We start from the raw sequence: 57,235 nt of genomic DNA on the forward strand, positions 1-57,235 counted from the left end.
CCGTCGGCATTCGCTACGTCGCTGTTCTGCTCACCGCAAACCTACACGGTGGCCGGCGCGGACCAGTCGTACATGTATGCGGATACCGTCCACCCGACGACGCATCTGCACGCGCTGTTCTCCTCGTACGTGGAGCAACAGATTGCTGCAAGCGGACTGGGGAAATAAACGCGGCTGAATGAGCCGATGAGGTTAAACGCCCGGTCGAAGAAGACCGGGCGTTTCTCATTGGGTGGTGGTCATGCGCACGCTGAAAAATCCCCGTCGCCGCCAGACTGGTCGGACAGTTTAGGTCCGGATGTCCGCCGAAGACGTGCACGGCGCGTGTTAAAAAAGTGCTGCGTACCATTGCAGGTCTCGGCACTCGTAACCCCTATCTGAAAAGGCGTCTTTTTCGACGGCCGTGAATACGGGCGAAAACAGCGCTTTCTCAACGGTCCATCCGGCTACTCTTCTGCCTTCTTTTGTTGAGAGGAATCTCTCGATATGCGTCTCGAACTTTGCGAGAGACGCTCCGTCGTGCGCGGTCGCATTGCGCTTGCACGAACCGAATCGCACGCGTTGATCGTCGGCATCCAGCGCTACGATATCGATCTCAATGTCGTTATCCACATTGCGCGCCCGGTTCCAATAACCGAGTTCGATGGAGCTCAGGGAAAAGTCGCCCAGGCCCTTACGCGAGCATTCAATATGCAGGTGCCGGATCAGCTTTTCGAACGCAAAACCTTCGTGCCCATAGCAACGCGGCATCGCGCGTTCGATTGCCTTGGCGAGCGGGCGCATGCGTGAGGTGTCGCGCGCCGGCTTGACCACCGCCAACCACGCCTGCAGAAAATTATCGGTAACGTAGTACCAGGCATTGCGACTGTTGCTGTCGGAGAACACGGGTTGACGCTTGTCGACCATCTGGTAGTTTTCAACAAGACGCCTGATGTGCGTGCCCAAGGGCGTCATGTCGTCTTCCCGGTTGACGGCAGCAATCACGTCACCGTTGCCGCAGCCCGGGTTCTGCGCGAGGTAGTTCAGGATGGACAGCATCTTCCCCTTCACCTCCCGCAGAAATGATGTGTCCGCTTCCTCCGCCAAAGGACTTCCCTCCTTGAGGAACATCCGTTCCAGCAGCGCTTGGGCAAAATTGTCCCGGGATACGGAAAACAACCCCTGATCGAAAGCATCTCGATAAAACTTCGGTACGCCCTCGAAAAAGCTCCATAGCGTGAGCCATTGGTAAGGATCCTCGATCCCATGCGCGCGATACACGGAGGTCAAATCTTCGAAATCCCAATGCTGCAATTCGATGGTTGCGGTCAGCCGGCCGAAGAGCGGCGCACCTTTGTCGTCGAGTAGTGCGCTCATTTCCGATTGAAGCGAGCCGAGTACAAATAAACCGCCTTTATGCGTCTCGCGAAGTCGATCCACTTGCTCCTGCAGAAACGAGTTGAAAGGCCGAAGCTTCGGTGCCGTGAAGTACTGAAATTCGTCGAGTACGACGACAAGCCCGTCCCGGCACAAATCACCAATAGCCGAAGCCATAGAATTGAAATCCACTACCGAATCGGCCAGAGAGTTCGCAAAAGGGGATTCGCAATCGCTGAGGGTACGGCGAAAACTCGCGGCAACATCGCGCTCATCCGAGTCGGGAATTTGCATGTAGACCATGCGGGTCAGCAATGTTCCATCGGATTTGGAAAGCTCGCGCAGCAGCGTTGTCTTGCCTATACGCCGACGACCCTGAATGCGGCAAAAGAACCAAGCCGGTCCGTGAACCAGTTGTCGAGCGTTTCCAACGTGCCCGTGCGACCATAAAACGACCATTGCGCCATGCTGATACCCTTAAGATACTTTTTTGTATCTTAATTTTTTTACCATTCTAAGCGCATGATTTTTATGCTAATTTTTGGCTTATTTAAGAACGCCATAGGCGTTCAGTCGGCGGAGATTGGGCCAGACGCGCTGCTCGATCAAGTTAAGGTACAAAAAAGTATCTTAACTTGATCAGACGCATACAAAGCCGGCCGCGTCCCTTTATTCCTGCTCTTCAAACGCCGCCGCCGCACGCCCTAACCGGTCGTTCACCGCGCTCCATTCCGCCGATACCGGCAGCGTCTCGATCAATATCCTCTCGACATCGGCGCAATCGAGCGCGCGCAGCAGACGGTACAGCTCGCGTGCGTAGCTCTGCGGATCATCGGGCGCAGCAATGAAATGCACGTTCGGTGCGTCCGCCCATTTACCCGCGCTCGATGTCCGCGCGACCAGCGCCAGCTTCTTGCCGGCATCCAGCGGATGGGCTGCGAGCAACGGTTCCAGTGCCGCAAACGGCAACAAGCTGAGCGGCGTGCGCGGCGCGTAGTGCGCCTTCAGCGTGCCGGAGGCGCGCGGCGCGCTGGCGTCGGTGCCATCGGGCAGACGCGGCATGACGCCCAGCACATCGGCGATCTCCAACGGACTGACATGTCCCGGCCGCAGCAACGCAGGAAAGCCCCGCGATAAATCCAGAATGGTCGATTCGATGCCCACCTTCGCCGCCCCGCCATCCAGCACATGCACGCTTGCGCCGAATTCATCGCGGACATGTTGCGCCGTGGTCGGGCTGACATGCCCAAACCGGTTCGCCGATGGCCCCGCCACGCCGCCATGACCATCGCGCAAAGTACTGAAGGCGGTGAGCAGCGCCTGCGCGACCGGATGTGACGGACAACGGATAGCGACGGAATCCTGCCCGCCACTGACCGCCGCCGGCACGTGCGCCGCGCGCTTCAGGATCAGCGTGAGCGGACCGGGCCAGAAGGCATCGATCAGTTTCTGCGCATCGGCTGAAAGCGATTCGACCCAATACGCCGGGTCGCTGCCGGGCGCGAGATGCACGATCACCGGATGATTCGACGGCCGCCCCTTTGCCGCATAGATCCGCGCGATAGCCTCGGGATTGCCGGCATCGCCGCCCAGTCCGTAGACGGTTTCAGTCGGAAACGCGACGAGTTGCCCGGCGTCGAGCAACGCGGCGGCCTCCGTGATCTGCGCGACGGTGGGAGCTTCGAAAGTCATCAAGGTTAATCCAGCGCAATGTGCAGCATGCGGGCGCAATCGCGCGCCGCCGTGCGCACTTCTTCGAGCGTGGCGCCGGTGAAATTCACGTGGCCCATCTTGCGGCCGTGCCGCGCCTCTTCCTTGCCGTACAGGTGCAACCGCGCGGTGGGCAACGCGATCACGTCATGCCACGGCGGCGTGCGCGACTTCGTGCCTTCAAACCAGATGTCGCCGAGAATATTCAGCATCGCGGCCGGCGAATGCTGGCGTGTGTCGCCGAGCGGCATGCCGGTCATCGCGCGGACTTGCTGCTCGAACTGGCTGGTGGCGCAGGCATCGACGGTGTAGTGACCGGAGTTATGCGGACGCGGTGCCATTTCGTTGGCGATCAGCGTGCCGTCGTCCAGGATGAAAAACTCCACGCACAGCACGCCGACGTAATCCAGCTTCGCGGCAATCGTGAGCGCGGCATCTTGCGCCTGGGCGACGAGCGCAGGCGACGCGTCCGGCGCGGGCACGACAGTCTTCGCCAGAATGCCGCTGACGTGCTGGTTCTGCGCGAGCGGGAAAACGGCCGACTTCCCGTCGCCGGCACGCGCGATCAGCACGGACACCTCGAACTTGAGCGGCATGCGCTTTTCGAGCACACAAGGCACGCCCGCGAGCGACCCATAAGCGGTGCGCACTTCATCGACGTTGCGCACGCTCGTCTGACCTTTGCCGTCGTAGCCGAGACGCGCCGTCTTCAGAATGCCCGGCAGCACGGCGGCGATCTGTTCGTCGCTTAAGGCGGCCAGCGCTTGCGGCGACTCGATCACCACATGCGGCGCCACCGGCACGCCTGCGCTCGCGATAAACCGTTTCTCCGCCACGCGATCCTGCGCAATCGCCACGCATCGGCCGGCAGGGCTGACGAACGTCGTTTTCGCGATGAAATCGAGACTGGCGGACGGCACGTTCTCGAATTCCGTCGATACCGCCGCGCACAAGCGCGCGAGTTCGGTGAGCGCCGATTCGTCGTTGTACGCGGCGCGGATGTGTTTATCCGCGACAGAACCGGCCGGACTCGTCTCGTTGGGATCGAGGACCGCCACGCGATAGCCCATGGACTGTGCTGCGAAACAGAACATGCGGCCGAGCTGGCCGCCGCCGACCATGCCGAGCCATGCGCCCGGCTGGATGGGAGAACTGGGTTGGGTGTGTGCGTTCATCTTGTGGGGTCGGTCAGTCGGTCTCGGCCGGAAATGGTGCCGGAGGTGTTACGTGAAACTGCTGCGTCTATAGCGGCGGGAGGACCATGGCGTGCGCCGCGTCGTTCTGGCGCGAGCGAAATGCCGCGAGTTTCTCAGCGTAGGCAGTTTGGGTGACAGCGAGTATGGAGACTGCGAACAACGCTGCGTTCGCCGCGCCCGCCTCGCCGATAGCAAACGTCGCCACGGGCACGCCCTTGGGCATCTGCACGATCGAATGCAATGAGTCCACGCCCTTCAAATATTTACTCGATACCGGCACGCCCAGCACCGGCACCGTGGTCTTGGCGGCGAGCATGCCCGGCAGATGCGCCGCGCCGCCCGCCCCCGCGATGATCACCGCGAGGCCACGCTGACGCGCGCTTTCGGCGTAGGCGAACATTTCGTCGGGCATGCGGTGCGCCGATACCACCTTCGCTTCGTAAGGCACGCCGAACTCCTGAAGAATCGCGACCGCGTTTTTCATCACGTCCCAGTCGGAACTGGAACCCATTAACACGCCGATCAACGGTGCGTCGTGCGTGTGGGCCGCGGTGGCGGTCTGGACTTCGCTCATCGTGCTGCATTCCTTTGGGGTGGACAGGCCTTTGGCGGCCTTTTTCGGGTGGTGCGGATTGGAAGCGTTCCGGCCGTTATGCGATGGCCTTTCGGACTCGGCGCTGCCTGGCCGGACGCTTGGCTGCGTTGATTGCCGGCAGCTTTTTGCGTTTGCCACTACCGCGGTCAAGCCACTGGAGACGCCCGCCGTAGCGAGCGCCATCCTTGGCCGGCCCAGCCGCGAAACCTTACGCCAGCGACTGCCCGGTCAACCGTTGCAGCGCTTCTTCGTACTTCTCGGCTGTTTTCGCAATCACGTCGTCGGGCAACTTCGGCGCCGGGGGCGTTTTTCCCCATGATTGCGTTTCGAGCCAGTCGCGCACGAATTGCTTGTCGAACGACGGCGGGTTCGTGCCGACCTGATACCCGTCCGCCGGCCAGAAGCGTGACGAATCCGCTGTCAGCACTTCGTCCATCAGGAACAGTTCGCCGCGCGTGTCCAGTCCGAATTCGAACTTCGTGTCCGCGATGATGATGCCGCGCGTCGCCGCATACTCGGCCGCTTCCTTATACAGCTTGATCGAAATCGCGCGGATGGTCGCCGACAGTTCGGTGCCGATCCGGCGTTCCATCTCATCGTAGGTGATGTTTTCGTCGTGATGGCCCATTTCGGCCTTCGCTGCCGGCGTGAAAATCGGTTCGGGCAGCTTTTCGGCGTTCTTCAGGCCCGGCGGCAATTGCACGCCGCAGACCGAAGCCGTTGCCTGATAGTCCTTCCAGCCGCTGCCGGCCAGATAACCGCGCACGACCGCTTCCACCAGGATCGGCTCCAGGCGCTTTACCACGACGGCGCGGCCCTTGACCTGATCGGCTTCGTCAGCGGCGACCACGGTTGCGGGATCGATGCCGGTATTGTGGTTCGGCACGATGTGCGAGAGCTTCGCAAACCAGAAATCGGCCATCTGGTTCAGGACGCGGCCCTTGTTCGGAATGGGCTCGCCCATGATCACGTCGAACGCTGACAGACGGTCGGTCGTGACGATCAGGAGCTTGTCGGTGCCGACTGCGTAGTTGTCGCGGACCTTGCCGCGCCCAAGCAGGGGCAACGATTTCAGCGTGGATTCGTACAGCGGGGAATGTGAGGTGGACATCGTCATCTACCGGAAAAGTGCCGCAAATCAGGCTGAGAGAAAAAACCAACACGCCGTTCCCCGGAATTGCGGGAACGGCGGTTCGTGTCGGCTGACCCTGTCATGCGCCCAGGGTCAGCCTTTGCATTCATTCTGCATAGTGATGCCCGGCGCAAAACCGGGCGCAAAACCGGGCGCCAAACGCGACTCAACGCCATTGTAAACGCGTCGGGCGGACGACTCGATTTTGGTTCATCGACGGTGAGGCTGCAGGCGAAACCGCCCACTACGCCGTCCGAGGATGGCCATCTCAAAAAAAGCCGTCCAGCGGGCCGTTCAAACGCCTGCCTGGCGCTTGCCCGAGGCTTATGCTCCAACGCACGCTGGCCCCGCCAAACCCTGTCAAACCGGGGCTGAAGCGCTTATCGACTTGCTTACCTGACGATTTGAGCCAGTTCGCCGGACTTGTACTTCTCGGCGATTTTATCGAGCGGGACCGGTTTGATCTTGCTCGCCTGGCCTTCGCAGCCGAATTGCATGTAGCGTTCGAGGCAGATTTTCCTGGCTGCCTCGCGGGCCGGTTTCAGGTAGTCACGCGGATCGAATTTCGACGGATTTTCGCCGAAATAGCGGCGGATTGCACCCGTTATTGCAAGCCGCAGGTCGGTATCGATGTTCACCTTGCGAACGCCGTGACGAATTCCTTCCTGGATTTCCTCGACCGGCACGCCATAGGTTTCCCTCATGTCGCCGCCGAATTCGCGGATTTCGGCCAGCAGGTTCTGCGGCACCGACGACGATCCGTGCATCACCAGGTGCGTGTTCGGAATGCGCTGGTGGATTTCCTTGATGCGCTGGATGGCGAGGATATCGCCCGTTGGCTTCTTGGTGAATTTATACGCACCGTGCGATGTGCCGATGGCAATAGCCAGCGCGTCGCATTGGGTTTTCTTCACGAAGTCGGCGGCTTGTTCGACGTCGGTGAGCAACTGCTCGCGCGTCATGGTGCCTTCGGCGCCGTGGCCGTCTTCCTTGTCGCCCTTCATGGTTTCGAGCGAGCCGAGCACGCCGAGTTCGGCTTCAACCGTCACACCGATCGAGTGGGCCGCTTCGACCACTTTGCGCGATACATCGACGTTGTATTCATACGATGCAACGCTTTTGCCGTCGGCCTCGAGCGAGCCGTCCATCATCACGCTCGTAAAACCGCTGCGGATGGCGGCCATGCAGACCGCCGGGGATTGGCCGTGGTCCTGGTGCATCACGACCGGGATGTGCGGGTATGACTCGACCGCAGCTTCGATCAGGTGGCGCAGGAACGCTTCGCCAGCGTATTTCCGCGCGCCGGCAGAGGCCTGCATGATGACCGGGGCGTTGACCTGGTCGGCGGCGGCCATGATGGCTTGTACTTGCTCCAGGTTGTTGACGTTGAACGCTGGAAGCGCGTAGCCGTTTTCAGCCGCGTGATCCAGCAGTTGTCGCATTGATACGAGAGGCATGGGTAAAACTCCTTGAGATGGAACGAAGTCTTTTTTTGGCTGTTTGCGGTGTTCTTGCTGTTGTGGGCATCGCCAGGTTTGTAATATTTTAGCTGGAGCCGACAGGCCGTTATGTGTTCGTTCGCACTCGGGAGGTTCGCTTGGAAGAGGCTTCGGAGTTCGCGGCCGGGTCAATTACAGGCAGAGGTCAACTACTACCGGCCACTCGCCGACCAAGCTGTCTCAATGGCACCGTCACTTAAACCCGACAGCCTCCACTCAAACCGGTGCGGTTCAGTTCGAGGCCTGCCTGCGAGCCACCCAGCCGAGTCTGAACATTTTCCAAGCGCGAAGGATCCTGGGGTCCGAGTACTCGCCCTCCACGACTCCGCTTTCTTTGCAGAACCGAGGATGCCGAGATTCAAAGAAAATCTCGTTATATCCTCGCTCGAAGCAAGCTCTCGCTATCTCTTCCTCAGCGGCATCCATATCGGACCACCAGCAGACAGCTTCATTGTCTCCCGTCCATGTGGCGTCTATTTGTGAAGCCGTTGCAGCAGGAATGCCAGCCGGTTTCTGTCCGTCGAGCGGATTGAGGTTTATGCGTTCAAATTCCATGAGCACGTGACGGATTTCATCGAGATATTGATTTCCGGTCGCCGTTAAAGAAATGTGAGATCTAAGCCTGATCAAAAGAGGCGCACCGAACCGCGCTTCCATCGAAGCGATATGTTGTTCGAGCGATCGTCTCGAAAGGGATAGCGTTTCGGCGGCTTGTGAAACACTTCCGCATTGAGCGAGTTCTACGAGGCAACGCATTGCCACGATGGAATCCCATTTTTGCCAACTTGCGACCGGGATTGAACGCCATATTTCCGGTGAGGAGTTCGTGAGTTTTTTCTCAAGATTGTCGTAGGTCTCGAGAAATTCACGAATCGATTCGAGGAAGCGGGCACCTGCAGTTGTTAAAGAAACCTCGCGCGTTGTTCGGATCAAGACTCGCACATGTAGTCGCATTTCCAATTGGGAAACACCACGCGAGATCGATGCAGGAGCGATTTGGAGTTCCTTCGCTGCCATCGTGAAACTTCTGAGTTGTGCCACTCGCGCGAAGATGCGCATTTGCGAAACGATATTCACGGGGCGCTCCCTTTTGAAGGATCTTGTTGCCAGGCAATGGGCAGCGGATAGCTGACCGGCCTAAACAGCCCGGCTGCGACAGAGATTAGCGAACCGGAAGCGATGACATTTACTGAACCTGTTCGTCCTTTGGCGAAACGCTTCGCGTCCTCGCAATTGAAATTTGCGCACACCCAGACCTGGGCGGAAGCGGGAAGACAGGTTGCATGTCCTAATCAATGCGTTTAATTGATGGTGTTGACGTGGAGGGAAAAGCTACTGATGATCTTTGGCTCGAAGCAAGCGACCGGCTGGACGATGAAGTGCGTACCAACTAGAGAGTCGATGATCCGGCAGGCAAGCGGTTCGCAGTGTGGGGGCAGTTGGGTAATGTCGTCGGCAAGGCTCGCTCGGTCTGGGTGAGCGTCGAGGTGGTAGACCGCGCGCAGGTTGCTAGCGGTGTCACTGCCAGCGAGCGTTTGATCTTGAGACTGGGTTAATGCAAGAGACTGGAATGCCACTTGGATACCTCGCTATCTGTCCTGAACATCCGGGAACGAATGATGTGCTGAAGCAGAACCGCCCATAACGCATTGACACATTGATTTGATCGATGTGATCAACGTTAGGTACGCGAGACATTCCGATCAATCGGACTTTTCCTAAACTATCAATCCCGAAAAACGGGTGCCGGGGCAATTGAATGAAGGCTCGTAAACAATCAATGGATTAGAGACAGGGGGTGATTAACTTGACGGAAAACGCGTTTACTTTCGTCTTTTGCAGGGCGAAATGGCGCGCGATGAAGCGCTGAGGTAAGGAGGATTGCGCAGAAGTTGGCGCTGTCGGCGTCGCTCGAGTTGGCCGCGGCAAATGGAAGGTTGCGCGGCACGACGGACAACGCGAGCAGCCGGCCGTGCATACAATGATGAGAGCGCAGGCCGCGCTACGGCGGCAGGCAGCGCTTGATGCGATCAAGCTTGCGATGAATCCGCGCGCGTGGCTGCGCGGCGAACGCGACCGTATGCATGTGGTTCACGCGCCGTCACTACAAGCCGAGTCATCGCGTCACTTGATGCGCGATCGTGGGCAATTGCAGAAAGAAGTGCTTTCGCATCAGGACTGCATGCGCAAGCTGGTTGTATGTCTGCCCGCGCCTGTGCGTAGACGCATCAACGTCCGATGCAGCTCAAGGGCGTCGAACGTGTGGGGGCGTCCTTCTCGTCTCGGACCGCTAACCGCGGAAGCCGGCAACCCGGCATAGACCGCGACCGACCGCCCCGAAACCCGCCCGCCCAAATCCGTCGCCCTCGAACTAACTTAAAACGGATCTCCCACCCGCACGATCTTCATCGCGTTCGTGCCGCCGGCTTGCCCCATCGGCTCGCCCACAGTCAACACGACCATATCGCCGCGAGCGGCATACCCCTTCGATACCACCACCTCCAGCGCCTGCTGAAGCGCAACATCGCGATCGGTGTTCGTATCCAGGTGCAACGACGTCACGTTCCGATAAAGCGCCATCGTCCGCTCACTGCCAATGCGCGGCGTCAGCGCAAAAATGGGCACATGCGACCAGTGCCGCGACATCCACAACGCCGTCGCCCCGGACTCCGTCAAAGCAACAATCGCCTTCGCGCCCAAGTGGTAAGCCGTGAACAACGCACCCATCGCAATGGATTGATCAATCCGCGTGAAGGTGCGATCAAGGAAATCCTTGTCCAGCTCGCTCTGCTCAGACTTCTCAGCCTCAAGGCAAATCGCCGCCATGGTCTCGATGGTCGTCACCGGATATTTACCCGCCGCCGTCTCCGCCGACAACATCACCGCATCCGTACCGTCCAGCACCGCATTCGCCACATCAGACACTTCAGCACGCGTAGGCACAGGCGCATGGATCATCGACTCCATCATCTGCGTAGCGGTAATCACAAACTTGTTCGACTCGCGCGCCATCCGGATCATGCGTTTTTGCAATGCCGGCACAGCCGCATTACCCACTTCCACCGCCAGATCGCCTCGCGCAACCATGATGCCGTCCGACGCATCAAGAATGCCCTGCAACGCCGGAATGGCTTCCGCACGCTCGATCTTCGCGATCATCTTCGGCTTGATGCCATAAGGCGCACCCGCGATGTTCGCCAACTGCCGCGCCATCTCCATGTCCGTGGCGTTCTTCGGAAACGATACCGCCACAAAGTCCGCGCCAAGGGACATCGCCGTCTTGATGTCCTCCATGTCCTTCTCGGTCAGCGCCGGCGCCGTCAGGCCGCCGCCCTGCCGGTTGATGCCCTTGTTGTTCGATAGATCACCGCCCACTTTCACGGTGGTATGGATCTCTTCGCCAATCACACGAACCACGTCGAGCACGATCAACCCGTCGTTCAGCAACAGCACGTCGTTCGCGCGCAAGTCACGCGGCAGATCGGGGTAATCCAGGCCAACACGTTCGTCATTGCCCAATTCACAACGAGCATCGAGGATGAACGAATTGCCCGCAATCAACGTGACCTTGCCGTTTTCAAACTTGCCCACGCGAATCTTCGGGCCTTGCAAATCAGCCATCAACGCCACTTCACGACCGCATTGCTTGGCGGCGTCGCGAACGTATTGCGCGCGCTGGCGGTGATCGTCGGCCGTGCCGTGCGAGAAGTTGAAGCGGACCACATCGAGACCTGCCTGCATCATTTGCAGCAGGATCTCAGGGGTACTGGAAGCGGGGCCGATAGTGGCGACAATCTTTGTAGCGCGATGCATGGAATTCCTCGTCTGGGTGGTATCGCCTGAAACAGCGCTGCGAGTACGGTGTGCCGACGGGGATGAAGATGTCTCCGCCTGCGAACGCGCGCCGGCTCGGGCCGGCGTCGCTTTGTGATGGCTATTCGATAGCTGTCCGGCGACCGGAATCAGCGACGCGCTCGCGCCACCAATCATGACCGCCGTTTCCTTGCTGATTTCCTTGCTGATTTCCTTGCTGATTTCCTTGCTGATTTCCTTGCTCGTTTCCTGCTTTGAATCCGAACCACGCCGGGCCGGCGTCGCAGCGGAACGCTCCGACCTGGCCGGAGCGCGAGCGGGGTTGAGGGGTTTGCCCCCAACCTGCACCCTCGATCCAATTTCTGCAGCCACCGACAAACCCGCGTCAGCGGCCAACTCTTCTTTATTTGCAGCACCTACGGACTCGGGACGATCGCTCTTCGACGTGGCTCGTTTCATCGGCTCAGGCCCGCGACTCGAGCACTTCCACCGCCGGCAGCGTCTTGCCTTCCAAAAACTCCAGGAACGCGCCGCCGCCAGTCGATATATAGCTGATCTTGTCGTGGATGCCGTACTTCTGGATGGCCGCGAGCGTGTCGCCGCCACCTGCAATAGAAAACGCCGATGAGTTCGCAATCGCATCCGCCAACGTCTTCGTGCCATTGCCGAACTGGTCGAATTCGAACACGCCAACCGGTCCGTTCCACACGATCGTGCCCGCCTTCTCCAACTGCGCGGCAAGCGCCTTGGCGGTGTCCGGGCCGATATCGAGGATCAGGTCGTCGTCCTGCACCTGGTCCACCGCTTTCGTTTCTGCCTTGGCGGTCGCGGCAAATTCCTTCGCAGTCACGACGTCGCTCGGAATGGGCACCGACGCCCCACGCGCCCGCGCTTCGCTGATGATGGTCCTGGCTTCATCGACGAGATCCTTCTCCGCCAGCGACTTGCCGATGTTCAACCCCGACGCGAGCATGAACGTATTGGCAATGCCGCCGCCCACGATCAACTGGTCCACTTTCTCGGCCAGCGACTTGAGGATGGTGAGTTTCGTCGATACCTTCGATCCCGCGACAATGGCGACCAGCGGGCGCTTCGGCTCGCCGAGCGCCTTGCCCAATGCATCCAGTTCAGCGGCAAGCAGCGGTCCGGCGCAGGCCACGGGCGCGTATTTCGCAATGCCATGCGTGGTGGCTTCCGCACGATGCGCGGTGCCGAACGCGTCGTTCACATAGATATCGCAGAGTTTGGCGAGCTTCTGTGACAGCGCGTCGTCGTTTTTCTTCTCACCCTTGTTGCAGCGGCAGTTTTCGAGCAGCACGACCTGGCCCGGCTGCACCTGCACACCGTCAACCCAATCGGCGATCAGCGGCACTTCGCGGCCGAGCAATTCGCCGAGGCGCCTGGCCACCGGCGCAAGCGAGTCTTGCGGCTTGAACTGCCCTTCCGTCGGGCGGCCGAGATGGGACGTGACCATCACGGCGGCGCCTGCTGCCAGCGCTTGCTGGATCGCCGGCACCGAGGCGCGCACGCGCGTGTCTTCGGTGATGTTGCCCTGGTCGTCCTGCGGGACGTTGAGGTCGGCTCGGATGAAAACACGTTTGCCGGACACTTTGCCTTCGGCGATCAGATCGGTGAAACGCAATACTTTCGTCATGGGAGTCAGCGGGTGAGCGAGTAATTGGAAAGCGGTTCGGGCGAGTTGAATCTGCGCGCCGTGGATTTATGCCAGCGGGCTCACAAAGGTCGCTACGGGGAAAGTGAAGTGCTCGGGAACATCCCGGTGGTAAGCCGGCGTGCGCGCGACATCGCAAGGCGGCCAGCGCCAAGCGGAGGATTCGAGCAAGGATTCGAACAAGCAAGGGACAACGAAACGAGACGTGCCGCGCCTTCCGCCCGCCACCTGGAGGCCCAGACGACGAGGCGTTGCAGCGAAGAATGGAGCGAGTGAAGCTGGTGTGCGATGACTGCCGGATACACGTTTCGACCTCATTCGATACGACAGCGAGAGCGCCATTTTAACCGATACCCATGCCCGTTCGACGCAGGAAACGCAAATCCCCAGGATTCGGGATCCGCGAGTTTGCAATGGCTTACACGACACGCCGCATGACGCGCCGCAGCAAAATCAGCTTCAGGTGAACAGCCGCAACACCGTGAAGACAATCATGCCGACGACAATCGTCCCGAGCATGCCCCGGCGCCATAGAAACCAGGCGAGACCGCAGAGCGAAGCGTAGAGCGCGTGATTTGAGAAAGCGATCGACAGGCCGGCCGGCGTAGTCAGCAGGTCGGGCACGACGACCGCAACCAGTGCCGCAGCCGGCGCATAGCGCAGCGCGCGCTGCACACGCTCGGGCAGGATCATGCGCTCGCCGCCCATCAGGAACAGCGCGCGCGTGATGCCCGTGATCAGCCCCATGCCTGCAATGGCCAGCCAGACTTGCGCGGCGCTCATCGGGCGCTCCGGGTGCGCTTGGGGCTGACCGGCGATTGGTCGAGATCGGATGGCTGGGGATCGAATGAGGGATTCAGCGGCTCGGCGTCGGTGAGGTGCGGAGCGGAGTTTTCCGCACGCCTTGGCGCGCCGCTGGTTTTGCGTCCTGTTCCCAGCTTCTCCGCCATGACGTCGACAAATGTTCCGGCGAGCAGGGCCGCCGCCACGGCCAGCGGTAGAGAAAGCCGATACGGCAGGTCAAGCGCAATCAACGCGATCACGCTCGCCACGCCAACAGCCGCCAGCGTGGAGCGCGTCGCGATAGCCGAGACGATCAGCGGAATCAGCGCAAGCGTACCGGCGAGCTCGAGGCCCCAGTTATCGGGGAAAAGGCTCGCGAGCAGGATTCCCGCTATGGACGACACTTGCCACGAGGACCAGCTCGTCGCCGCCATGCCCCAGAAAAACGCCTCCTTGCCGGGCTGATAGCCGGTCGGGAAATTACGCTTCTGGAACATCAGGTAAATGATGTCGCCATTGAAATAACCGAGCACCAGCCGGCGGCGCAGCGGCAAATAGGCGAAATGGGGCGCAAGCCCTGCGCTGAAAATGACGAACCGCAGGTTGACCATGGCGGCGGTCAGCAGGATGGTCCAGAGCGGCAGCTTCGCGGCGAACAACGGCAGCACAGCCAATTGCGACGATCCCGCGTAGGCCGCGAGCGACATGCCGAGAGCCTGCGGCACGGTCAGCACGGACTTCGCCATTGCAATGCCGGTGACGAGACCCCACGAAAACGTGGCCGGAACCGCCGGAGAAAGGGTTTTGACGCCATCGAGAAACGCGCGTCGGTTGAGGTCTGACAGGCGGTCGAACATGGAGATTGGTGCGAGTCGCGGTGTGCTTGCGCGGTTGAGCGGCGGATCCGATGGAACTGGCGAAGAACGGGCTTTGTCCGAACGATTAGCACAGACCCGCCGCGGATCGAGCCTGAATCGCTGCCTGAATCGCAGTCTGAATCGCAGTCTGAAGCGCGGTCTGAAGCGACCCGATACAAGACCCGGGACCGTCGCGCCGAGCCTTGAATCACGCCCGGTTTCACGCCTGATCAGGCCAACCGATCCAGACGGCGGGCTTTCGGACCTGCCTCACGGCTGGCTTTCGAACCGCAACTTTGACTGCGCCCTGAGCACGTCGCGTGACGGCGAAAGGCAAATTATAGCGTCGTGAAAGGTGCCAAATGGCCGACAGCGCCCATTTTTTAATCGAAAAGACGCTAAAATGACGGTCTTTGGCCGCCCCGTTGTTTACCGGTTTTGCGCTGGAATCCCATGCCCCGCGCGCTGTCCACGGACAGGCGCCACGGACCGGAACAACGCGTAGAAGCCCGTTGTCATCGTCACGCTGTTCAAGCTGGCGTGACAAGCAGGCGAGATACGCTGGCGCAAACGGGCGGCCCACTCAACATCTGCACACTACTCGCCAGGAGAAATCGTATGTCAATGGCCGACCGCGACGGCAAGATCTGGATGGATGGCAAGCTGATCGACTGGCGCGACGCCAACATCCACGTGCTCACCCACACGCTGCACTACGGCATGGGCGTTTTTGAAGGCGTGCGCGCCTACAAGACCGGCAACGGCACGTCGATCTTCCGCCTGAAAGACCACACCAAGCGCCTGCTCAACTCCGCCAAGATCTTCCAGATGGAAGTGCCGTTCGACCACGCAACGCTTGAAGCCGCGCAACTCGAAGTGGTCGGCGTGAACAAGCTGGAATCGTGCTACATCCGGCCGATCATCTGGGTGGGATCGGAAAAGCTGGGGGTATCGGCGAAAGGCAACACCATTCACGTCGCGATCGCCGCGTGGCCGTGGGGCGCCTATCTTGGCGACGACGGCATTGCGAAGGGCATCCGCGTGAAAACGTCGTCGTTCACGCGCCATCATGTGAACGTCTCCATGGTCCGCGCGAAGGCGTCGGGCTGGTACGTGAACTCGATTCTCGCGAATCAGGAAGCCATCACCGACGGTTACGACGAAGCGCTGTTGCTCGACGTGGACGGCTACGTGTCCGAAGGCTCCGGCGAAAACTTCTTCCTGGTGAACAACGGCAAGCTGTACACGCCCGACCTGGCTTCGTGCCTGGACGGCATCACGCGCGACACGGTCATCACGCTCGCACGCGACTTCGGCATTCAGGTAATTGAAAAGCGCATCACCCGGGACGAGGTCTACACCTGCGACGAAGCGTTTTTCACCGGCACGGCCGCTGAAGTCACGCCGATCCGCGAGTTGGACAATCGCACCATCGGCGAAGGCAAGCGTGGTCCGATCACCGAAAAGCTGCAAAGCGCTTTCTTCGATGTCGTGAGCGGCAAGAACGAAAAGTACGCCGATTGGCTTGCGCAAGTTAAGTGACGCAAGTGAAGTAACTTAACGTGCAACCCGACGCATGACGTGCGGCGGTGAACTGGTTTTTTGAGTTTTCAGGAATACCGGACTCGAAAAAAATAAGGTTCACCGCGTCCCCAGACTAGAACGAACGAGATTCCTCATGAGCGAACTGAAGGAAATGCCGCTGGTCCAGTTGTCGGCGAAAGATGTGCCGGCGTTCTGCCCGAACCCCAACATGCCGCGCTGGAGCACGCATCCGCGCGTTTTCCTCGATATTTCCCACGGCGAAGCACGTTGCCCGTATTGCGGCACGCGCTACAAGCTGAAAGACGGCGAACACATCAAGGGTCATTGAATCTTCGTCTTCGCGAAGCAAGCGGCATGCGGTTTGAACCACGCCGCCCGCTTGGTCTTCGCGGCCACCAGCGATGCTGTGCCGCAACCAGCCGATGCTGCCGCCGACCCCGTTGAATACCGCGCTCCGGCCGCGCTCGATGTTTTGAAGGCACAACACCTCGCGCCTCGACGCCAGACAGGCCGGTTACCGGACGCTGGATGCCGGGCGCCCTCACCCCCAATTGCCACAACGCGCCCGCCCACATGGTGTGAGCTGCGTTAATTTTGAGACTGGAACTTACATAGATGCGTCGCGCGTTGGTTATCGCACCGAACTGGATTGGTGACGCATTGATGGCGCAGCCGCTGTTTTCGCTGCTCAAGAAACTGCATCCGCGCATTGTCATCGATGCTGTCGCGCCCGCCTGGGTCGCGCCCGTGCTGGAACGCATGCCCGAGATCCACGACGTCTACGCCACCGATCTCGCCCACGGCAAGCTGCAAATGCTGCGTCGCTGGCAACTCGCGAGCGATCTGCGCGACGTGGGTTACGACGCCGCGTATGTGCTGCCGAATTCGTTCAAATCGGCGCTGATTCCGTGGATGGCGGGGGTCAACCTGCGGGTCGGCTATACGGGCGAAAGCCGTTATGGCCTGCTCAACGTGCGGCACGCGAATCCGGCCAAGGGTCAACGTCCGCCCATGGTGAGCCAGTACGCCGCCCTCGCCTACGCGCCGGGTGCGAAGCTGCCGTGGCTGCAGGAAAACGCCACGGTTCCCATGCCGGTACCGCGACTCGATGCCGACCTGAACGAAGCGGCGCGCGTCTCCGCCCGCTTCAATCTCGACACGCGCGCGCCGCTCGTCGTGTTTTGTCCGGGCGCGGAATACGGTCCGGCAAAACGCTGGCCGCCGGAGCATTTCGCGGCGCTCGCGCAGTTCATCGCGCAGTCGTTTCCGTATGCGCGGATCGTCGCGCTCGGGTCGCCGAAAGATTCGCCCATCGCCCAGGCCATTGCCGATCGCGCGCCGAACGTGCGCAACCTGTGCGGGCAAACGTCGCTCGGCGAAGCTTGCGCGCTGATCTCGCGCGCGAGCGCCGTGGTCACCAACGATTCCGGCCTGATGCACGTGGCCGCCGCGCTGCGCCGCCCGCTGGTGGCGGTGTTCGGCTCGACCGACCCGCGCCACACACCGCCACTCTCCGATCTCGCAAAGGTACAATGGCTGCACCTCGAATGCAGTCCGTGCTTTGCCCGCGAGTGTCCGCTGGGTCATTTGAACTGTTTGCGTGAACTCGGCGCCGAGCAGGTTTTCGGCGATCTACGCGGCATGTTGATGATGCAGCGTCATTAAAGCGGGTTGGGTTGAAGCAGCTTCGGCGCCACGGCTCATGCTGATCGAGCAAGACTCGCCGGCCGCTTCAGCTTCAAGGACTGCTTCAAAGACTGCTTCATGACTTCGTCAGGGCGGCGTCCGCCACGCCAGATTCCCCGGCGCCGCGACCGCGTCCTCCCGATTCCCGATTCCCGATCGATGGAGCGTTTGCGGTATCGGTTCCTGACATGCCAATGTCCCTAAGCCGGGGCATGCTTTTGAAACTTGACCGAACCGTGGCGTTCACTGTCCGAGAACATCAGGCGCCATGCATCGACCGTTAGAGACCCACTAGCCATGCCACGTTTTGCCCGCCTCTTCGAAGCCGCCGCCGATACCCTCAACGCCTATTACCAGGCTGTCGCGGAGGGCAATATCGACAGCATCATGGCGCTCTGGATCGACGAGGAATTCGCCACCTTCATCTGTGCGGACGGCTCGCATCTGAGCGGCCTGGACAGCGTTCGCGCGGGCCTTGCGACGCAACTGGAGAACCGGCCGGTCACGGTCGAGCCGCTCGATATCCGCGTATACGACAGTCTCGGCACCGTGGTCTACGCCATCGCCGAAGCGCATCAGCCCGCCGAACCGGGCAGCTCGCCCGCCATGGTGTTCAGCACCTATGTGATGGTCCACGAACGTGGGGAATGGCGCATTGCACATATCCACGCTAGTGCGATGCCAGACGAAGCAGCAAACCAAATTGCTGCGAAAATGCGACACGGACAAGGTCCGCTGCATTGACATCGGTTTTGCGGGTACGCTGGGCAGGGTAGCCGGCGTCCGCGGCTCGACAATTGCTCTGCCAGTCTGATCGGCAGACCGTCGGCATCCGTTCGCATCCTGCTTCCTGTTTGAAGACGCGCCATGAAACGCGATCACGCTCATCTCATTCCTGACGCTCCGGCGCTGGATACCCCCTCTGCGCTTGAGCAGACCGCTTCGGCCGCTCTCGACGCAGTGAGCCAAACAACGCTTGAACCGCTGGCCGAATGGCTGTATCGAGCGCCTCGATGGCTACCCACCGCGCATGCGCAGACTATCGTGCCGGCGTTGTTCGCACCGCGGCCGGCGGTGAAATACCGGCGGGAACGATGGACGACTCCGGACGGCGATTTCATCGATCTCGACTGGCTGGCTTATGACGCCGATGGTGAAGGTGAAGGCAACAAACGCGTTCATGCCGATGCCGCCACCGCACACGCCTCGCAGCCTGCGCCGCGCGAGCTTCGAAACGCCGTTGCCACATCGTTCGATGAAGCCGCGGCTTTGCACGATCACGTTAGCCTCGACACAGTAGCGGCGCGAGGGGCGAATCCCCCTCCCGATCCAGCCGCACCGCTCTTTGTGCTCTTCCACAGACTTGAAGGCAGCTCGAACTCCCACTACGCACGCGTGCTGATGGCCGAAGCGAAAGCGCGCGGCTGGTTTGGCGTCGTGCCGCATTTCCGCAGTTGTGGCGGATCGATGAATCTCCTCCCTCGCTTCTACCATCTTGCCGATAGCGCCGAAGTCGACTGGGTCTTGCGTCGTTTGAAGGCGCAACATCCGGGGCCGGTGATCGCGGCGGGGGTATCGCTGGGCGGCAACGTGCTGCTGCGCTGGTTGTGCGAGCAGGAACAGGACGCGGCCGCCATTCTGGACGCTGCCGCCGCGATCTCCGCACCGCTTGATGTCCACGCCGGCGGCCACTCCATATCGCAGGGTTTCGGCATGGTCTACACGCGCAGCTTTCTCAAGACGCTCAAGCGCAAGGCGCTGGCGAAACTCGACCAGTATCCCGGCCTGTTCGACCGCGACGCCATGCTCGCGGCCCGCACCATGCATGCCTTCGATAACGCCGTGACCGCGCCGCTCCATGGTTTTCGCGATACCGAAGACTACTGGACCCGCGCCACCACCCGGCCCTATCTGCCTCGCATCGCCATTCCCACGCTGCTTCTGAACGCCCGCAACGATCCGTTTCTGCCTGGGCGAGTGTTGCCGTCGGCGGCGGAGGTTTCAGCGGCCGTGACGCTCGATCAACCCGCGCATGGCGGACACGTCGGGTTTATGACGGGGCCGTTTCCGGGGCGGATCGACTGGTTGTCGCAGCGGGTGTTCGGCTATTTGCAGACCCATGTGCATCATGTGCACCACGTGCACCACGTGCACCACGTGCATCATGCAGCACACCAAACGGATTCCGAGCATGGATGAGATTGTCAAACAAGCGTTGGCCAAATGGCCCAATGTCCCGCATTGCACCGGCTGGCTGCTGCTTGATCGCCGCGGTCAGTGGCGCATGCGCGACGACGCCACTCAGGCGGCAGGCCTTCCCGGCGACATCATCCGGCACGACGCGTTGCTGGGCTTCATCAACCGCAACTACGCCGCCGATGCCGACGGTCAGTGGTTCTTTCAAAACGGCCCGCAACGCGTGTATGTGGAATTGGGTTACACGCCGTGGATCGTGCGGCTGAGTGAAGTGGATGACGCGATGGATGACGCGACGGATGACGCGACTGACCGCGTGCTGCGGCTGACGGATCACGCTGGCGGACGGTTTGAGCCGACAGCGGTCTGGCTCGACGATGAAGGCGGTGTGCTGTTTTCAGATGGCGCCGATGCCCGTGATGGCTTGTATGCGCCGCGTGTCGCCGCATTGCACGATCACGATCTCGATCTGTTTTCCACACACGCCGATCTCGACGATGACGGCGGCGTATTCCATTTCGCGGCTGGCCTGGATCTGGCGCTGGGGCGTATCAATCGAGCCGATGTGCCGGGCAAGTTTGGCTTCGTTACCAGCCCGGCGGCGAAAGCGGCAGCCTTGTAGTGCGAAAGCGAAAACGACTTGAAGGGCTTATCGTAGCAGCGTGTGCGCGCCCGGATCGCCCGCGCGCCGCTGTTATGATGAGCGCCCGTTGCAAGGAGAGGTTATGTCCGGACTTACACATTTCGATGCTTCTGGCGAAGCGCACATGGTCGATGTCGGCGACAAAAGCGAGACGCGCCGTGTAGCCATCGCGCGCGGTTCGATCGTCATGCTGCCCGCCACGCTTGCGCTGATCCGCGACGGCAAGGCTAAAAAAGGTGATGTGCTCGGCGTCGCGCGAATTGCAGCAATCCAGGGCGCGAAACGCACTTCCGATCTGATCCCGTTATGCCATCCGCTGGCATTGACGCGAGTGGCGGTGGATTTTTCCATCGATGAAAACCTGCCCGGCGTCTTTTGCGAGGTACGTGTGGAAACGGTCGGGCGCACAGGCGTGGAGATGGAAGCGCTGACCGCCGTGCAAGTGGGACTGCTGACGGTTTATGACATGTGCAAAGCAGTGGATCGCGCAATGACGATCACCAATGTGAAAGTGCTGGAGAAGCACGGCGGGAAATCGGGGGATTGGGTGGCGGGGCGCTGATCACGGGCGCCTGAATATCGCCGCGTGTACTAATCCTTGGTAAATCGCTGTCGCTGCTTGATGACCAGCATTGATAGCCGACAATGTTGAGCCGAGAAAAAGGCAGTTCCAACGCAAGTCGGAACTGCCTTTGTTTTTAGCCGCGATCGATCTCTTCGGATTTGAGACTCTCAGTTACAGCGAAGTCATCGATCAAGCCGCTGTATCAATCATCCCCATCATCACTATCATCGTCAGTAGCCGACGGGGCGGGTACGCCATACATCTTCATCAACTCGGCCTTGAACCCGGCCAGCGGCTTACCCTGATCGTCGAGCAACTGATAAAGATCCGCCAGTTGTTGTGGCCAGTCGTGAAGCTCGGTGGAGAATATCTTCAACCGGGCGATGGTATCGAGCGCGTCCTGCGACTGGCCGGCCAGCGCCTGCAGCACCGCATAGCGTCGCAACACCGTTTCCCCAGGCAACAGCGCCAGCGCCTGACGATGCATCACAAGCTTGTTGGCGAGGTCCTGGCTGTTCATCGGCATCAACGTCGCGGCACCATACTCCCCCCAGGCGCCGAACAAAAACGACGGATCCGCACGATATTGCTCAGCCGGTTGCGAACCGTAATAGAGCACTTCCGACCGGTTGTAATCGCGCAAGATGGGATACAGCGAAGCCAGTCCAAGCACCACCAGCACAACATACAACCCATAGGAAAACGACCGCGACACCCAGCGCAACGGCCGCGTTTCGAGCAAGCCGAAGATCAGCATCGCGGGCATCAGGTAGAACATGTACTGCTGCGGATACTCAACCAGCGCATGCATCATCAGCACGCCGAGCAGCGACAGCGCGAAAATCCGCGCAGGCGTATGCGGCGCACGCAGCACGCGCACGAGCCAGCACACCACGCTGAACAACACGATCGCCATGCCGAGCAGACCGGTTTTCGCCAGCAGGTCGATGAATATATCGTGCGAATTGTTCGCGATCTCCACACCGCCAAGCTCCCGCACGAACTCGAACTGATGCAGCGGGAACTCGCCCCAGCCAACGCCCAGCAACGGATGCGTCAGGAACATGGTCCAGCCGTACTTCCAGAGCGCAAGGCGCGGCGCGATCTGATTCGCGTCCTGCATCCGCTGCGCCGCCGATTGACCAAGTTCAAGCTGAAAACGCAAGTTCGCCCAGCGAATGGCTGCGTTCACCGCGAAGAACAACACCAGCAGCACGATCGGAATCAGCCACGCGCGCGTTTTGCTGCGACCCGCACGACTGGCGGGACCATCCGGATCGTCGGCCACCGTCGAACGGCCCTGAATGAAGGCCATCCACAATCCCGCGACCATGATCACGCCCATCTGCAACCACGGCCCCCGCGACACGGTCAACGCGAGGCCCGCTGAAAATATCGTGGACAAGACGAGCCATACGATTACCGGCAGGCGTCGTGTCTGCACCAGATACAGCGCACCCGCTGTCGCGAACGCAATGTACGTGGCAAGGTGATTCGCCTGGGCCATGTTGCCGAACGGCCGCCGTTCGATCGTAACGTTGTAGGCGACCACGAACGGCGAAAACTTCGGCTCCATGTGGAACAACTGCACGACCTGGCAGAACACGGCGAACAGGCCACCGACGATCAACGCCGCCGCGCCCCAGCGCAACGCCTTTTCGCCCAGACCCGCGCGCACGAAGCCGTAACCCGTATGCACCGCGATAAACGATGCCAGCAAATAGCCGCCGCCGAGCCAGTTCATCGACGGCTGCGACACCGGCAAAACAACCGTCTGCGCGACGAGCAGCAAGCCGAGCACGAGCGGCATCAACGCGATGACCGGCGTCGCAAATGGCACGCGTGGCTCGGACAAACGCGCGATCAGCGCCATTCCCCCGCCAAGCGCCAGGAACAGTGCCAGCGCGCTGAACTCGGCGTAGAAGGTTGGAATGGGATAGGTGTGGTTGACGACCGCGAACGGAATCGTCAGTGCCAGACAGAGGACAGCAAGAGAAAAGTAGCGCGCGATGTTTGAAGGCATGTGGGGTCGGGAACGTCGGCAACCGGCGCACTATACAAAAAATTACTCATGCTGTGCGGCGCCTGGCATGAAATGCGCCGAAAACACCGTCATTCCTGAAAATTCCGTGGTGGTTTCGGCAAAACATCGAGGCTGCCCGCAATCCGCCTGCTCGCTTAAAAGCGTCAAGACGACGATTCGCCGCGATTACGGTTTCATGCGGCCAGCCTTTCAGCTTCGCTCAGTGCCTTTCGACTCGCTAAGTCCGGCATTCCGGCGGAGCGAGATTGGGCGGTAATGTTGGTGCTTCCGAAGGTGACGGACCCGCGCCCGGCGCCGGCAAGGAGGACGCTGTTTTCGTGGCGGCGAAACATTCCCACGTGATCGATCCGGCCTGAACCGACCCCTTCGTCAGAACCGTACGTGCAGTCGGTGTCTCGGCGTTGTCCGGGGTTGACGGCACAAGCACGAGCGTATTCGATCCGGCCGGTGCCACACGCGTGGAAAACGCGATGGTGACTTGCCCATTGGTATCGTCGACGTGAATCGACTCCACGTTCCGGGTCCCCGGCGGCGACGAATATCCCCCACCCAGGTCGGAGCCGCTCGCGGCATTTTCGGCCACCGCCAACCGTGCCGACGACGCCAGCGACAAGCCCTCGCCCACCCGGCTGCGCGCCAGATAATCCTGATAAGCCGGAATGGCGTATGCCGCGACCACGCCAACAATTGCCAGCACGATCATCAACTCGATCAACGTGAAGCCCATCCCGAAACGCTGTATCTTGCCGCGCGTAATCAGCCTTCGAAACCACGTTTTGCTGCCACCCGCTTCCTCTACCCTGCACATCGCTGCTGTTATTGCTGCTGTTATTGCTGCTGCCATCGCTGAACTCCCAAAAAGACGAAGCGCCTGGTTGCGTGATGCAATTCAGACGCTTCGATCTTATTGAGCGCCACCCGGTCTCAACAGTCAGCCAGACGGCCAACGGCCTGACCCAAAATCAGTGCGCAGCTTTCGATTCCGCCACCTGCACACGGCGGCGAAAATACCATCCGAAGCCCAGCACCAGCACCGCGCCTATCACGTGCGCCGTGTATTCGGCGCCCAGCACGTTCAACGCGGGCCAGCGGTCGAAGAATGGATCGTCGATCATCAATCCGCCCGCGATCCACCCGAGCAAACCGGCGCCGAGCGCAATCACGACCGGAAATTTGTCGAGCAGCTTCAGCACCAGCGTACTGCCCCACACGATCAGCGGGATGCTTACCAACAAGCCAAAGATAACCAGCGCCAGCCGATGCTGCGGATCGGCGCTCTGGGCTGCGCCCGCCACTGCGATCACGTTGTCGAGGCTCATCACGGCATCGGCCACGATGATTGTCTTGATCGCGGCCCAAAGCTGGTCGGTCGGCTTGATATTCGGGTTGCTGTGTTCCGGCATCATCAGCTTCACGCCGATCCACAGCAACATCAGGCCGCCGGCGAACTTGAGGAATGGGACATCGAGCAGCGCAACGGCGAACGAGATCAACGCAACCCGCAGCACGATCGCCCCGAGCGTACCCAGCAGCACGCCGCGCGTGCGTTGTTGCGGCGGCAGATTCCTGCAGGCGAGCGCGATGACGACGGCGTTGTCGCCGCCAAGGAGAATATCGACAACGATGATTTGCAGAACAGCGCCCCAATGGAGCGTGGAGAAAAATTCGAGCATGACAAAACCGGTAACAACAACGACAGAACGGACGCGCAATAAAAAAGCGGGGAAGCTTAGCTCCCCCGCTTTTAGAATCAACGCTTTACGAAAGGCTTACGTAAGCATAACTTAGCCCTGCGTTTTCTGTCGATCGGCAATTCCTTAAAGATTTTAAAGCATCGCCTTCAAGAGACGCGCCATTTCCGACGGGTTCTTCGTGACGGTGATACCGCACGCTTCCATGATTTCCAGCTTGGCATCGGCCGTGTCCGCACCACCCGAAATCAGGGCGCCTGCGTGACCCATGCGCTTGCCGGCCGGAGCCGTGACGCCCGCGATGAAGCCAACCACCGGCTTCTTCATGTTGTCCTTGATCCAGTAAGCCGCGTTCGCTTCGTCCGGGCCACCGATCTCGCCGATCATGATCACGGCGTCCGTGTCGGGATCGTCGTTGAACATCTTCATGACGTCGATGTGCTTCAGACCGTTGATCGGATCGCCGCCAATACCCACTGCCGACGACTGGCCAAGGCCAATAGCCGTCAACTGACCGACTGCTTCGTACGTGAGCGTGCCCGAACGCGACACCACGCCGATACGGCCCTTACGGTGAATATGACCCGGCATGATGCCGATCTTCAGTTCGTCCGGCGTGATCGTGCCCGGGCAATTCGGCCCGAGCAGCAGCGTCTTGCGATTTTCGCGACGCATACGGTCCTTGATCTCGAGCATGTCACGCACGGGAATGCCTTCCGTGATGCAGATCGCGAGATCCAGGTCGGCTTCGACCGCTTCCCAGATTGCAGCAGCGGCGCCAGCCGGCGGCACGTAGATCACCGAAACGGTTGCACCCGTTTCAGCCTTCGCTTCCGCGACGCTTGCGTAGATGGGAATGCCTTCGAAGTCTTCGCCGGCGCGCTTCGGGTTCACGCCCGCCACGTACGCTTCACGGCCGTTCGCATACTCGCGGCAAGCGCGGGTGTGGAACTGACCGGTCTTGCCGGTAATACCCTGGGTGATGACCTTGGTGTCTTTGTTGATCAGAATCGACATAGTGTGACCTCTGTTCGTCGACGTCGCTTTTAGCCTGCGTGCCTTGTTTCAAAGCACGGCAGGCGGGAAAGCGCCGCCTTTCGTATCTGGTGGAACGCTCATAATCCGGTGTTTTGTCAATCAACAAACAACCCGGATTACTTGCCCTCGGCTGCTGCGACGACCTTCTGCGCAGCTTCTTCCATGCTGTCGGCCGCGATGATCGGCAAGCCTGAATCCGCCAGCATCTTCTTGCCGAGATCTTCGTTCGTGCCCTTCATGCGCACGACCAGAGGCACCTTCAGCGACACGGCCTTCGACGCTTCGATCACGCCTTCCGCGATCACATCGCAGCGCATGATGCCGCCGAAGATGTTCACGAGGATTGCCTTCAGGTTCGGGTTCTTCAACATGATCTTGAAGGCTTCCGTGACCTTCTCGGTCGTCGCACCGCCGCCTACGTCGAGGAAGTTGGCCGGCTCGCCGCCGAACAGCTTGATCGTGTCCATGGTGGCCATTGCCAGACCCGCGCCGTTCACCAGGCAGCCGATGTTGCCATCAAGCGAAATGTAGGCCAGATCGAACTTCGACGCTTCCACTTCAGCCGGATCTTCTTCGTCGATATCGCGATACGCGACGATGTCCGGATGACGGAACAGCGCGTTAGCGTCGAAGTTGAACTTGGCGTCCAGTGCAATCACCTTGCCGTCGCCGGTGACGATCAGCGGGTTGATCTCGGCCAGCGATGCGTCCGTTTCCCAGAATGCCTTGTACAGGCCTTGCAGGATCGCGCGGGCTTGCGGGATCGAGCCTTCGGGGATGCCGATCTTGCGCGAGAGGTCGTCGGCGTCTTTGTCCAGCAGACCCGTCGACGGCTCGACGGCGAACTTGTGCAGCAGTTCCGGCGTCTTTTCCGCGACTTCTTCGATGTCCATGCCGCCTTCGCTCGATGCCATCACCACGACTTTTTGCGTGATGCGGTCGAGCACGAGGCCGACGTACAGTTCCTTCTTGATGTCCGCGCCTTCTTCGATCAGCAGGCGGTTCACCTTTTGGCCTTCAGGGCCGGTCTGGTGCGTGACGAGTTGCATGCCGAGGATCTGGTTCGAATATTCGCGAACCTGTTCCAGCGTCTTTGCAACCTTCACGCCGCCGCCCTTACCGCGACCGCCAGCGTGAATCTGAGCCTTGACGACCCATACCGGGCCGCCCAGCTCTTCAGCGGCCTTGACCGCATCGTCCACCGAGAACACGGGCTTGCCGCGCGGGACCGCGACGCCGAACTTCCGCAGGATTTCCTTTCCCTGGTACTCGTGAATCTTCATGCGTGATTCCTTCAGTCTGAGAGTTGGATTGAACTTCGATTACGTGGATTAATGAGTTGCTTGAATTACTTGGATTACCTGAATTACGTTCAGCGTTGCTTCCGGCGTTAAAAGTACGCGCATCCGGAGTCATGCTGATGTTTCCTGGCCGGCCAGTTCTGGGAACCTGCTCTTGCTAATGTCGCTTAGGTCGGCTAATTCCGATCAATTTCGCTGAGCCGGCTCCGCTTCGCTTCCGGCCTTTTGGGAGTTGTCCTGATCCGCTATCCGGTCTGCCGCGCCACGGGGCGCGTGACCGAACCAGCGCGGATAATATTGCCGAACGGCTTCGCCATCGAAACGCAACGCGTTGCAACGGCCAAGCTGGAATGGGGGTTTGTCGGTTTCTTTTCCGAAAGCGGTGCGTGCTGAACTATCTGATGATGTGCCGGGCGCGCCGCCCTTTTCGGTGTTCCACACTTCGCCGGCGAATGCCTGGATAGCGGCTGTGGGCAATACGGCGCAGAGTTCGGTGATGTGCGTGCAACCGGCCGTTCCGGCGAGCAAACGGCTGGATTCACGACGGAAATTTTGCACAAGATTGAGACCGATGAGGGCGCGATAAGCGGGGTTCGATGCTGCACACAGACCGGTATACGGAGCCCACTCGGAAGCCGCTTCGGCGTCGACGATAGTGAACGTGCGGTCGATGGTGATGCGCAGCCAGAGTTCATGGATCGGCAGGCCTTTGGGCCGGACGCCCGCCGCGAGTTTGACGTCGCGCGGCTTTTCATCGGTTAGACAGGCTTCGATATCCCACAAGCCATCTTCACGCTCAAACGCTTCCATTCGAATCGCGCGGCGATGGCGCAACTGTCGGGAAACGGGCGGAGAAAGCGGCATGTGCAGAGGAAGGCCGGAATGAGAAAACCCCCAAATTTTACCATACTGGGCATTTTCAGCCGGACCGAGTTGCCACGGGGAAGCTTGAGGGGCAATGCAGAGGCTTGTGCGGCGGTTTGTTTCGGGTTTGTTTCGGGTTTGTTTCGATACGGCTGCGGGTGGTGGGGAATTCTGCTCAGCGTCGGAGTTGGGTCGTAGCGTCAAAATAACGCCGACGCCTATTCGTCGATAAATTCGTCGTCGCCCGCCTTCAGCACTTTCATGATCGTGCCGCCAGTGAAGCCTCGCGTGGCGAGAAAGCGCGCTTGTTTCGCACGTTCGGCCGGCGTTGCCGGCTGTTCGCCGAATTTCTTGCTCCAGACCTCGCGGGCACGAGTGAGCTCGGTTTTTTTCAGCTCAGTGCCGGCATCCTGAATCAGCGTTTCGTCGATACCGTTGCGCTTCAACTCATTGACGATCCTGCTTGTGCCAAGACGGGTGCCGCGCCGATGAACAACGCTTTCGACAAATCGCTCATTCGATAACCACCCTTCCCGTTCAAGCGCGTCGAGCAAGGTATCGAGGGAATCGCCTTCGCCGAGATGTGGCGTCAGCTTGCGCGACAACTCGGCGCGGCTATGTTCACGACGCGATAAATAACCCAGCGCACGGCCGCGTAACGATAATTGCGGCCCCTTTCGCTTGGAATCGCCCGTTGCGGAGGACTTGCCACGGCCGGTAGAGCCACGCGTATAAACCGGTTCGGCGATTTGGCTTTGGCTAACTGCATCCGCCGCCGATGGCGCGCACTGTTCGAACGGCTCAAATGGATCGGCTATCTCGATGTTTGCGTCTCGCTGAATGCCCCGAGAAATAACCGGGGGTTTCGATTGCGATTTCCGGGCAGCTTTTGCCGGCGCGAGCTGTGATTGCACGAGTGCCTGTTCCAGCACTGCCCGAGCGCGCTGTAAGCGTTCCTCGGCGTCGACCGCGTCCAATCCGGCGGCCGAATCATGCTCCGCGGGATCAAGTTGTTGCTGGTCAACTTGAAGCACAACCGCAATATCAGCGTTTTCGGCGCTGTTCTCGTCAGCGGGTTTTGAAGACTTCGGCAAACCGCGACGGCTGGTCTTTCGGTCGGTAGATCGTTCGAAAACATCGTCGCCGTCAGCAGGCTGAGGTGCGGATTTCCCCCGCGAACCCTGGCCAATTGCTTTGCGCCCCGACAATCCACCACGTCCAAACTTGCTGCGATCACTCGATCGCTCGTACTCAGCCGGAGCATCTGCCGACGCACTCTTCCAAGATGACCGGGCCGACGCACCACCGCCAAACGATCCGCGTGTCGGATACGCGCGATCACTCGAGCGTTCGAACACCGGCTCGCCGTCCGGCTGCGTGGTATCGCCTGTTGCCTGCAGACTCGCGGCGATCGCCTCAGCCTTGCTGGTGCCAGACGACAAGCTTGAACCACCCGGGCGTCCAAAACTGCTTTTCCTGGCGAAGCTGCTGCCACTGCTACTACTCCCAGCACTCTTGCCGCTGGAAAACCCACCACCCTTATTAAACCCACTGCTTCGGCTCTTCTCGCCAGAAACCCCGCCACTCTTCGAGAAGCTGTTTCCAAACGAACGACGCGCCGGCGCAGATCCCTCCGCACCGACGCGTTCGCCTGCTGCTGCGCGGTATCGATCGCTGCTTCGTTCGTAGCGGTCGGCTCCTTCCTCTGCGTCGGGACTTTCGTCTTCGTCGCTTATGGACTTCGAGCCGTCCGGATCTTCATTTACGTCCTGCTCCGCGTCACGATTTGAATCGCGACCGGTCTTCGATCCGAACCGGCTCTTGCGCATCATCTTTACCGCCTAAAACTCATTCTTCTTCATCCGCCACTTCGGCAACACCCGGTGCAACCGAGTCGGCCATTGCATTGACGCCCAGCGATTCGCGAATCCGATTTTCGATTTCACGCGCCATGTCAGGATTCTCACGCAGGAATTCACGTGCGTTGTCCTTACCCTGACCAATCCGTTCGCCGTTATAGCTGTACCAGGCGCCTGCCTTGTCGACCAGCTTGGCCTGCACGCCCAGATCGATGATTTCGCCCTGACGCGAAATACCTTCGCCGTACAAAATGTCGAAGATGGCTTCGCGGAACGGCGGTGCAACCTTGTTCTTCACCACCTTTACGCGGGTTTCGTTGCCGATCACTTCGTCGTTCTTCTTGATCGAACCGATACGGCGAATGTCCAGGCGCACCGACGCGTAGAACTTCAGCGCATTGCCGCCCGTGGTGGTTTCCGGATTGCCGAACATCACGCCAATCTTCATGCGGATCTGGTTGATGAAGATCACCAGGCAGTTCGTACGCTTGATCGTGCCGGTCAGCTTGCGCAGCGCCTGCGACATCAAACGTGCTTGCAGACCAGGCAACGAGTCGCCCATTTCGCCTTCGATTTCAGCCTTCGGCACCAGCGCCGCGACCGAGTCGATCACGATCATGTCGATGGAACCCGAGCGCACGAGTGCGTCGCAGATTTCCAGCGCCTGCTCGCCCGTGTCCGGCTGCGAGATCAGCAGGTCCGACGCATTCACGCCGAGCTTTTGTGCGTAAGCGATGTCGAGCGCGTGTTCCGCGTCAATAAACGCTGCCGTGCCGCCGATCTTCTGCATTTCGGCAATCACTTGCAGCGTCAGCGTGGTCTTGCCCGACGATTCCGGACCGTAGATTTCCACTACGCGTCCACGCGGCAGGCCGCCAACGCCCAATGCAATATCCAGTCCGAGCGAACCGGTCGAGACCACTTGAATGTCTTCAATGGCTTCGCCAGCGCCGAGTCGCATGATCGACCCCTTGCCGAATTGCTTCTCGATCTGCGCGAGCGCGACGGCAAGCGCCTTGCTCTTCTCTGCAGACATCCCGCCCGGGCCTTTCTTGCTATCTTCCATGAATCGTCCTTTGCTATGATGAACGGCGTCTGGCGCATGCCCTTGGGACTTTTTTTCCGGCCGGGCGCACTGCTGCAGACACTGTATAAAAAAACAGGTGTTTTTGCAAGTCCGATCGAAGCGCGTAGTTTCAACGCCACGTTCGACCCATGCGAGACACCACTACACCTGGAGACCGCCGCGCCGGGCGAATTGCGGTGCCGGCAATGCCTTTTGCGCACACTACGATGCGAATCCTCATTGCCGAAGACGACAGCATACTCGCGGACGGTCTCATTCGATCACTCCGCCAATCGGGCTATGCCGTGGACCATGTGCGGCACGGCGTGGACGCGGACAACGCGCTTTCGCTCCAAACTTTCGACCTTTTGATCCTCGATCTGGGCCTGCCCATGATGTCCGGCCTGGAGGTCCTGAGACGCCTCAGAGCCCGCAACTCCCAGATGCCCGTGCTCATCCTGACGGCCGCCGACAGTGTCGACGAACGCGTCAAGGGCCTCGACCTCGGCGCCGACGACTACATGGCCAAACCGTTCGCGCTGAACGAGCTCGAAGCCCGCGTGCGCGCCCTCACCCGGCGCGGCGCGGGCGGCGGCCCCACGATCGTCAAACATGGCGCGCTTTCGTTCGATCAGGTCGGGCGCCTCGCGTCCATCAACGAGCAGGTCATCGAATTATCCGCGCGCGAACTCGGCGTGCTTGAAGTCCTGCTGCAACGGGTTGGCCGGCTGGTGTCGAAGGAACAGCTCGTCAACCACCTTTGCGAGTGGGGCGAGGAAGTCAGCAACAACGCGATCGAAGTCTATGTCCATCGGCTAAGAAAAAAAATCGAGCCCGGCGGGGCGCGGATCATAACCGTTCGCGGGTTAGGCTATAGCCTTGAAAAAGCCGTTGCCGCGGTGGCCACTTCTGTACCGCCCTCCCCGGCAAACGCCGACGAGCCTGTCTCGCCCAGCCCGCACTACAAGTAACAAGTAACCACGAGTAACCACGCCATGGGCTCGCCAGCGTCCCCCGAGCGCGCCGCTCCGGCGTTGCGCGAGCTGACACCTCTTTCGCCTGACTTGCCCGAAGCCGACCCCGACGCTTCCCGCGACGCGCGTTACGCGAATCCGTTCGCGCCGCCCGACGAGCTCGAGCCGGACGGCGAGCCCGCGCCGCGTTCGCTATTCGGCGAGATCCTGGACTGGATGCTCGCGCCGCTGCTGCTTTTGTGGCCCATGAGTATTGCGGTCACGTATCTCGTCGCCAAGTCGATTGCCAACGGGCCGTTCGACCGCGCGCTGGAGACGGATGCGTACGTGCTCGCACGGCAGATTGCGCCCGTGAACGGCGTCGCGGAATTGCGGCTGCCGAACGCCACCCGTGACTTCCTGCGCGCGGATAACGTGGACAGCGTGTTTTTCCAGGTGCTGGGAACGCGAGGCGAACTGGTAGGTGGCGACGCCGACATGCCCTTGCCTCACGACGATGACCGGCCACAGCCCGGCATCGTGGAGTTTCGCGACGACGTGCTGCGCGGCAACGACATTCGCGTCGCTTATACGACGGTGGAAGCGCCAACGCTCGCGCATCCGGTGCTGGTTCAGGTGGCCGAGACGCTCGATAAACGCAGCCAGTTGGCCAACGACATCATCAAGGGCGTGATCCTGCCGCAGTTCGTGATCTTGCCGCTGGCTATCGTGCTGGTCTGGTTCGGGTTGTCGCGCGGGCTCGCGCCGCTGCATGCGCTGCAAGCGAATATCCGCGCCCGGCGTCCCGACGATCTTTCACCGCTCGAAGCCAGCCGCGCGCCGCCGGAAATCGCGCCGTTGGTGGCGTCGTTCAACGATCTGCTCAACCGGCTCGAGCAGAACATGCAGTTGCAAAAGCGGTTCATAGCCGACGCCGCGCATCAGATGAAAACGCCGCTCGCGGGCTTGAGGACGCAGGCAGAGCTGGCGTTGCGGCAGGATGTATCGGCGGAAGTGCAGCGCTCGCTTGAACAGATTGCGACAAGTTCCGAGCACGCGGCGCGGCTTGTGACGCAACTGCTCGCGCTGGCTCGGGCGGAGAACCGGATGTCGGGGCAGATTTTCGCGCGCGTGGAGTTGACCGATCTCGCGCGGCTCGCCGTGCGCGACTGGGTGCAGGCGGCGTTGGCGAAACGGATGGACATTGGATATGAGGAGCCGTCGCATCCGGTCGAGGTTGAAGGCAATGCCGTGATGTTGCGCGAAATGCTGTCGAATCTTATCGATAACGCCATTCGTTACACCCCGCCCGGCGGCCGGATCACGGTCCGCGTGCGTGCTGACGAGTCCGACACGCGGCACGTCTTTCTCGAAGTGGAAGACACAGGATTGGGCATTCCTGAAGCGGAACGCACGCGTGTGGTGGAGAGGTTCTATCGCATTCTTGGGCGCGAAGGCGATGGCAGCGGACTCGGTCTTGCGATCGTCCGGGAGATCGCGATGATGCATGGCGGCACGCTCGATATTGACGATCACGTGTACGGCGAAGCGCCCCGGCAAGCCGGAACGCTTGTCCGAGTGGGCTTGAAGCGGGTTTATCCTGCCCGGGACAAACCCTGATCGAAGGTTGTCCGGTATTTTTTCACGATGCAATTTAGACGGATGTTAGCCAACTTATAGAGATAAAAGAAAGCATGTTGGAAGAATTTAGATCAATCAGAAGATAAGAAAGTACTTTAGCGACCTCCCCCTCCACGTCAGAACGCCGTAAGTTTTCCCTCCAATAATCGGTGCACGGCGCTGCTATCCGCAGATGCCATTCAAAGATCAATACAGGAGACGACTTCATGGCAACGGTCGAGGGGCGCATTTCCCACGCACCGATGACGAGCGAAGAACGGCGCGTGATTTTCGCGTCATCGCTAGGCACGGTGTTCGAGTGGTATGACTTTTATCTGGCGGGCTCGCTTGCTATCTATATAAGCAGGACGTTCTTCTCTGGCGTCAATCCGACAGCCGCCTTCATCTTCACCTTGCTCGGCTTCGCGGCAGGATTTGCCGTGCGGCCGTTCGGCGCGATTGTGTTCGGGCGTCTCGGCGATATGGTCGGGCGCAAGTACACCTTCCTCGTGACCATTGTGATCATGGGTCTATCCACGTTCGTGGTCGGGCTGCTGCCTGGGTACGGCACGATCGGGATAGCCGCGCCTGTGCTTTTCATTGCGATGCGGCTGCTGCAAGGGCTCGCGCTCGGCGGGGAATATGGAGGCGCGGCGACTTACGTGGCGGAACATGCGCCTGCCAACAAGCGCGGCGCATGGACAGCGTGGATCCAGACGACGGCTACGCTTGGGCTTTTCATCTCGCTGATCGTGATCTTGCTGGTACGGAGTTCTGTCGGTGAGGAAACGTTCGGCGCGTGGGGCTGGCGTGTACCGTTCCTGGTGTCGATCCTGCTGCTCGCTGTGTCCGTGTGGATTCGGTTGAAACTGCACGAATCGCCGGTGTTCGAGCGTATCAAGGCGGAAGGCAAGACGTCGAAAGCGCCGCTGACCGAAGCGTTCGGGCAGTGGAAAAACCTCAAGATCGTGCTGCTCGCGCTGTTCGGGCTCACGATGGGACAGGCCGTTGTTTGGTACACGGGCCAGTTCTACACGCTGTTTTTCCTGACGCAGACGCTGAAGGTTGATGGCACCAGCGCCAACATCATGGTGGCGGTGGCGTTGTTGATCGGGACGCCGTTCTTCCTGTTCTTCGGGTCGCTCTCGGACAAGATCGGGCGCAAGCCGATCATCATGGCCGGGTGCCTGATTGCCGCGCTGTCGTACTTTCCGCTCTTCCACGCGCTGGCTCACTACACGAATCCGACGCTGGAAGCCGCGACCTTGAAGGCGCCGATCAGCGTGATTGCCAATCCGGACGAGTGTTCGTTCCAGTTCAATCCGGTGGGGACATCGAAGTTCACGAGCTCCTGCGATATTGCCAAGAGCGCGTTGTCGAAGGCGGGTTTGAACTACGAGAACGTAGCCGCACCGGCCGGGACGATCGCGCAAGTCAAGGTGGGCGACGCCGTGGTGGACACGTATGACGGCAAGGCTGCCGATGCCAAGGCCCAGGGCGCTGCGTTCGACAAGAAACTGGCTGGCACGCTGAAGTCGGCGGGTTATCCGGCGAAGGCCGATCCGGCGCTGATCAACTGGACGATGGCTATTGTGATCCTGACCATCATGATGATCTTCGTGACGATGGTTTATGGGCCTATCGCCGCAATGCTCGTCGAGATGTTCCCGGCGCGGATCCGGTACACGTCGATGTCGCTGCCTTATCACATTGGCAATGGCTGGTTCGGCGGGTTCTTGCCGGCGACGGCGTTCGCTATCGTGGCCGCGAAGGGGAATATTTTCTCGGGGCTGTGGTATCCGATTGTGATCGCGCTGGCGGCGTTCGTGATCGGGATGCTGTTTGTTAAGGAGACACGCGGGACGGCGGTTTATGACTCGGATTGAGGGTTTTGGGGGATTCGGGGACCGGTTGTGGGGTGATCGCTTTCTGGGCTACTTTGTCTCTAGGAATCAGCTGGGAAGGGGTTGACAGGCTGCGCAACCCTCTTCATAATCTCGATCTCTTGGCGAATTAGCTCAGCCGGTTAGAGCGACGGAATCATAATCCGCAGGTCCGGGGTTCGAATCCCTGATTCGCCACCAAATCAAGCGTGAGGCCCGCACTCTAACGAGTTGCGGGCTTTTTGCTTTTGGCGCCGGTGAGCCAGTTTGTGAGCCATCTCTCATGAACCGACTGCCGCATCTCTACACAAACCGCTTCGGCGTCTTCTATCTCCGCATCATTCGCGACGGCCGCGAGGCCAAAAAATCGCTGCGCACCAAAGACTTCCGCCAAGCTAGAATCTACGCGCTCGCCTTTAATCTGGAGATTGCGATGGGCCGCCCGAAGATCACTGATTTCGACTTAAATGTCGACGCGATTAAACCTTTCGACGTGATCCTTCCGGACGGCACGCAAATCAAAGATCTCAACAGCGACGAAGACGTCCGCCGCGCGAAAGAGCTCTTTGGAGCTCGTTTTGAAACCGCCGCCCCGCTCCACTTCCCGATTCTGGCGCCCGAAACGCTCGCGGCGATGGCGTCGCAGCGCGCGGCCGACGACGCCAAGAAACGAAGCGCGAAGCCATTCGCGGACGTCGTTAAGCTTTACAAGAAAGAAAAGGCCCTCGACAACACCGCGCGAACTCTCACCGCCAAGCAGGGCGCCTTCGACGACTTTGCGAAAACCGCAGGCGAGCGCTCGATGGACGCTTATTCGCTCGACGACGCGATTGGCTATAAAAACCAACTCATCGAAAATGGCGGAAGCGCAAGCCGTATCAATTCGAAGCTTTCCTATCTTCGAGATTTGTTCGGATACGCCGTGGCGAATGGCCAGCACCTCGGGCCCAATCCTTTTGAAAACGCCAAGGTTTCTTCCAAATCCAAACTCGAACAGCAGAAACGGTCGTATAAACCCTTTTCCGCCGACGATCTCAAAACCATATTTTCGCCCGAGGCGTACGCCTTGCGAATGGACAAGCCTGCTTACAAATGGCTGCCCTTCTTGGCCTTGTATTCGGGGGCGCGCCTTGAAGAGCTTGCAAGCCTTGCTTTGAATCAAGTTCAGCAAGATGGCGACATTTGGTTTTTTGAAATTACGAAAGCGAAAAACGCGAATTCGCAGCGCCGCATCCCGCTTCACCGCGCGATCGTCGAATCCTCGTTTCTTGCTTACGTCGATAGCGTCAAGGAAAGCGGAGCGACCCAGCTTTTCCCTGAGCTCAAATCCGGAAAAAACGGCTATGGCAAAAATGTCACGCGGCGATTCGCCGATTATCTTGACGAACGGTTGATAAGCGACGACCGCAAGGTTTTTCACAGCTTCCGGCACACTTTCATCGCCCGCATGTCCGCTCGGAACGTGCATCCCGCGATGTTGATGGCGCTGGTCGGCCACTACGATCAAGCCAAGGTGGATTTCAGCAGCCCGCACTTCACAAACTACCAACACGACAAGACTCTCGCAGAACTGAAACAAACAATCGATCTGTTCGACCTTCAAGCGCCCTTGGCCTTTTGAAAAAATAGCAACGGCGATCAAATCCAGGGCAATGAACGCATGCTCCTCCCTATGAACGAAGCGATAGTGGCAGTCATTTGCCAATTAATCGACGACTCAAAAGCCAAGACTGCCGGGCGAGATTATCGCGAGCCGTCTCATGCAGACATCGAGTTTTGCGTCGATCAAGCCGGCCTTTCGGCGTTTGATCCCAAACAGCAAGGCCAAACCGTTGGCAAGGCCAAGCGAGTTCGAGCCATCCTTCACGCCGCAATGACGGACCAAGAAGAAGCCGGGAGCCGCCTGGCCCACGCCCTTTTGTCGAAAATCAGAGCGTGCGGGGGATTCAGGCCCGATTCGGCGCATTATGCGGGCGCGGAGGCAATCGCGAACGTCAAGGCAGCGTTCGCGACCGAAGGATTTTTGCTCACCGTAGATGGGACGGTTGAGACAACGGTTCTGTCGTCCTTGAAGGGGGTGGCGCTAACCCAAGCGCTCACCCGCTATGCCGCCCGCGCGCAGAGGAGCTCGCAAGACGCGGCTCTCCTCGCCGGGACCGGAAAGGACCTTATGGAAGCCACCGCGGCGCACGTCATGATGTCGACCCGCGGCGCCTACCTTGTCCACGCCAATTTTCGCGCGTTGCTCGGAACGGCGTTTATTGAACTTGGCCTAGCGGTGCCCGAACAGCCTCCGTCTCACGGCGAGTCTGCGGCGAAACCATTGGAACGCGCGCTGTTCGAAGCGGCCTGCGCGGCCAATCGCCTGCGCAACAAAGAAGGCAGCGGCCACGGCAGACCTTGGGTCCCCAACGTCCGCGACGAAGAGGGGAAGGCCGCGATCGAAGTCGCAGGCTGCGTCTCGGCTTATTTGCTTTCCAAACTCGTGGCGCGAACGAAATGACGCAATAGGCCTGGCCGACGTCATTTTCACAAACGACCGTTGCGCGCCCCTGCTCAGAATGGCCGCTCGCCTGTCCGCGCATGGGGAAATCCGCGAAACAGCCATGAACCGCAATCTGACTTGGATCGGATTCACCCTTGCCGATCTCTTGGTGAGCAGACGCGGAAGCATGGTCTCTAAACGCTGGATATCCCAAGAGGCCAAATTTTGCAGAGCGCCTCCCCCAGCAGTTTCCCTCTCGCCTCTATCGCCTCCTCATCCCAGATCGTCAGCGAGTCGAAATGACGGTTCAACCGAAGAACCGAGTTTTTGTATTCGACCCGTTTCAGATCGAGCGGCCCGTTGCTGGCCGCCGGATTCAGGTATTTGTTCAGCAGCGTGAGATTTCCCAGCGTTTGCAAACGTTGGTTGCGAGCGCGGATGCCCTCCGCGTGCTCCTCGAACTCGTCTTTCGCCAAAAACGGCATCGAGACGACATTCGCGGGAATCGAGACGCCGTTCAGTGGCCAATGCGCCGCCCATGACTGGGGCAAGACATGCTCGATTTGCAGATTGGTTTGAACGTCGAGACCCTCCGTCTTTTTCGATCGGAAGTGAATCTCCAATCGCTCCAAAATCACCCTCAAAGCTGGGGGTTTGAGCTCTGATCCGACTTTGCGCGTGATCGCCGACTCCAACACCTCGTTGTCGGTCGGCCAATGCCGGGTGGCGCCGCGGCCAGCCGCGAACTTTGCCTGCAACGCCGCGTGAACGTCGCTGGGCGGCAAGCCGCGAAGCGCGTTGATAACCTCGACGAAAAAGATGTTGTATTCCTTGGTCTCCAACCCCACGAACAAACGACGGGCGAGAAATGACTCCAAAAGCAGCAGGCAATCGGTGTTCTGTTGCTCATCAAGCCCCGCGTCCAACTCCAAATAAAGGATAAGCGGCAATGCCGTGGACACATCGAAGTCGATCAAGACTCGGCTGAAATCTGTGCTTTGCAAGGCGGCCGGCGCGGCTGACTCATATCGTCGGTAGACCGCTCCGTGCAGCGTGAAGTCGGCCAACTCCTCCTTCACGGACGGATAGAGCGAAGGCGTGGCGGTGATCCAATTCCGATATTCTTCGTTCACGCGTCGCGCATCAACCATTTGGCCGGTCTTCGCCATCAAGAAAAACCGTAATCCCAGGTCGAGCCTTGAATAGGTTCGGCCGCCCCGCTTGACCTCCGTGCTCCAAAAATCCGTCTCGAACTGGCTCCAATAAGTCTTGAAAATTTCGTCCCTGTCGACCTTCTGCTTCTCCGCGCGCATGAATATCAGGCTTCGCAAAAGATCGGATTGAGACAACGGCCGTCCCTGCGAATTTAGGGAGTAGAAAATCTCTTGGGAGTCGTCCCCTTCGGAGAGCGCGATCTCGACGACGCAGAAATCGCGTTGGAGAGACTGCAACAACGCGAAAGCGATCTCCTCGGGGCTCTTATGCGTCTCTTCGGCGTTTGCCGCCACCCATGCGGCGATGCTTCGATAAAAGTAAACATACGCGCCCACGAGATTGCTTCGTGGCTCGAACTTGCGCTTGTAAGGCAACTTGACCAGGGGATAGCGGGTTTCGACGGCAGCGAGGCTTCCGGCCTTGATGATGTTCCGGAAAAAGTCGCGGTTGAGCATCGACGGCCAGAGCTTGAACTCCTCCTCTTCGGGGCGCTCCATGACGTCAGGGTCGGCGTTTTCCAAATATCGAGATACCGTCCTGTCGAGCGACTTCCATTCGCTGGCTCTCGCGAAATCGCGATACGCGCACAAGAGCAATTGCAGTGTCGTCAATCGCTGCTGGCCGTCAATCACGAGAAACCGTTTCACTTCTCGCGGAGAGTCCGGGCGAACGCCTTCGACGATCAACGCGCCCAAGTAATGGGGATTTGTTTTGACGCCTTTCAGTTGCAGCGAAGTTTTCTCGACAATGTCTTCCCACAAGGTTTCCCATTGAGGGACCTGTTCCCAGACATATAGCCGCTGAAACATTGGCACGACATACCGCAGTTGCGAGTTGAACAACTCGTCGAGGGAGCGTGGGTTGGCTTGCATGCGTCCTTTTTATCGTTCTTGATTTCGCCGCAGGCATTCGATGCTCTGCGGGGCCCGCCTGATTATCGCTTGTCTGCCGATCAATCTCGCGGATGCGCCTGTGTTCAGAGACTCTGATTCGATCAAATCACGCGCTCAGCCTTTTTATTTTCCTCTGATGCGCCTCGACAAGGTCCTCCGGCATTTGCTCGACCTTTCCGGCCGCTTTGACCAACAACTCCCCTCGCGCTTCCGAGGGCGTGCAGCCAAACCGCTCTTTGAATGACCGGTTGAAGGTGGTTTCGCTGACGAAGCCAACCGAATAGCTTATCTCCGCGATCCGCTCACGCGCGTGCCTTGGTGCGGTCAGCCTTCTGAGGGCTTCATCGAGCCTGCGGTCTCTGACGCGCTTGGCGACTCCCCCCGACTCGGCGAACAGGCCATAAAGCGCCGTCCTCGATATTTTCAGAACCTTGCACAGCGCGGCGGGGCCAAGGTCCGCATCCAGCAAATGCCGCTCAATGTAGGAGCTTGCCTGCGCGCGCAGCATTGGCGAAAGCCGTGGATCGCTTTGCTTCACGCCCGGCTGCGCTTTCGGGAGAAGGCATGCAGCCAACAAGTCCAAGGTCGCGTCCGCCGCGAGATAGGTTTGTTCGGCGCTCATGCCCGTCGCCAAGCGCGCGAGCGTCTGCAAATGCGTGGCCACCATCGCGCCGATCAGATCGCTCGCCTCCCAACTCGCGCCATGAAGCCTTGCGCCCTCAGGCAATCGCCGATCGAGCGCCGCGCGAGACACGCTCAACGTCAGCATCGGCGCGTCGACCGCGAAGCCCACGTTCTCCACCGCCATGTCGCGGATCGCGATCGAATTCAAGGGGACTTTCTGCTGGCCTTGCGCGAACTCCGACGTGAGTTCGCCCGCGATCAAGCAATGGACAAGGTATTGATCGAGGCCTGACGTCGCGATCTTTTTCCGAGTTCTGTGGAATTGGACTTCGCCTTCGACCACGTGGTTGGTGAGCAGCATGGCCCCAAAGTCCCACGTCTTGATTTTCGCCGAGAGCGCCGCCTCTCGCGGCCTCCTCAACTCATACATCGGCCGCAAGGCTTCTCGCCAAATCTCCTCAGCGTCGTTCGCGTTCATCAAAGCGCTGTCGAATCTCAGGGGCGGCGGCATGCGTGGCTCTTTGTCGGGTTTCCCGAATGTTAGCCATGCATCCCCCCGTTTGCATTAAACGCCTGCAACAAATTTGGCCGCTTGGACGAAACGACCATAAAACCGGAACACGCCGACCGAAGAGCCAATCGCGTTTTGCCGATGATTAAGCCTATGAACGGGGAGCGCGAAAACCGCGCGAAAAATCAAACAATAGAGGGGGAAAGAATGGCCAAAGGAATCGAGCGCGAGGACATGCGCGCTAGCCGGCCCGGATTGGGAGCGCGCGAGCCGCGCTGCCGCCGGCGGTCACAACTTCTGGCGAGCGCGAGGCCGCCGAGGCGCGGCGGAAACCGCCGCTTCAATTTCGGCGCGTTCTCGCTCCGCCTCGCGTTTCCCGGCTGCGTCGACGCGCGTCCGCAGAATTTCGCGCTCCCGCGCGATCGCGGCCACGTCCGTGATGATTCGCAATATCGCGCGCCGATCGTCGCGAGGAAGGTCGCCGATCTGCGCTGCGATGGCCCCGGCGTCTTCGCCTGCGCCGCCCCGGTAATCGCCAAGCAAGGCGCTCAGCGGGCAACTGAAAAGCTCGGCGAATTGGCCCAACCGATGAATCGTGGGCGCGATCACGCCGTTTTCGATCCGGGAAACCGTTTCCTTCTCCAAGCCGATCGCGTCCGCGACGCGCGCTTGCGTGAAGCCCGCGGCTTTGCGCTGCCCCGCAATCGCCATCCCCACTTGGCGAATCAACTCTTCGGGGACCACCCCCACGGCTTTCATGTCGTCTCCCTTGCGTCACATAAAAACGACGCGAGCCGACATTTTCACGCTGGCCGTGACCCAAGAATTAACGTCTGACGTTAATATAACGACGCCATAAATCATTTTTAATGACGCAAAACATCATCGACGGCCAAGAGATCGGCGGGATGCAACGCGCAACGAGGAAACACAACAATGAATTCAGCCATCCAACGTTCGGCCATGGCAGCCGCCGCATCGCTCTCTTTGGCTTTGTCAGCCTGCGGGGGCGGAGGCGGCTCATCACCCTCTGCGGGGGCCGCGGCTCCGGCCTCCGGCGCAAGCGGCGCCTCTCCGGCTTCCGGGGCGAGCGCGACCCCGGCTTCGGGGGCAAGCTCAACGGCGGCCGCGGCGGCCATCTCGTTGTTCCCGGCGCCGGGCGCCGCTGTCTCCGACTATTTGCCGACCGGCGACATCATCAACGACTCGCTGGGCTACACGAACGCCAAGCGCGCCCAGCTCGGATTGCCGCAGGTCGCTTTCCAAGCGGCCGTCGCGCAAGCGGCCACGAACCATTCGCTTTACTCCCAAACGAACAACGCGCCGGGGCACTACGAGACGGCCGGGACGCCCGGCTTCACGGGCGCGACGCCCGCAGATCGCGTGACGGCGCTGTATCCGACCAACTCCGTAGGCGAAATCGTCGCGGGGCGAACGGGAGCGTTTCCCGCGTCGACGGAGCCCATCGAAGACCTTTTCGACGCTCCGTTTCACCGCGGCATCATGGTTTTCGACTTCGTTTTCGCGGGCGTCGGAGTGGCCCAAACCACGGACCCGACGAAATTCTCGGTGCTGACCGTCGACTTCGCCGACTACAAGGCTATTGTCCCTGACAACCAACTGATCGCTTATCCCTTTCCCGGCCAAGCGAACGCCAAAGCCGCGTGGCTCGATATCGAATCTCCGGACCCGCTGGCGGCGGCCCCTCAAAGCTACACGGGGCAGATGGTCGGCTATCCGATCACGCTCTCGGGGGCCGGAAACGCGTCGTTTTCGAACGTCGTTTTCAAGATCACGGACCCGACCGGCGCCGCCGTGCCTTGCCAAGAGGTCGACAACTCGAACAATTCCGAGGCGACGCGCCTCGCGCTGTGTGTGCCGTTCAAGCCTTTGCTCGCGTCGACGGCTTACAACGTCTCGGTCACGGGCTCGCTCACGAACACCACGATCCCCAGCCCGCAAGCCTTCGCCGTGAGCTGGTCGTTCACCACGCAACCGGCCGCGGCCGCGACGGCGAAGTCCGCGATCCCGGCCAGCGCCCCCGCGGTCCGCCGCTTCGTGGATTGACCGCGATGCGCCTGACGCCGACTTCACTCGAAAGCAAACCCTTGATGCGCTCAGCGCTCCACGGGGCGGCCAACGCTTCGGCTTTCGCTTGGCCCCTCGCCGCGGCGCGCCTCTGCGCCGCGATCGCGGGTGCCGCCCTCTCATACAACGCCCACGCCGAGGCCCTCTTGCCCGACCCATCGCCCCAACCGCTCACGCAAGCCCAAGCCCCTGTGTTCGCCGTGGGCGAGCGCTGGGAATTCGCTTACGAAAACTTCTTGGAGCCCCGCCTCAACGAGCATTACTCGCAAACCGTCGAGACCGCGGCGCAGGGCTCCGCGACCTTCGTGAACGACCGGGGCGGCCGCTTCCGTCTCGACTCGGACTCCAATCTCGTCCAGACGCCCGCCACGCGCTATGAGCCCAGCGACGGCCGCTTGAAATTCCCGATGGCGGTCGGCGTCCGGTGGTCGACGACCTATGTCGTGCGGTCTGGCTCCTGGACGGCCAAATGCGACCGGACAAGTTCAGTTGTCGCGGCGGAGCGCGTCAAGGTTCCGGCGGGCGAGTTCGACGCCTTCCGGATCGAGCAGAGAGTGGCGTGGTCGGGGATGGGCGCGAGCCAGGGCTCTGGGCTCACGATCGAACACGACTGGTATGCGCCCGCTGTCGGCCGGATCGTGAAAATCGAATATCAGGACATGCCGCTGAAAGGCCCGGTCACCGCCACGACCCTCCAGCTCATTGGGCACACGCTCGCCGCGGCGGCCGCGCCGGACGAGGCCTCCCGATGACTTCGCCAAACAACGCGCTTGGCCGCGCCGGCGCCACCAGCGCAAACCGCAAACCGATCGAATCTCGGTCAAAGGACCCACGCATGAACGCTTCATTTGAAATGCGGCCGGAAGGCGCACGCCTCTGGCCAGCGCCCCGCGCCTTCTTCGTCGCCGCCCTCGCGTCTTTGTCGCTCGCGGCCTGCGGCGGCTCGCCCAGCGAAAGCGACGTGCGCGCGGCCTTGTCCAAGCAAGTAGACGCTGGCTTGGAGCAGGCCCGGCAAATCGCCGGCAAAAACGCGTTTTTCGACCGCCAGGCGGCGGAGCGCCACGAAGAGGTCCAAGCGATGAAGCTCATCGGCTGCAAGTCCGACGGGGAAAAGGCCTATCTGTGCGACGTCGAGGGCAAGGGCGGCGCCGGACAGATTCGAATGCTCAAAGGCTCCGACGGCTGGCTCGCCAGCGATCCGAAAAGCTGATTCTTTCCGGCGGCGATCGGTCGCCGCCGAATGTTTTTCTGCAACGGCCCTTGGGCCAACCACCAGGGCGACGGCCTTCGCCGCGCCTGTCCATTCAACGAGAAGCAGGGAGCTTTGAAATGAACCAACCCAAACTGAACGTCGCCGCGATGCAATGGAGCGCGCTGGACCACATCGCCGATGTGAAACCCATCGGAGACGCGGACGCGGCCTGCCTGGAAGAAATTCGCCAAGTGCTGTTGAAGCACGGCCAAACCGCGCGCTTTGGCGTCTCGCTGCTGCACAGTCATTTTGACCTCGCGCCTGAGGAAATGATGCTTGAAGAAACGAACGTCGAGACCCGCGAGCAATGGGTCAGGCCCGTTTCTCGGCAGTATTTGACCGACAACGGCATCGTGGCGCAAACGACCGTCGTCTCGTTCGATGAGCGCGGCATGAACCAACTGTGTGGCTGCAATCCGCGCTCGTCAGGCCATTTTCATCTCTGAGCACCACGATAGCTCTTGCCCCTGCGGCGAACGCGCTTCGCGCGGCCGCCGCCCCTTCGCCAAACCGCTAAGCCAAGCCGCCCCAAACCGATCGGGGTTGGCGCGGCGCGCGCCGAGGAGCGCGAGCGAAAACCAAAACCATAAAAGCACATGAGCCATAAACATCACAAACAGCCCTCGCCCCCGTCGCCGATCGCGGCCCCGAGGAAACACAAGACCCAACCCTGCGCGCCGCTGATGCAGGCGCTGGCGGCCGCATGCGTGGCCATCGCCGCGCTGGGCGGCTGCGGCAAGAAGGCCGCCGAGACGACCCCAGGCTCATCAGCCGCGGCCAGTGAGGCGCCAAGCGCCTATCCCCTCCCGCGCGAATGGAACGACGCCGCCGCGAAGGCCGCCCTTGCCCAGGACTCCGGCCCGAAGAGCGCGTATGTTTGCCACTTCTCGTTTTCGGACGACCCGCAATTGGGGACCGACGCGCATCCGATCGACCGGCCCCAGATCGGCATGAAAAAGGTGTCGGAGACGCAGGAATCGGTCGACGCGACGAGCGCGAACAAAGCCCAAGAAATCATGGAAGCCGCGGTCAACAAGTCTCTGCCGATCGGCCCGTGCACGGCCGACTTGTCCGCCACGGCAGTCGACAAGTCGATCCCGCTCTCCCGATACGCGGATGTGCAAAGCGGCTCGCAAATAGCCGTCCTTTATTACCTTTACGCCAAGGAGCCGTTGCCCACGGCTGAGCTCGCGCAGGCGTTCGACATGGATTACCGAAACACCAGCGACGCGTTCAAGCGGGAGGATCGGGCGAAAACGCTCGCCCCGAAATACGAGGCGCAGCAGAAAGACGAAGCCGCCTTCCCTTATTTCAAAGTCAAGGTGTCCGCCTCGCTCGGCCACTACAACCCGCAAACCAAGTCTTTCCCGCTGTTCGAGCTGGCGCTCGACGGCAACTCGCGGCTCAGCATGAACGACAGCTCGGACTATGCGATCGTGCCGCGCGGCGACGCCCGATTCGCGTCGATCACGCCCGCCGGCGAAGACCAAGCCCGCGCGTTGGAGGCCAAGGTCAGCGCGAGCGGGCGAGATCGCATGAGCGTCAATGTAGATTTGTATGTGAAGGCCGCGGACGCCGTCAGTTTCGCCACGCGCAAAGACGTGGTCGCCAAAGTCGTCGCGGCGCATATCACGGACGAAGCGGGAGGGACGATCGCCGACCTTCAATGACGCCCTTTCCGCCAACGCGAACGGGGCCGCTCGTAAAGGCCCGCTCACAGCGCCCAACCTTTTATTCACCTATCCACTCACTGGCTCCAATCATGTCCACCCAATCGAAAATCGCAAGCAGTGAAACGCAAGAGAAACGCGGCCGCGCCTTCGGCAAAGGCGCGGCCATCTACACATTTTTGGTCCTCACCTCGATCCCAATTTTGAACATCATTTTCGGGATGCTCCTCGTCTTTTGGTTCGCCCGGCTGATCTTCTCGCGCAGCGGCCAAATGGGGAAAGACTTCGCCTGGCTGTTCGCGGGCGCCGCGCTTTGCATGTTCGGCTTTGCCCTTCCGGCCATCGCCGAAACTTGGCACATGGGCTTCGGCAAGGGTTGGGTTGTCGAAGTGGTCCTGAACCTATTTGTGTGCCTCTTCGTCGTCGGCGGCCGCTTGGGGCATTTGTTCGCTGCTGATCATGCTGCCGCGAAGGCGAACTGACCCAGCGCGCTGGCTTTCGGCCAAATGGCCTTTCGTCGCGGCATGTTTGGCGCGGGCGTCCCCGGAATACTGCGCGGAGCCTCATTTGATTCTGTCCATGATCCATCGACGCCATCCGCTTAGAAATCCCCTCAATCGGCTTGCACTCCACCGACCCGCATCGCTGCTCGCATAGTCCCGCGCCGCCTCATAGCCCTCCTCGCGCCGATCGTCCCAATATCTTTCCTCGGCGCGATCATCGTCTTCCTTCTCGCTCTGGGTTCGATCGTCAAAGGGAATTTGCCGCGAACGGCCACTAATTCGCAGAGCGCATTGATCGTGCTCTTCGGGAACGTGGGGCACGTCGCGCGAGGCGCCAGCGGGAGCGGCTATTTCGTTGGTTTCTTCGCGGTCAGGATGGATCATGCTGAATCTCCTTGGTTGTGTGAGTCATTGGCCAATTCAAGAGGGCCTCGCAATCGGATGTTTGGCCCTCAACCCCCATCGCCGGCCAATCTCTGCATTTCGTGCACATAGCCGCCCTCGTCCTCAGAACATGGCGTTCCGGTCGGCGAGTCGGCGATGTCCTTCCCGCTGTTCGCCGCGACCGACGGGTCTTTGATCGCGGCGAACGCGGCGTCAAAATCCACCGGATGCGCAAGGCCTGATTTGCGAAGGCCAAGCGTCCAAGGCGCAGGGACGTGAGCGGCGCGAACCTTTTCGACGTCAAGGAACGGAAAGAAAAGCTCATGGGCGTCCCCTCCTGTGAAGACAAGCAGCTTTGCTCCCTTGCCATCCGGGGTTGGTCCGAGACGTGAAACAAGCTCGCTGGGCGAATAGAGCGGAACGGTTTCTCGCGAAAACGAGATTCCGCTGGATTCGCCGCTCGCCGACATGGAAGACGAGACGTTCATGCGCTCGTGCTCTCGGGAGCCGATCGTTTTGCAAAGACGATCGGCGGTGTCGCCGGGGGATATTTGGCCAATGACCAAAGTCCCGCACATGGATGCAAGCGCTCGAACCATGGGCTCTCCATGGATTTCTTCAAGCTGCGCGAAGTCTTGGCAAGCGATCACGCAACGCACCCCGCGCGAGCGGCCCACCGCAAACAATTGGCGGATGGGGACCTTGCCCATTTGCGGCAATTCGTCCGCGACAATCCAAAGTTTTCGCTTTGTGTCGTCGGTCATCTCAACGCTGTTGACCGTGGCCGAGATCAATCCGACTATTGCCGAAACGTATCTTTGCGTCAGTTCCTCATAAGCCCCATGTCCTTGCAACACGATCTGGCGCCGGCTCGATTTGCCTTTCGTCCAGCGTCGAAAGCCAATGCGCCTCTCGCGAGGCGTCTCGCCCCACGCCTCAGCAAGGTCGAGAATGGGCGAGCAAAAAGAGGCGAGATTGATCAAGACGCCCTGCGTCGTGACCGACGCCCGCTCGACGACCCGCACGGCTTCTGGATGGTGGTCGCGCATGATCGCAAGAAGCTCCGGCTGGGAGAGCGCGACAAGCGCGGCAAGGTCGCGCCAGCCCCAATCACTCCCCTTTGTCTGCCGCAGATAGATCAGCAAGCCGCAAAGCAACTGACGCGCCGCGTTGGACCACATTGGATCTGAGCTCTCCGCAACGATGGCCGCCGCGAATCCCCGCATATGCTGCGTGTTGGTCAAGTCTGCTGCGATGTCCCAAGCAAGACTGCGCGAATCCCATGGGGCGATGATCGCCGCGCGCCCTAATTCCTCCGTAAATTCACCCTTCGGGTCAAACACCAAGGCTCTCTCGTTTGCGTTGGCAATCGCGTGAAGCAACGGTTTAATGAAGGTCGTTTTGCCGCCTCCCGTGCCGCCCAAGACCAACACATGTCGAGTCCACATGTCTCCGGGAAACGGCGCGCTCGGAGCGATGTCATGGTCGGGCCGAAGCCGAGATTGTTTGGCGAACCGTCGGCGCAGCGCGCGCGTGGCTTCGCGGCCTTCGTGCCTCTGCGGGCCTCGCTCGAAAAACAAGCCGGTTCGCGCCTTCAGCAACGACCGCGCCAAAAATGCCGCTGGGGCGACCGCCGCAATACATGCGACGCCCGCGCGCGCGATGAGCGCCGCCTTGTCCTCAAAAGCGAGTTGAGACAAGAAGCTTGCATAGGTCGCCCAAGCCGACCGGAACAACGACGGCGCGAGCAAGTGGACGGCGCTTTCAGCCAGGAAAACAGCGTGCTCGCTAAGCTCGCCGGGAGGCGCGCCCAGCAATGGCAACGGCCTCCACAACGCCGCGAGCGCCCCGATGCCCGTGGCCAATCCAAGCGCCCCGCTTGTTCCGATCCAGCCGCGCCAATCGACGCGTTTGGCTGAGGGGTTGTTGGCTGAATGTCGTGGGGTCATCTCTTGGCGCTCCGGATATGAAGTTGCATCCGATAAGGCCAACCAGTCGCTGTCTTGACCCGCTGACTCGACGAATGGGCGTTTTGCACGCCGTTTGTCAGCAACCTTTTAATTAGACGTGTCGAGCAATGGTTTCACCGGCATTTGATCTTGACGGACCGTGCAACCGATGAGGTCTTGGTTCGTTTCCTTTAACAACCGGCAGAGGCGCAATGACGAAACAATCACCCCAGGGCACGCAAAATAAAACGAAAAAGAACGTAAAGGCGTCACGCATATTTAAGGCCTATGCAAAGCTCAAGCCAAACGAATGGACTGCTTTGAATAAAACTGCGCTGTGGCTTCTTGGAGGCACCGAATTCAGCGAACCGCACGACCTTGTCAACGAGGCCGTTTTCAGAATGGCCAACGGGAAAAGGACTTGGCCTGTGGCGGTGCCGTTTGCCGTCGCTCTCGCCATGTGCATGAAAAGCTTGTCGAGCCACGATCGTCGAGCCGTGGGTATGCGGCGCAAAAAAATTTGCTCTATCGACGACATGACGCAGGAGCTCGTCGAGTCAGGCGAGGTTTCCCGCTCGGCGGAGGACGCGTTCATGGCCGCAGAAACGTTTCGCGAACATGCTTTGGCGGTCAACAAGGAGCGGGCTGCGATGAGAGACGACCCGATCGCGAAAATGGTTTTCAACGGGATCATCGACGGGTCCAGCGCGCCGGAAATGCGCCTTCGGCACAAGCTGTCGCACGCGGAGTTCAAAGCAGCTCGGCAGCGCGCCATGCGCCGCATCGAGCGCGTGTTCGGCCCAGCGCCCGGCTCCCGCCCCGAACCGGCGCGCAGCCGCCCTCATCCGGACCCACGAAGCGATGTTCGCTCCAATCAGGATTACGGCCACGACGACTGCGACTTCCACGCATAAGCGGCCACGCGGCGGAGCCCACCGCACCTTCCCGACCACGTCGCAAAAACGCCCGCGCGAACACTGCGGGCGTTTTTGCTTGGCGTCAATCTTCGACGCGCATCTCGCGGAGAACGCTCGCGACCAACTTGGCCTTCGCTGCCGCGTCCGCTATCCGTGGCTTGACAGCCTCGGTGTTTGGCTTTGGCTTCGCGTTGGCAGTTGGCGCCTCGTTCGCGCAATACCACCTGGCGAGGTCCTCCAACTTGACTAAGGGCGTCGCGCCAACTTTGCGATGGGGAATGGGAAATCGGCCGGCTTTTATCGCGGCGTAGATGGTCGGCGCGGCGAGCCCAAGAATGCGCGAGAGCGCGCCGACTTTGACAAAAGCCGAATCGATCTCGAATTTCTTGGCAAGCTCGCGCGCCGCTCTCTCGACGGCGTCATCAGAAGGTCGCAAATCGGAAGCGTCGTGCGGATGGTTTGATTGTGGCTCCATAGGTGTCTCCATGTGAAGGCGCATCGGCGCGCGCCGTCTTATGAAGGCCCATGAATGGCCATCTAGCCCGCCGAAAACGTTCTTTTTTCGTGCCGCTCGTCGGGTAGACGCTAAAAATTGCTGCAAAAAGTTTGTGCAGCGCCAATACGCCGTGAGTGGTTTTTTCTCTAAATAGAGATTTTAAGTTTAATTTCCACTAAAAATCATAAAATTTTTAACAATAAATGCACATTTAATGAATGTGGGTCGCGTTTTGCCGGTTTACGACCCGGTGTAGTCGGGGGAATTCGCTCGCGGCAGGCCCTTGCGCAGCGAGCCGTTTCGAGAGAGGAAATGGGGGCGGTCGCAGCGCTGCACATTTTGCAAAGCGACCGTCTTGCAGCATGAAACCAATCGAGCGTGCCTATTGCATAACTCGTGGGTATTTATAGTTGCAGGCCCATTCGCAACCTCAAAGGAGACACCATGCCTAGTATCGCCGAACGCCCCCGAAAAAACGCCCCATCCAAATGGCAATGCACCGTCCGCCATCCAAACGCGCCAACAATCGTCCGCACTTTCGACTCCAAAGAGCTTGCCGCGCGCTTCGGAGAAAAAGTCGAAACGCGCCTGCGCAGACTTTGGCCCGAACAACCGAAACCAAAGGCTGCGCCATTGCTGGCGAACGAATCGCTCGCGAAGCTTATTGACGACTTGCTCGCCTCCTCGGAGGTGGCCAATCGCCATAAAAGCAGCGCCCCCACCGTTCGCCGAAACGTCGGCAACGCCACCGTTGAAGACGTCACGCGCCGATGGACCAAAGAGTTTGTCCGCAAGATGCGGGCAAAGCGTTCGATGCGCGGACGCCCCTTCTCTTACGAGACCATCGTCCATCACCTGGCGATCATTCGACAAGCGATCCGGGCGCGAGCCGACCACCTCGAAACGCCGTGCCCCGCGTTCCCTTTCAGCGAGCGCTCTCTGCCGCGCGGTTGGAAAAACAAGCGCGAGAGGCGCCTGTCCAACGACGAGCAACGCGCTCTCTTTTCTCGCCTTCGCCGATTAAAGACGGACGCCCGGCCGCATTACTTGGCGCTCGTTCGCCTCGCCCTGGAAACCGGCGCGCGTCAACAAGAGTTGGTTTTCGCCGAGTGGAGTGAATTCGACATGGAAAAGGGGATATGGGTGATACCCGCCGCGCACGCGAAAGGCAATAGATCTCGATTCGTGCCGCTCACGCGCAGAGCGAGACGCCTTTTGAAAGTGTTGGCGGCTTTCCACTCGTCCGCCAGCGCTCGCGTCCTGTGGCGACTCAGTCAGCCACACACGGTCTCGACAATGTTCGCGCGCTTCGCCAAAGAAGCCGGGTTGCATAACTTCCGCTTCCACGATCTGCGGCACGAAGCAATCTCGCGCATGATTCTCTTCAAGCGAAAATTGTCCACTTTCGAGATCATGCGGATCGTCGGGCACAGCTCGCTCGACATGCTGAATCGATACGCGAACCTTCGTGGAGAGGAGCTTGTTGGTCGGATGGACTGAGGTCCTCCGCATAGATGAAACTCGGACCCAAGGCCCTGACAGTCCTTGGGTCTGTTCGCACTCCTATGTTGTTGACGAGATTAAATGCTATCGATCACAAAAATAAATTCAGTGAAGAACCAAGCCAGCAGCGCGCGCGGCGGCGATTACCTGTTCTATCTTGGCTCCCCATCGACCCGAGAGCGGAGCGACTTTTCCGAATACGTGGCGGGGAAGCCTGAGCTTGGCGCGCCCGCTCCATTCTGGGCTGGCGCCGCTGCGCCGCTGCTGGGTCTTCACGACGAGGCGCAGGCGGAGCAGGTCGAGCGGCTCGCCCGCGGATTTCATCCATTGACCGGCCTGCCTCTTGTGAAAGGAGCGGGGGACGAACATGTGATGGGGCTCGACATGACGTTTTCCGCCCCAAAAGACTTTTCCGCTGTGTTCGCCGCCGCCGACACGGGAACACGCGCCGAATTGATCGACTGCATGCAGAAAGCCGTCCGAACAGCGCTCGACCACGCGGCGGAGTCCGCGCTCACGCGCCACGAGCGCGGCGGCCGAACCAAACGAGTGGCCGAGGCGACGATCGCGGCCTGCTATACGCATTTCGCAAGCCGAGCGCTCGATCCTCAGATCCACGTTCACGCGTTTCTGTTCAACGTTGGGAAACGGCGCGGGATCGACGAATGGAGCGCCTTGGAACATCGTCCGCAATTCGACCGAAAGATTTCGACCGGCGCTCTCTTTCGCGCGGCGCTGGCATGGCACCTTCGTGGCATGGGGTTCAACGTTTTGGCAGATGGTCCTTATTTCAAAATTGGGGGCATCGCCGACTCCCAACGCGAGGCGCTTTCAACGCGGAGCCGTGAGATAGCCGACTACTTGAAGCAACAAGGCGTCAACGGCGCAGCAGACTCTGCCGCTCGGGAGATCGCCGCGCTCAACACGCGCTCAGCGAAGGCCGAGCCGCCGCTGCCCGAGTTGCTCGCTCGTTTTGAAAAACAAGCGGCGTCGTTAGGCCTTGACGCCCAAGCCATACGCCAAATGCGCGGCCTCGAAGCGCGAACCGAAGCGCAGAGTCTCGACGCCGCGGACCGAGCGCCTTTGACGCCGTTCACGCTCGATTGCTCAGAGCTGCTCGACGAGCTGACAGCCAGCCAATCATGCGCGACCGCGCAAGAAGCGTTGGCCGCGATCTGCGCGAAAGCGATGGGCCGCGCGTCCGCAGAAGATTGTTTGCGCGAGCTCGACCGGTTCCTCGCCTCTGAGCGCATTGTCCGGCTGGGGCAAACCGAGATGCTTGTCGAGGTGTTCACTTCGCGGGAGCGAGTCGCGCAAGAAAGGACGATCACAGAAAGGGTGCGCGAAGGCGCCGCAAGCCGAGTTCATGCGGTTGCGCCTGATCTGATCGCCCGTGAATTCGATGCGTTGGAAAGAGAACTGCAAGCAAAACTTGGCGTTGCGGTCTCTCTCGCCCAGCAACGAGCGGCGGCCCTCCACATTGCGTGCGAAAGCGGCAGGCACGCTTTCGTTGAAGGATGGGCGGGAACCGGCAAAACGACCCTGCTTGGAGCGTCCACACGCGCATACAAGGCGGCCGGCTTCGAAGTGCTTGGTTGCTGTCAATCCGCCGCCGCCGCGCAAAACCTCGCGCGGGAAACCGGCGCGCGCTCGCGCACCATCGCAAGCCTTTTGCTCGGCCTGGCTTCGGGCCGGTTGACTCTGGATGAGCGGTCGATCGTGGTGCTGGACGAGGCCGGGATGGTCGGCTCCCGCGAGTTCTCCCTGTTGCAGGATGCGGTGCTGACGGCGGGCGGCAAGCTGATCTGCGTTGGGGATCCAAAACAACTGCAACCGATCGAAGCGGGCGGCATCTTCGCGTCGCTGATGCGCGAGCACGGAAAAGCGGAGCTATCGGACATCCAGCGGCAACGAACCGACTTTGCCCCGCTCTTCGATTGGATCGACGCGCGAGCTCGCGCCGGCGACGGAGTTTCCAAAGAACAAGCCGCGGCACTCCGGCAAGTCCCTGACGACGCGCGAATGGCGGCCGTCGAACAGCTTTGCGGCCAAAGCGCGAAGCTTGCTCGGGCGTTCGACCGGTGGCGAGCGCGCTATGACCACCAATGGCTGCGCGACGTCGTTCGGTTTTTCGCGTCGGGCGACCCCCGGCCGGCTCTCCAACTGCTTGACGCAAAGGGACGGCTCCGGATCGCCGCGTCGCCTGCGCAGGCCGCCAGTCAAATCGTCGCGGCGTGGGAAGCGGACAAAACACCACTGGTTGAAAAAACAATGTTGGCGGGAACGCGAGCAGAAGTCGCCGAACTCAATCGACTGGCTCGCGAGCGCCTCGTGGAAACCGGAATGGTGGTCGATGCGCTCGGGGTTGACGCGCTGGCGCTAGCCCGCGACGGGAGCGGCTCTGTCAAACGCTTCGCCCCGGGCGACCGCATTGTCTTTTCGAAAAATGATTTGGACTTGGGCGTCGCGAATGGAGCGGCAGGCGCAATCACAGCGATCGAGCCGGCCGCGAGCGGCCCGCGCTTTGTCGTCAAGCTGGACTTCCCCAACGCCAGGGGCGAGAGAGTTGTTTCCATGCCAGCAAGATTTTCGTTTTTCGACCACGCCTACTGCCTGACAAACCACAAAGCGCAGGGGCGCACTTTTGGCGCCGCTTACGCGCTTGCGAATCCTGTCATGGCAGACCGCGAATGGATTTATGTCGCCGTCAGCCGCTCGCGGTTCGCCACGACTTTGTTTGTCGACGCGTCCGCCCTTGGCCTGAACGATCCTGAGTCGCACCGCGCCACGGCGGACAAAGCCGCGACGCGGGAAGCGGTGATTGAGGCGCTCGCGGGGCGCATGGCCCGCAGCCGTGCAAAAGGAACGACGCTTGACTACATGAGCGAACAATCGCCGGGACTTTTTGCTCCCCGTGTCCTCGCCCATGAGGACGTTCGTCGCGAGCCTGCGGCATCGCGCGCTTCGCCTGCGCCGGCGCACTCCGCCCGCACCGCGGACAGAAAGACAGTCGTCGCGAGAGTCCGCCGCCTGCTGGGCAAGCGGCATCGCAAGCTTGTCGGCGACAAGTTGGCCGCCACGACACCGGCCGCCCCAGACGCTCTTCGCGAGCTTGAAGGGCCTGTGCGATGAGCGAACGAACAAGCAATGGACAAACTGTCGGGAACGAATCCGAGCGTGGCGCCCGTGGCTGGGATAGGGACCGTGTCAGCGTCCGCCTTTCCGAACGGCGAGCGGCCGCGCTGAGGCGTTTGGTTGCGGACATGCCGACCGCCACTCCAACCGACGCCATCGACAAAGCGATCGAACTTGCATGTGACGTCGCGCATGAGTCTTCCAGCGACTTGATTGAAATCCCGCGCGACGAGATCGTCGGGTTGGAGAACCGGCTCGCCTCTCACTTCGGTTCGCAAATCAATCGTTTGGTGGCTATGCTCGACGAACTCAGGGAGACGACCGACCAGCTTCGAGAGGCTTTTTTGGCAGCGTCCGATCTTGATGAACAAGGCGGCTCGGCGACTGGGAGCCAAACCGCGCCAGAGGCTGAGGCTGGGGTGCTCGACGCCCCGCTTGGCTTGGCCGATTGGTTGGCGCATGAGTCGGCCCGCGCTCAAACGCTCTCGGCGAAAAGGTCGGCCGTTGTGCGTGGTCGCGTCCAGAACCAGGTTGGCTCCGGCGATCAAGATGTCGCGCTCGTTCAATCCGGTCAGCTCGTTGCCGTGGATGGCGTCAAGAATTTAGCCCGCGAAGGCCGTGCGCCTTTGCTCCGTATCAATGTCGAGAAAAGCAGCGACCATGAACAGGCGCTCGTGATCGGCGCTGAAATCTGCCTCTGGTGCGAACGGCTAGACCGCGGCTGGCAGGCCAAGATTCATCGTGTCGAGAAGGATGGAAGAATCGGCGCCCTTGTCGCCACGCACCGCGGCTGACAGACGCTTTTTCAGCGCCGGAACCGGCGCACCGCGTTTGCACCGCGCAACGGTGCGTCCGGTGTATACGAACAAATGAATACGAACAAATGAATACGAACAAATGATCAGGATATCGACAAGTCAAGCGGGCTTTCCTGCGCTCGCTGCCGGTCTCAATCGATATCTACAAGCGCAGAGAACAACATTTTTTGCGACGGGCTCATATTAAGCTTTAACACACCGTAATTATCCCGAAGATCTTTTGCGAGCTTCATCGCTCGCAAACCTTCAGCTTGAAGAATGTAGGCCGCCGCTCTTGCCATGTCCTCCCAATCCGCCGCGACGTCGTCCCAGTGCTCGTTCAACTGTTCGCGCTCCAAATTCACTTCCCGTAAAAAATCTAAGATACGCGCATGATCGTCGGCATCGAGCGGCGAGCCGTCAATAGTGGAGTCATCCAGTGGCGGGACTGATGTTCGGGCGATCCCGCCGTCGTCGCCGGGAGAGCTAATGCCTATTGCAAATTTTGCGCATTCAAAAGTGAACACTTCGAAGCGAGACGCGATTTGAAGTGCAACAGTCTTTTTCTTTCTATCAAGCTCGTCGCGCTCCTTTTTGTCCTGCCGCTTATGCTCCTTAACCGTTTTTCTTTCGGCAAAGAAATATGCTGTCCAAGAACTGATGCCGACTGAGATTAGCGTGCTGATTCCCGTGGATAAAAAATTTACTGAGCGCAAATCCATCTTGTGTCATCCCGTAGAAATCAAAAAACGTATCATCGCCACTTGTTAAATTTGCCGGCCCTTCGTCAATTAACCGCACAACATCCAACTTGGTGTGGTTTTCCAAATGCTGTTGCGCCGCCGAGGTCAGCCGTCGACAACTTCAGAAACGGATATGAAACGCGATTTTTGCTGTGCTCTGTTGTCGCCCCATGGCATCAGTTTGACACGCGGGTATGTCAAGTAAAGCAGTCGCTTCGATCGCGTTACGGCGACAAATGCGTTTCGGTTTTCCTCCGCCATCTCTCTTGGCCGACCGACGGCTCGGTAATCAGGGAATGTTCCCTCTGCCATGCCAGCGACAAACACGACCTCAAACTCTAAGCCCTTCGACGAGTGAACCGTCAAGAGCGCGACCCCTTCGCGATGGGCCTTTTGCGTTGCGCCCAAAGCCTTGCTGCTCATGAAGCCGGCAAGCGTGCGCGATGGTCCATCAGAACGGAGGTATTGATCCCACTCCTGCTGAAAGACTGCCGCGTCCTCGT

At 60.2% G+C, this 57,235-nt stretch carries 51 protein-coding genes, 1 tRNA gene and 1 pseudogene (2 of these 53 running past the window's edge); 25 read left to right on the top strand and 28 right to left on the bottom strand.

Going from position 1 to position 57,235, the window contains the following annotated elements:
• Positions 1-168, top strand: the end of a protein-coding gene (locus BSU04_RS24345; RefSeq protein ID WP_089162979.1) for an SGNH/GDSL hydrolase family protein. 1,029 nt of this gene lie to the left of the window's left edge; only the last 168 of its 1,197 coding nucleotides appear in the window; its start codon lies off the left edge, out of view; the stop codon is at positions 166-168.
• 159 nt (positions 169-327) lie between these two features.
• Here the strand turns inward: BSU04_RS24345 and BSU04_RS24350 are convergent, their stop codons facing one another.
• From BSU04_RS24350 to BSU04_RS24385, 8 genes are all read right to left on the bottom strand, one after another.
• A complete protein-coding gene (locus BSU04_RS24350) occupies positions 328-1,533 on the bottom strand; it encodes an ATP-binding protein (RefSeq protein WP_373452857.1) in 1,206 nt (401 codons plus the stop codon).
• Positions 1,534-2,025: 492 nt separating this feature from the next.
• A complete protein-coding gene (locus tag BSU04_RS24355; protein ID WP_089162980.1) occupies positions 2,026-3,048 on the bottom strand; it encodes an L-threonylcarbamoyladenylate synthase in 1,023 nt (340 codons plus the stop codon).
• Positions 3,049-3,053: 5 nt separating this feature from the next.
• Positions 3,054-4,241 carry a 5-(carboxyamino)imidazole ribonucleotide synthase gene (locus tag BSU04_RS24360; protein ID WP_089162981.1) on the bottom strand — a complete coding sequence of 396 codons (1,188 nt, stop codon included), beginning with the start codon at positions 4,239-4,241 and terminating at the stop codon, positions 3,054-3,056.
• 67 nt (positions 4,242-4,308) lie between these two features.
• Positions 4,309-4,836: a 5-(carboxyamino)imidazole ribonucleotide mutase gene (gene purE / locus BSU04_RS24365; RefSeq protein WP_089162982.1), complete on the bottom strand. Its 528-nt coding sequence runs from the start codon at positions 4,834-4,836 to the stop codon at positions 4,309-4,311.
• 229 nt (positions 4,837-5,065) lie between these two features.
• Positions 5,066-5,968 carry a phosphoribosylaminoimidazolesuccinocarboxamide synthase gene (locus BSU04_RS24370; protein WP_089163081.1) on the bottom strand — a complete coding sequence of 301 codons (903 nt, stop codon included), beginning with the start codon at positions 5,966-5,968 and terminating at the stop codon, positions 5,066-5,068.
• A 413-nt stretch (positions 5,969-6,381) separates the two neighbouring features.
• The gene (gene fba, locus BSU04_RS24375) at positions 6,382-7,446 is read right to left on the bottom strand and encodes a class II fructose-bisphosphate aldolase (RefSeq protein WP_089162983.1); all 1,065 of its coding nucleotides are present in this window, start codon (positions 7,444-7,446) and stop codon (positions 6,382-6,384) included.
• A gap of 273 nt (positions 7,447-7,719) precedes the next feature.
• Complete coding sequence (locus BSU04_RS24380) at positions 7,720-8,565, bottom strand: LysR family transcriptional regulator (RefSeq protein WP_144021336.1); 846 nt, start codon at positions 8,563-8,565, stop codon at positions 7,720-7,722.
• Between the two features lie 224 nt (positions 8,566-8,789).
• Positions 8,790-9,065, bottom strand: coding sequence for a hypothetical protein (locus BSU04_RS24385; RefSeq protein ID WP_089162985.1), 276 nt, complete (start codon positions 9,063-9,065; stop codon positions 8,790-8,792).
• Positions 9,066-9,368: 303 nt separating this feature from the next.
• On the opposite strand from BSU04_RS24385, the pseudogene BSU04_RS24390 reads away from it, so the two are divergent.
• Positions 9,369-9,694 (top strand): annotated as a pseudogene (locus BSU04_RS24390) (IS110 family transposase); the annotation flags it as partial.
• Between the two features lie 170 nt (positions 9,695-9,864).
• Here BSU04_RS24390 and pyk read toward each other — a convergent pair.
• The 4 genes from pyk to BSU04_RS24410 form a co-directional block, all read right to left on the bottom strand.
• Positions 9,865-11,301: a pyruvate kinase gene (gene pyk / locus BSU04_RS24395; RefSeq protein ID WP_089163082.1), complete on the bottom strand. Its 1,437-nt coding sequence runs from the start codon at positions 11,299-11,301 to the stop codon at positions 9,865-9,867.
• Positions 11,302-11,764: 463 nt separating this feature from the next.
• Positions 11,765-12,955 (bottom strand): phosphoglycerate kinase, encoded by a 1,191-nt coding sequence (locus tag BSU04_RS24400; RefSeq protein ID WP_089162986.1) that lies wholly within the window; start codon positions 12,953-12,955, stop codon positions 11,765-11,767.
• 477 nt (positions 12,956-13,432) lie between these two features.
• Positions 13,433-13,756 (bottom strand): AzlD domain-containing protein, encoded by a 324-nt coding sequence (locus tag BSU04_RS24405; protein ID WP_089162987.1) that lies wholly within the window; start codon positions 13,754-13,756, stop codon positions 13,433-13,435.
• On the bottom strand, positions 13,753-14,613 hold the full coding sequence (locus BSU04_RS24410) for an AzlC family ABC transporter permease (protein WP_089162988.1): 861 nt from the start codon (positions 14,611-14,613) through the stop codon (positions 13,753-13,755). The genes BSU04_RS24405 and BSU04_RS24410 overlap by 4 nt, the downstream gene beginning before the upstream one ends.
• 618 nt (positions 14,614-15,231) lie before the next feature.
• Here BSU04_RS24410 and BSU04_RS24420 point away from each other — a divergent pair.
• From BSU04_RS24420 to moaC, 7 genes are all read left to right on the top strand, one after another.
• On the top strand, positions 15,232-16,155 hold the full coding sequence (locus BSU04_RS24420; RefSeq protein WP_089162990.1) for a branched-chain amino acid transaminase: 924 nt from the start codon (positions 15,232-15,234) through the stop codon (positions 16,153-16,155).
• A gap of 136 nt (positions 16,156-16,291) precedes the next feature.
• Positions 16,292-16,486 carry a zinc-finger domain-containing protein gene (locus BSU04_RS24425; RefSeq protein WP_031359576.1) on the top strand — a complete coding sequence of 65 codons (195 nt, stop codon included), beginning with the start codon at positions 16,292-16,294 and terminating at the stop codon, positions 16,484-16,486.
• 287 nt (positions 16,487-16,773) lie between these two features.
• Positions 16,774-17,823: a lipopolysaccharide heptosyltransferase II gene (waaF, locus tag BSU04_RS24430; protein ID WP_089162991.1), complete on the top strand. Its 1,050-nt coding sequence runs from the start codon at positions 16,774-16,776 to the stop codon at positions 17,821-17,823.
• A 318-nt stretch (positions 17,824-18,141) separates the two neighbouring features.
• A complete protein-coding gene (locus tag BSU04_RS24435; protein ID WP_089162992.1) occupies positions 18,142-18,588 on the top strand; it encodes a nuclear transport factor 2 family protein in 447 nt (148 codons plus the stop codon).
• A gap of 123 nt (positions 18,589-18,711) precedes the next feature.
• The gene (locus tag BSU04_RS24440; protein ID WP_089162993.1) at positions 18,712-20,043 is read left to right on the top strand and encodes a YheT family hydrolase; all 1,332 of its coding nucleotides are present in this window, start codon (positions 18,712-18,714) and stop codon (positions 20,041-20,043) included.
• Complete coding sequence (locus BSU04_RS24445) at positions 20,036-20,662, top strand: DUF2946 family protein (protein WP_089162994.1); 627 nt, start codon at positions 20,036-20,038, stop codon at positions 20,660-20,662. Before BSU04_RS24440 ends, BSU04_RS24445 begins: the two co-directional genes overlap by 8 nt.
• Before the next feature lie 103 nt (positions 20,663-20,765).
• Positions 20,766-21,245, top strand: a complete 480-nt coding sequence (gene moaC / locus BSU04_RS24450; protein ID WP_089162995.1) for a cyclic pyranopterin monophosphate synthase MoaC — start codon at positions 20,766-20,768, stop codon at positions 21,243-21,245.
• A 205-nt stretch (positions 21,246-21,450) separates the two neighbouring features.
• Here the strand turns inward: moaC and BSU04_RS24455 are convergent, their stop codons facing one another.
• From BSU04_RS24455 to recA, 8 genes are all read right to left on the bottom strand, one after another.
• The gene (locus tag BSU04_RS24455) at positions 21,451-23,271 is read right to left on the bottom strand and encodes a PglL family O-oligosaccharyltransferase (RefSeq protein ID WP_089162996.1); all 1,821 of its coding nucleotides are present in this window, start codon (positions 23,269-23,271) and stop codon (positions 21,451-21,453) included.
• 238 nt (positions 23,272-23,509) lie between these two features.
• On the bottom strand, positions 23,510-24,136 hold the full coding sequence (locus tag BSU04_RS24460) for a pilin (protein ID WP_306427221.1): 627 nt from the start codon (positions 24,134-24,136) through the stop codon (positions 23,510-23,512).
• A gap of 118 nt (positions 24,137-24,254) precedes the next feature.
• A complete protein-coding gene (locus tag BSU04_RS24465; RefSeq protein ID WP_089162998.1) occupies positions 24,255-24,965 on the bottom strand; it encodes a TerC family protein in 711 nt (236 codons plus the stop codon).
• A 153-nt stretch (positions 24,966-25,118) separates the two neighbouring features.
• Positions 25,119-26,000 carry a succinate--CoA ligase subunit alpha gene (gene sucD / locus BSU04_RS24470; RefSeq protein WP_031359567.1) on the bottom strand — a complete coding sequence of 294 codons (882 nt, stop codon included), beginning with the start codon at positions 25,998-26,000 and terminating at the stop codon, positions 25,119-25,121.
• A 137-nt stretch (positions 26,001-26,137) separates the two neighbouring features.
• On the bottom strand, positions 26,138-27,319 hold the full coding sequence (gene sucC, locus BSU04_RS24475) for an ADP-forming succinate--CoA ligase subunit beta (protein ID WP_306427222.1): 1,182 nt from the start codon (positions 27,317-27,319) through the stop codon (positions 26,138-26,140).
• 189 nt (positions 27,320-27,508) lie between these two features.
• Positions 27,509-28,186 carry a DUF2889 domain-containing protein gene (locus BSU04_RS24480; protein ID WP_089163000.1) on the bottom strand — a complete coding sequence of 226 codons (678 nt, stop codon included), beginning with the start codon at positions 28,184-28,186 and terminating at the stop codon, positions 27,509-27,511.
• A 218-nt stretch (positions 28,187-28,404) separates the two neighbouring features.
• The gene (gene recX / locus BSU04_RS24485; protein WP_256983269.1) at positions 28,405-30,018 is read right to left on the bottom strand and encodes a recombination regulator RecX; all 1,614 of its coding nucleotides are present in this window, start codon (positions 30,016-30,018) and stop codon (positions 28,405-28,407) included.
• Positions 30,019-30,034: 16 nt separating this feature from the next.
• Entirely contained in the window at positions 30,035-31,111 is a 1,077-nt protein-coding gene (gene recA / locus BSU04_RS24490; protein WP_089163001.1) for a recombinase RecA, read from the bottom strand.
• A gap of 227 nt (positions 31,112-31,338) precedes the next feature.
• Between recA and BSU04_RS24495 the strand changes: the two genes are divergently transcribed.
• From BSU04_RS24495 to BSU04_RS47890, 6 genes are all read left to right on the top strand, one after another.
• The gene (locus BSU04_RS24495; RefSeq protein ID WP_089163084.1) at positions 31,339-32,082 is read left to right on the top strand and encodes a response regulator; all 744 of its coding nucleotides are present in this window, start codon (positions 31,339-31,341) and stop codon (positions 32,080-32,082) included.
• Positions 32,083-32,106: 24 nt separating this feature from the next.
• Positions 32,107-33,684 carry a sensor histidine kinase gene (locus BSU04_RS24500; RefSeq protein ID WP_089163002.1) on the top strand — a complete coding sequence of 526 codons (1,578 nt, stop codon included), beginning with the start codon at positions 32,107-32,109 and terminating at the stop codon, positions 33,682-33,684.
• A 227-nt stretch (positions 33,685-33,911) separates the two neighbouring features.
• Positions 33,912-35,570, top strand: a complete 1,659-nt coding sequence (locus tag BSU04_RS24505) for an MFS transporter (protein ID WP_089163003.1) — start codon at positions 33,912-33,914, stop codon at positions 35,568-35,570.
• Between the two features lie 121 nt (positions 35,571-35,691).
• Positions 35,692-35,768 (top strand) — tRNA-Met (locus BSU04_RS24510).
• Between the two features lie 82 nt (positions 35,769-35,850).
• Positions 35,851-37,188 carry a site-specific integrase gene (locus BSU04_RS24515; protein ID WP_089163004.1) on the top strand — a complete coding sequence of 446 codons (1,338 nt, stop codon included), beginning with the start codon at positions 35,851-35,853 and terminating at the stop codon, positions 37,186-37,188.
• Between the two features lie 549 nt (positions 37,189-37,737).
• The gene (locus BSU04_RS47890) at positions 37,738-38,070 is read left to right on the top strand and encodes an abortive infection family protein (protein WP_256983270.1); all 333 of its coding nucleotides are present in this window, start codon (positions 37,738-37,740) and stop codon (positions 38,068-38,070) included.
• Between the two features lie 176 nt (positions 38,071-38,246).
• Here the strand turns inward: BSU04_RS47890 and BSU04_RS24525 are convergent, their stop codons facing one another.
• The 3 genes from BSU04_RS24525 to BSU04_RS24535 form a co-directional block, all read right to left on the bottom strand.
• Positions 38,247-40,139, bottom strand: a complete 1,893-nt coding sequence (locus tag BSU04_RS24525; RefSeq protein WP_089163006.1) for a DUF262 domain-containing protein — start codon at positions 40,137-40,139, stop codon at positions 38,247-38,249.
• A 127-nt stretch (positions 40,140-40,266) separates the two neighbouring features.
• Positions 40,267-41,295, bottom strand: a complete 1,029-nt coding sequence (locus BSU04_RS24530; protein WP_089163007.1) for a helix-turn-helix domain-containing protein — start codon at positions 41,293-41,295, stop codon at positions 40,267-40,269.
• Positions 41,296-41,583: 288 nt separating this feature from the next.
• A complete protein-coding gene (locus BSU04_RS24535) occupies positions 41,584-42,054 on the bottom strand; it encodes a helix-turn-helix domain-containing protein (RefSeq protein WP_089163008.1) in 471 nt (156 codons plus the stop codon).
• Positions 42,055-42,231: 177 nt separating this feature from the next.
• Here BSU04_RS24535 and BSU04_RS24540 point away from each other — a divergent pair, with 177 nt between their 5' ends.
• The 6 genes from BSU04_RS24540 (at position 42,232) to BSU04_RS24565 (ending at position 46,787) form a co-directional block, all read left to right on the top strand.
• Positions 42,232-43,362, top strand: a complete 1,131-nt coding sequence (locus BSU04_RS24540; protein WP_256983271.1) for a CAP domain-containing protein — start codon at positions 42,232-42,234, stop codon at positions 43,360-43,362.
• Positions 43,363-43,367: 5 nt separating this feature from the next.
• Entirely contained in the window at positions 43,368-44,135 is a 768-nt protein-coding gene (locus tag BSU04_RS24545; RefSeq protein ID WP_089163009.1) for a hypothetical protein, read from the top strand.
• Between the two features lie 83 nt (positions 44,136-44,218).
• On the top strand, positions 44,219-44,593 hold the full coding sequence (locus BSU04_RS24550) for a hypothetical protein (protein WP_144021337.1): 375 nt from the start codon (positions 44,219-44,221) through the stop codon (positions 44,591-44,593).
• A 119-nt stretch (positions 44,594-44,712) separates the two neighbouring features.
• The gene (locus BSU04_RS24555) at positions 44,713-45,081 is read left to right on the top strand and encodes a hypothetical protein (protein WP_089163011.1); all 369 of its coding nucleotides are present in this window, start codon (positions 44,713-44,715) and stop codon (positions 45,079-45,081) included.
• Positions 45,082-45,318: 237 nt separating this feature from the next.
• Positions 45,319-46,305 (top strand): hypothetical protein, encoded by a 987-nt coding sequence (locus BSU04_RS24560; RefSeq protein ID WP_089163012.1) that lies wholly within the window; start codon positions 45,319-45,321, stop codon positions 46,303-46,305.
• A 92-nt stretch (positions 46,306-46,397) separates the two neighbouring features.
• On the top strand, positions 46,398-46,787 hold the full coding sequence (locus BSU04_RS24565; RefSeq protein ID WP_089163013.1) for a hypothetical protein: 390 nt from the start codon (positions 46,398-46,400) through the stop codon (positions 46,785-46,787).
• Positions 46,788-46,868: 81 nt separating this feature from the next.
• Here the strand turns inward: BSU04_RS24565 and BSU04_RS24570 are convergent, their stop codons facing one another.
• Both BSU04_RS24570 and BSU04_RS24575 read right to left on the bottom strand, forming a co-directional pair.
• Positions 46,869-47,192: a hypothetical protein gene (locus BSU04_RS24570; RefSeq protein WP_089163014.1), complete on the bottom strand. Its 324-nt coding sequence runs from the start codon at positions 47,190-47,192 to the stop codon at positions 46,869-46,871.
• A 68-nt stretch (positions 47,193-47,260) separates the two neighbouring features.
• On the bottom strand, positions 47,261-49,141 hold the full coding sequence (locus BSU04_RS24575) for a type IV secretion system DNA-binding domain-containing protein (RefSeq protein ID WP_089163015.1): 1,881 nt from the start codon (positions 49,139-49,141) through the stop codon (positions 47,261-47,263).
• 212 nt (positions 49,142-49,353) lie between these two features.
• Here BSU04_RS24575 and BSU04_RS24580 point away from each other — a divergent pair, with 212 nt between their 5' ends.
• Positions 49,354-50,055 (top strand): hypothetical protein, encoded by a 702-nt coding sequence (locus BSU04_RS24580; protein WP_089163016.1) that lies wholly within the window; start codon positions 49,354-49,356, stop codon positions 50,053-50,055.
• Between the two features lie 85 nt (positions 50,056-50,140).
• Here the strand turns inward: BSU04_RS24580 and BSU04_RS24585 are convergent, their stop codons facing one another.
• Positions 50,141-50,533 carry a helix-turn-helix transcriptional regulator gene (locus BSU04_RS24585; protein ID WP_089163017.1) on the bottom strand — a complete coding sequence of 131 codons (393 nt, stop codon included), beginning with the start codon at positions 50,531-50,533 and terminating at the stop codon, positions 50,141-50,143.
• Positions 50,534-50,998: 465 nt separating this feature from the next.
• On the opposite strand from BSU04_RS24585, the gene BSU04_RS24590 reads away from it, so the two are divergent.
• From BSU04_RS24590 to BSU04_RS24600, 3 genes are all read left to right on the top strand, one after another.
• On the top strand, positions 50,999-52,054 hold the full coding sequence (locus BSU04_RS24590; protein WP_089163018.1) for a site-specific integrase: 1,056 nt from the start codon (positions 50,999-51,001) through the stop codon (positions 52,052-52,054).
• An 84-nt stretch (positions 52,055-52,138) separates the two neighbouring features.
• Positions 52,139-55,189: a MobF family relaxase gene (gene mobF, locus BSU04_RS24595; RefSeq protein WP_089163019.1), complete on the top strand. Its 3,051-nt coding sequence runs from the start codon at positions 52,139-52,141 to the stop codon at positions 55,187-55,189.
• Positions 55,190-55,320: 131 nt separating this feature from the next.
• On the top strand, positions 55,321-55,986 hold the full coding sequence (locus BSU04_RS24600) for a hypothetical protein (protein WP_144021338.1): 666 nt from the start codon (positions 55,321-55,323) through the stop codon (positions 55,984-55,986).
• Positions 55,987-56,141: 155 nt separating this feature from the next.
• Here the strand turns inward: BSU04_RS24600 and BSU04_RS24605 are convergent, their stop codons facing one another.
• A complete protein-coding gene (locus tag BSU04_RS24605; protein WP_089163021.1) occupies positions 56,142-56,711 on the bottom strand; it encodes a hypothetical protein in 570 nt (189 codons plus the stop codon).
• Between the two features lie 126 nt (positions 56,712-56,837).
• On the bottom strand, positions 56,838-57,235 hold the end of the coding sequence (locus BSU04_RS24610) for an ATP-dependent helicase (RefSeq protein WP_089163022.1). Its footprint extends 1,465 nt past the window's final position; the window shows 398 of its 1,863 coding nt (coding positions 1,466-1,863); its start codon lies off the right edge, out of view — the gene reads right to left on this strand; the stop codon is at positions 56,838-56,840.

The sequence above is a fragment of the Caballeronia sordidicola genome (genome assembly GCF_002220365.1).
GTDB lineage: Bacteria > Pseudomonadota > Gammaproteobacteria > Burkholderiales > Burkholderiaceae > Caballeronia > Caballeronia sordidicola_C.

Bases quoted from the DNA above. Each gene is read 5' to 3' on its own strand.
- BSU04_RS24410 (WP_089162988.1), bottom strand. From the start codon at position 14,613: ATGTTCGACCGCCTGTCAGACCTCAACCGACGCGCGTTTCTCGATGGC.
- BSU04_RS24400 (WP_089162986.1), bottom strand. From the start codon at position 12,955: ATGACGAAAGTATTGCGTTTCACCGATCTGATCGCCGAAGGCAAAGTG.
- BSU04_RS24405 (WP_089162987.1), bottom strand. From the start codon at position 13,756: ATGAGCGCCGCGCAAGTCTGGCTGGCCATTGCAGGCATGGGGCTGATC.
- recX (WP_256983269.1), bottom strand. From the start codon at position 30,018: ATGATGCGCAAGAGCCGGTTCGGATCGAAGACCGGTCGCGATTCAAAT.
- BSU04_RS24435 (WP_089162992.1), top strand. From the start codon at position 18,142: ATGCCACGTTTTGCCCGCCTCTTCGAAGCCGCCGCCGATACCCTCAAC.
- BSU04_RS24535 (WP_089163008.1), bottom strand. From the start codon at position 42,054: ATGAAAGCCGTGGGGGTGGTCCCCGAAGAGTTGATTCGCCAAGTGGGG.
- BSU04_RS24525 (WP_089163006.1), bottom strand. From the start codon at position 40,139: ATGCAAGCCAACCCACGCTCCCTCGACGAGTTGTTCAACTCGCAACTG.
- BSU04_RS24425 (WP_031359576.1), top strand. From the start codon at position 16,292: ATGAGCGAACTGAAGGAAATGCCGCTGGTCCAGTTGTCGGCGAAAGAT.
- waaF (WP_089162991.1), top strand. From the start codon at position 16,774: ATGCGTCGCGCGTTGGTTATCGCACCGAACTGGATTGGTGACGCATTG.
- BSU04_RS24555 (WP_089163011.1), top strand. From the start codon at position 44,713: ATGAACCAACCCAAACTGAACGTCGCCGCGATGCAATGGAGCGCGCTG.
- BSU04_RS24460 (WP_306427221.1), bottom strand. From the start codon at position 24,136: ATGGCAGCAGCAATAACAGCAGCAATAACAGCAGCGATGTGCAGGGTA.
- BSU04_RS24455 (WP_089162996.1), bottom strand. From the start codon at position 23,271: ATGCCTTCAAACATCGCGCGCTACTTTTCTCTTGCTGTCCTCTGTCTG.
- sucD (WP_031359567.1), bottom strand. From the start codon at position 26,000: ATGTCGATTCTGATCAACAAAGACACCAAGGTCATCACCCAGGGTATT.
- BSU04_RS24480 (WP_089163000.1), bottom strand. From the start codon at position 28,186: ATGCCGCTTTCTCCGCCCGTTTCCCGACAGTTGCGCCATCGCCGCGCG.
- recA (WP_089163001.1), bottom strand. From the start codon at position 31,111: ATGGAAGATAGCAAGAAAGGCCCGGGCGGGATGTCTGCAGAGAAGAGC.
- BSU04_RS24500 (WP_089163002.1), top strand. From the start codon at position 32,107: ATGGGCTCGCCAGCGTCCCCCGAGCGCGCCGCTCCGGCGTTGCGCGAG.
- BSU04_RS24580 (WP_089163016.1), top strand. From the start codon at position 49,354: ATGACGAAACAATCACCCCAGGGCACGCAAAATAAAACGAAAAAGAAC.
- BSU04_RS24605 (WP_089163021.1), bottom strand. From the start codon at position 56,711: ATGGATTTGCGCTCAGTAAATTTTTTATCCACGGGAATCAGCACGCTA.
- BSU04_RS24445 (WP_089162994.1), top strand. From the start codon at position 20,036: ATGGATGAGATTGTCAAACAAGCGTTGGCCAAATGGCCCAATGTCCCG.
- purE (WP_089162982.1), bottom strand. From the start codon at position 4,836: ATGAGCGAAGTCCAGACCGCCACCGCGGCCCACACGCACGACGCACCG.
- mobF (WP_089163019.1), top strand. From the start codon at position 52,139: ATGCTATCGATCACAAAAATAAATTCAGTGAAGAACCAAGCCAGCAGC.
- BSU04_RS24600 (WP_144021338.1), top strand. From the start codon at position 55,321: ATGCCGACCGCCACTCCAACCGACGCCATCGACAAAGCGATCGAACTT.
- BSU04_RS24465 (WP_089162998.1), bottom strand. From the start codon at position 24,965: ATGCTCGAATTTTTCTCCACGCTCCATTGGGGCGCTGTTCTGCAAATC.
- BSU04_RS24370 (WP_089163081.1), bottom strand. From the start codon at position 5,968: ATGTCCACCTCACATTCCCCGCTGTACGAATCCACGCTGAAATCGTTG.
- BSU04_RS24550 (WP_144021337.1), top strand. From the start codon at position 44,219: ATGAACGCTTCATTTGAAATGCGGCCGGAAGGCGCACGCCTCTGGCCA.
- BSU04_RS24440 (WP_089162993.1), top strand. From the start codon at position 18,712: ATGAAACGCGATCACGCTCATCTCATTCCTGACGCTCCGGCGCTGGAT.
- BSU04_RS24545 (WP_089163009.1), top strand. From the start codon at position 43,368: ATGCGCCTGACGCCGACTTCACTCGAAAGCAAACCCTTGATGCGCTCA.
- BSU04_RS24505 (WP_089163003.1), top strand. From the start codon at position 33,912: ATGGCAACGGTCGAGGGGCGCATTTCCCACGCACCGATGACGAGCGAA.
- BSU04_RS24575 (WP_089163015.1), bottom strand. From the start codon at position 49,141: ATGACCCCACGACATTCAGCCAACAACCCCTCAGCCAAACGCGTCGAT.
- BSU04_RS24540 (WP_256983271.1), top strand. From the start codon at position 42,232: ATGAATTCAGCCATCCAACGTTCGGCCATGGCAGCCGCCGCATCGCTC.
- BSU04_RS24560 (WP_089163012.1), top strand. From the start codon at position 45,319: ATGCAGGCGCTGGCGGCCGCATGCGTGGCCATCGCCGCGCTGGGCGGC.
- fba (WP_089162983.1), bottom strand. From the start codon at position 7,446: ATGCCTCTCGTATCAATGCGACAACTGCTGGATCACGCGGCTGAAAAC.
- BSU04_RS24350 (WP_373452857.1), bottom strand. From the start codon at position 1,533: ATGGCTTCGGCTATTGGTGATTTGTGCCGGGACGGGCTTGTCGTCGTA.
- BSU04_RS24570 (WP_089163014.1), bottom strand. From the start codon at position 47,192: ATGATCCATCCTGACCGCGAAGAAACCAACGAAATAGCCGCTCCCGCT.
- BSU04_RS24355 (WP_089162980.1), bottom strand. From the start codon at position 3,048: ATGACTTTCGAAGCTCCCACCGTCGCGCAGATCACGGAGGCCGCCGCG.
- BSU04_RS24360 (WP_089162981.1), bottom strand. From the start codon at position 4,241: ATGAACGCACACACCCAACCCAGTTCTCCCATCCAGCCGGGCGCATGG.
- BSU04_RS24585 (WP_089163017.1), bottom strand. From the start codon at position 50,533: ATGGAGCCACAATCAAACCATCCGCACGACGCTTCCGATTTGCGACCT.
- BSU04_RS24515 (WP_089163004.1), top strand. From the start codon at position 35,851: ATGAACCGACTGCCGCATCTCTACACAAACCGCTTCGGCGTCTTCTAT.
- moaC (WP_089162995.1), top strand. From the start codon at position 20,766: ATGTCCGGACTTACACATTTCGATGCTTCTGGCGAAGCGCACATGGTC.
- pyk (WP_089163082.1), bottom strand. From the start codon at position 11,301: ATGCATCGCGCTACAAAGATTGTCGCCACTATCGGCCCCGCTTCCAGT.
- BSU04_RS24530 (WP_089163007.1), bottom strand. From the start codon at position 41,295: ATGCCGCCGCCCCTGAGATTCGACAGCGCTTTGATGAACGCGAACGAC.
- BSU04_RS24590 (WP_089163018.1), top strand. From the start codon at position 50,999: ATGCCTAGTATCGCCGAACGCCCCCGAAAAAACGCCCCATCCAAATGG.
- BSU04_RS24495 (WP_089163084.1), top strand. From the start codon at position 31,339: ATGCGAATCCTCATTGCCGAAGACGACAGCATACTCGCGGACGGTCTC.
- BSU04_RS24420 (WP_089162990.1), top strand. From the start codon at position 15,232: ATGTCAATGGCCGACCGCGACGGCAAGATCTGGATGGATGGCAAGCTG.
- BSU04_RS24565 (WP_089163013.1), top strand. From the start codon at position 46,398: ATGTCCACCCAATCGAAAATCGCAAGCAGTGAAACGCAAGAGAAACGC.
- BSU04_RS47890 (WP_256983270.1), top strand. From the start codon at position 37,738: ATGGAAGCCACCGCGGCGCACGTCATGATGTCGACCCGCGGCGCCTAC.